Source organism: Pseudomonas sp. GW821-FHT09H03 (assembly GCF_059415945.1).
In genome coordinates, this window is record NZ_JBWKOF010000002.1 from 434,681 (window position 1) to 485,153 (window position 50,473).

The window sequence follows — 50,473 nt, forward strand, 5'->3', positions numbered from 1 at the left end:
GCGCGTATTCGGCGGTATGCAGCGACAACTCCCAATAGCGCTCGGCATAGTCAGCCAGGCAGGGATCGCTGAGCCGGGCGCTGCGCTTGAGTGCCAGCCCGAGGATCAGGTTCATGCTTTGCCCGGTACCCAGGCGATGCAGTGCCTGGGCCAGGGTTTGCACGGCGCCACCCTGGTGCTGGGCGGCGCTGTTGGCGGCCGCTATCAGCACAGCGGTAACTTGTGGATCCGTACGGACTTCGTCTTCCAACACCGTCAGATCGAGCCCCCCGGGATTGAGACTGCGCTTGACCGCCAACTGCACGTCAGTCATCAACGGCGCCCCCTCCGCCAGTTCGCGCCGACGCTCCAGGTACACCGACAGCGTCATGCCCGGCGCCAGCGACGGAACCTCGCACGACACCTCGACGCCAGCATTGAGCAGCAAGCCCTGCAGCCGCCGGGTCAGGCTTTCCATGTTCAGGGGTTTGGTTAGGTAGGCCGTTGGTGCCAACGGCAAGGCTTCGCGCACACTGGCGCTATCGGCGCGCCCGCTCATCAGGATGAAGGGCAAAGGCGGCTGGCGTTTGCGCTGGCGGATGTTGCGCAGGACGTTCAGGCCATCGACGCCGGGCAGCTCCCAGTCGGCGATCACCAGGTCATAGGGATTGGCCGCCAACAGTTCCAACGCCTGCTGACCATCGACGCACAGGTCCAGCCGCACATCGCAACGCACGCTCAAAAGCACTTCCTTGAGCAGATCGCGGGACCAGGGGTCGGCCTCGGCGATCAGTACTCTTGGCACCGCAGGTAAAATGACACTTGTCATACTAGCGCTCCCTGGCAATGCCTGAACCTTAGCCAATGGCGGCCATTCGTTACAGCGCCAATCCACCCGTTGTGATTCAAGGGACGAAAAAAAACCCGCCGAAGCGGGTTTTTGTCGACCGGGTCACACTCGAAGATCAAAGCTCGGAGAAGCACTCTTCGATGATCGCCAGGCCTTTGTCCAGTTGCTCGTCCGGCGAAGTCAGCGGTACCAGGACGCGCAGAACGTTGCCGTAGGTGCCGCAGGACAGCAGGATCAGACCCTTGTCGCGAGCCTTGGCCACAACGGACGCCACCGCTGCAGCGTTTGGCTTGTGGGTGTCGCCGTCTTCGAACAGCTCGACCGCGATCATTGCGCCCAGGGCACGGACTTCGCCGATTACCGGGTATTTGGCCTGGATGGCTTTGAGGCCAGTGACCAGACGCTCGCCGACGGCCTTGCAGCGGTCCAGCAGGTGCTCTTCTTCGAACACTTCCATCACTGCCAATGCAGCGGCGCAAGCGATCGGGCTACCGGCGTAGGTGCCGCCCAGGCCGCCTGGAGCAATGGCGTCCATGTATTCGGCCTTGCCGCACACACCGGCCAGCGGGAAGCCACCAGCGATGGATTTGGCGAAGGTGGTCAGGTCGGCAGCAACGCCCATCTGTTCCATGGCGAAGAAAGTACCGGTACGGCCAGCGCCGGTCTGTACTTCGTCAGCGATCAGCAGGATGCCGTGCTGGTCGCACAGGGCACGCAGACGCTTCATGAACTCTTTTGGCGCGACGTAAAAACCACCTTCGCCCTGAACCGGCTCGATGATGATGGCAGCGATGTCACGCGGCTCGGCGTCGTTCTTGAAGATGCGCTCGATGCTGGCGATCGAATCGTCGATGCTCACACCGTGCAGTTCGTTCGGGTACAGCGCGCGGAATACGCCGCCTGGCATCAGGCCCATGCCGGCCGAGTAAGGCACGACTTTACCGGTCAGGCCCAGGGTCATCATGGTGCGACCGTGGTAAGCGCCGGTGAAGGCGATCACGCCAGCACGGCCAGTGGCGGCACGGGCGATCTTGATGGAGTTTTCCACGGCTTCGGAGCCGGTGGTGACCAGCAGGGTTTTCTTGGCGAAATCACCCGGAACTTTGGCGTTCACTTTTTCACACACTTCCACGTACGGTTCGTACGCCAGTACCTGGAAGCAAGTGTGGGTCAGTTTGTTCAACTGCTCGGTCACGGCGGCGATGATTTTCGGGTGCACGTGGCCGGTGTTCAGTACAGCGATGCCGCCGGCGAAGTCGATGAACTCACGACCTTCAACGTCAGTCACGGTAGCGTTCTTCGCCGACTCGGCGAAGATCGGGTGAATCTGGCCAACACCACGTGGAACTGCATTGGTACGGCGGGCCATCAAAGAAGCGTTAGTCTTGCTCATTACATTCCTCATTCGCCGCTCATCGGTCGGCGTGGTTCAAGGATTAAGCGGCGGGAAGGTGACTAAGGCAGCATGCGATGATCGACTGCCACAGTTTTCCCCGCCACAGAGAAAGTTCCGTTTGAAGCACGCAAAGGGTCAGCGCTCTCGTGCCCTTTGCGTTTCAAGCAATGCCCTGCCGGGCTGATGTCTTGCGAGCTTAGATGCCCAGGCAGAGGTATTTGATTTCCAGGTAATCTTCGATGCCGTACTTGGAGCCTTCACGGCCCAGGCCCGAGGCCTTGATGCCGCCGAATGGCGCGACTTCGTTGGAGATCAGCCCGGTGTTGACGCCAACCATGCCATATTCCAGGGCCTCGGCCACGCGGAACACACGACCCAGGTCGCGAGCATAGAAGTACGAGGCCAGACCGAATTCGGTGTCGTTGGACATCGCGATCACGTCGGCTTCGTCTTTGAAGCGGAACAGCGGCGCCAATGGACCGAAGGTTTCTTCCTTGGCTACGGCAGCGTGGTTTGGCACGTTGGTCAGGATGGTCGGCTCGAAGAAGTTGCCTTCCATCGGCTTGCCGCCGGACAACACGGTGGCGCCTTTGGAAACGGCGTCAGCGATGTGCTCTTGCACCTTGGCCACGGCTTTTTCGTCGATCAGCGGACCGGTGGTGGTGCCGTCTTCCAGACCGTTGCCGATCTTGAGCTTGGCCACAGCCACTTTCAGCTTCTCGGCGAACGCGTCATAGACCGAATCCTGAATGTACAGGCGGTTGGCGCAGACGCAGGTCTGGCCGTTGTTGCGGTATTTGGAAATGATCGCGCCTTCGACGGCCTTATCCAGATCCGCGTCGTCGAACACGATGAACGGCGCGTTGCCACCCAGCTCCAGGGACACTTTCTTGATGTCCTTGGCGCATTCCGACATCAGCTGACGACCGATTTCAGTCGAACCGGTGAAGGACAGCTTGCGCACGATCGGGTTGCTGGTCAGCTCGCTGCCGATGTCCCCGGCGCTGCCGGAAACAACGCTGAAAACGCCAGCCGGGATACCGGCACGCTGGGCCAGTTCAGCCAGGGCGAAAGCGGAGAACGGAGTCTGCGAAGCAGGCTTGAGCACCATGGTGCAACCGGCGGCGAGGGCCGGGCCGGCTTTTCGGGTGATCATTGCAGCCGGGAAGTTCCACGGGGTGATGGCAGCAGTCACGCCGATCGGCTGCTTGATCACGATCAGGCGCTTGTCTGGCTGGTGGCCCGGAATCACGTCACCGTAGATGCGCTTGGCTTCTTCGGCGAACCATTCGATAAAGGAAGCGGCGTAAACGATTTCGCCCTTGGCTTCGGCCAGTGGCTTGCCTTGTTCCATGGTCATCAGGCGCGCCAGGTCGTCCTGATTCTCGATGATCAGTTCGAACCAGCGACGCAGCTTGTTCGCGCGTTCCTTGGCGGTCAGTGCACGCCAGGCCGGCAGCGCCTTGTCAGCGGCTTCGATTGCACGACGGGTTTCGACAGCGCCCATTTTTGGCACAGTACCCAGAATTTCGCCCGTTGCCGGGTTGTTGACCTTGATCGTCTGACCATTGTCCGCATCGACCCAAGCGCCATCAATGAAGGCTTGCTGGCGGAACAACTGGGTGTCTTTAAGCTGCATGTCGGCTTTCCTTAACAGCACCGCAATAAATGCGGAGCAAATTATGATTGTAGAAAGGCGCCTCGATAGGCTGCCGTCAGGGAAATCATTCACCGGGCTGAAGCACATAAATAGCGCACGCAATGAACTCGCGCGGTTCAGCACCCAGACAAGAGCGTTTGAAATCTCAAACGAATCCTAGGATCAAAGGGGGTAAAGGACAATAGCCTGTTCGAAAAAAAGAACGAAAACGACGCTTTTGCCCCATTTTTTCTGATCAGCGTAGCAAACGCCTGTGACAGCTTCGAAAAACACAGGCGATTCAGCAGCATGGACGCCCGCAGTGCATATGAGTATCATGGCGCCCGCTGCACCAGTAGCTCAGCTGGATAGAGTACTGCCCTCCGAAGGCAGGGGTCGTGGGTTCGAATCCCGCCTGGTGCACCATACGTAGAAACGAGAAAGCCTCAGATCTTAGGGTCTGGGGCTTTTTCGTTTCTGGTTACTTACGCAAACGCGGGGCATCGACCCATCACCGGCTTCGCGTTATTGCCTACCTCTGAAAGAGGGCGAGGCTCACCAGTGGTTACGACTTCAATTCGCTGGGCGTGTGCGTCTTGAGCCAGTCGGCCAGTGCTGCGTTCATTCGTGTTTGCCAGCCTGGCCCCGAGGCCTTGAACTGCGCCAGCACGTCCGCTTCAAGCCGAATCGTTATCCGCTCGCGCACAACCTCTGCCTTGGGCCTGCCGCGCCGAACAAGTCGAGCGCCCTTGAATTCGTCGGCGCGTTCAAAGAAAGAGTCCGCGAGTTCCGGTGCATCATCTGGATCAACCCGGACGGCTTCGGTACTGGATTTGTTCGCGCTCAATGGCTTTCCTCATAGAGATGATGCGGCGAGCCTCGCCGCGAGGTGTCCAGACCATTACGACCATTCGGCCGATCAACAAACCAACGGTGATAAAGCGGACCTCTCCGTATTCCTGTCGCGTGTCTTCGGCGGTGAAATGGTGGCCGGCACAGACGGCAGCAGCATCGGCAAAATCAACACCGCGCTCGAGCAGGGTTTTGTCACGCTTAGCAGGATCGAAGATTATTTGCATGCTTTATTGTATGTACAATAAATATGACATACAAGATATAGCGTCATGACACTAATCTGACTTCCTGCGCTGCGACAATATCTGAGGTTTGACAACTGCAACCCTAGTAAAATCGCCAACCGGTCCTACACACGGGTAGCGGGTTAACAAAAAAAAAACCGCCGAAGCGGTTTTTTTATTCTGTAGTCCAGTCGAATTCGTCGTACTCATCATCGTCCTCGTCGTCCTCGAAAAACTCCTCTTCAAGGTCGTCGTCTTCAACAACGTCTTCTTCCGGCTGATTCAGCAGAAAATCCTTGCGACTCTCGGTAATCGCTCGCCGCAGTTCCTCACCCTTTTTCGGGCAGTTGAGCATTTGGGCGATGCGGTCGATTTTTTTTGCCACGGCATCCTCCAACGCATCGACTATGGCTCGATAGTGCGCGCTTTCGGGCCTGGATGCCAAATCGCCGCGCTTAACGCAGAAAAAATCTTCAGCGGTGATAACGCCGCACTACGCTGCTGTTTCGCAGCACATGACCTTTTATTTTTTCCAGCAGCTGCGCGCGGGTCAGGCCGGCGGGCAAGGCGTCCGGGGTAAGGTCCAAGGCATAAATCTGGATGATGTAGTGGTGAGCGCTGTCACCCACTGGCGGGCACGGGCCGACGTAACCGGTGGTGTTCTTGCTGTTGGTGCCGCCGATGCCCTCCAGCGCGGATTTTGCCCCTGCACCGGCCGGGATCTGTTGCGTGGTGGGCTTGATGCCGTAATGAACCCAGTGATCGACACCCTGGCCTTTCTGGCCGTCGGGGTCATGCATGACGATGGCATAGCTGCGGGTGCCTGCCGGGCCGGCGTTCCAGTTGAGCGCCGGGGAAACGTTGTGTCCGCCACAGCCGGCGGCATCGCTGGCGGCCGCCGCCGTGAACAAACGGTCATCCGATACACCAGGGATGTTCAGGGTGAATCGTTCCTGAGCCTGTGCCGGAAATTGCACGCAAAGAGCGACAGCCAACGCCGCAAGCCAAGGGTTCAATGAGGTCGATCGGGTCATACCGGAGCACCTTGTGCGTGTTGGGCCGTCGTCGGCGTGCAAACTATAGCCGGACCGTTCACGCCGTGGCACTGGGATTTCACTGAACCTCATGGTTGGGTCCAGACTCATAATTGAAACGTCTGCCCGCAGAGCGTTTCGTTGCCTGCGATGAAGAACGGGCCATGGTCTTGCTGGCGCAACGGAAGAAACAGCCATTGCCGACAGACGAGGCGTGGCGGGTGGTTCGCCGATAAGTATTGCGCGCACCAGCTCCCCGTAGGAGCTGCCGCAGGCTGCGATCTTTTGATCTTTTAAAAGTAAAGATCGCAGCCTGCGGCACTCCTACACAGGCCAGCCCAACGTTTATTGCAGCTCGCCGACACCACCGACTTTGCTCATGACGAAAGCGGCGAACTCTTCAACGGTCATTTTCTGGCCATTGAACTCCACTTGGTTGTTGGCGTAGTGCAACTTGGTGACGATGTTAGTCCCGTCCAGTTTCGCCAACTGCGAACCGACCGCCATGCTGCTGAACATGTCCGCGGTGGCAGTGGCCTGATCGGCAATCAACTTGACGTCGGTCTGGCCGTCGAGTTGCGACTGCAGCGAGAGCACATCAACCAGCATGGGTTTGGACACTTGCAGATTGAAGTCCAGCAACGCGATCAGTTGTCGGACCAACTGATCGGTCGGCAGGTCGATCGCTTGTGGCTTGGTCAGGTCGAGCACCAGGTTGGCGCGGCTTTCACCGTTGGTGGTCTTGAACGACAGATTTTCCAGGGCAACCTGAGGACCTGCCGCCAGAACTTTTTCCAGACTGGACTTGAGCAGTGCCTCTTCGGCTTCGGTCAGTTGCAACTCCGGTGCCGGCAGCCCGGCTGCGATCGCTTCGGAGGCAGCCCTTTCATAGGGTTGCAGCTTGCTCTGATACACCTGCATCAACGACAGGGTTGCCGGAATGTCGAGGTTCTTCAGGCTCATGGCCATGGCCGCGGAACCGACGGCCTTGCCGTTCAGGGATACTTCGCCGACCTTGTAATCGGCACGCCCCGAGGCATTGGTGCCGGATTCTTCGGTCAGGTTCTTCATTTCGAACTTCTTGAAGTCGAGCACCGACTGCTTGGTGCCAAAGGTCGATTTGCCACTGGCCAGTTCCAGCACGTTCTCGCCGACATAGAAACCGTAAGTGCTTTTTGTCAGGTTGCTGGCCAGGGTCAGGCCGTTCAGCTCGACTTGCACCGGTGCCTGATCTTCGGAAACGGTGATCAGTTTTAGGCTGTCCATGTAGCCATCGGCCTTGACCTTTTTCGCTTGCGCGCTGGCAGCGACGTCGATGCTCAGGCCGGAGAACTTCATGCTGGATTTTTCATCCAGGGCCATTTCCAGTGGCTGCAATTGCAGTGTGCCGTTGGTGGCGTTGTCGTAGCCGATGTTGACCACGCCGGTCAGGGGCGATTTGTCCTTGGCGGCGGCAAACCACTTCTCGGTGAGCGGGGTCTTTTCCAGTTCATAGTGACTGGTCGCCATGACCGGCAACCATTTCAGTGACATCAGTCGCGAGAACGGCAGCGGGCCGTGTTCGATGTGGTCGACGAACTGCAACTCGAGTGGTGTTTCACCGAACATTTCGCCTTCGCCCTTGAGGCGGTAGTGCGCAGTACTGCTGAAGACATGACGTTCCAGCGACACCAGTTCCAGCGACGCCGTACCGTTGGAACCGACCATCGCGGCTTGCAGCTCTTTGTTGGCATCCGCGATCGAGGTGTTGAGCACGCCTTCGAGTTTGCTGCCGGTAAACCATGCACCGCCGGCGCTGATGGCTCCGATGACAACAACTATCCCCAGAAGCACGCCTGCTGATTTATTCATGTATGACCCGTTCAATGTCCGTTGCTGAAGGTGTCGTCTTCCCTGCCCCCATGACGGGTTGCGGTCACGACTGCGCTGAAAGTGGGGTGCAGATTAGCATCAGGCGCGTTGAGCGGCCCAATGATTAACGGTGAAAGAGTGTCTTTGGGTTGGTCATCAAAAGCAGAGAATTGCGGTGGATGTTCTGGCGCCTTCGCGAGCAAGCCCGCTCCCACATTGGAATGCGATCTCCTGTGGGAGCGGGCTTGCTCGCGAAGGCGTCAGAACAGCCAAAACAAAATCAGGAATAGTGGACTTCGATTTCATCCAGTTGATGATCAAAGCTCTTGAGCCGCGCAGTCCAGGTGTACACCAACACCTCGAAGTCGCGATTGATCACCGCCCCGCCCGTCACTTCGGCGCGGGGGTCGCAGAAGTCCAGTTGATAACGTTCACGGGCCATGGCCGTGGCGACATCGGCCAGTTCCCGGGCATTGCTGAGCCAGTGCCGACCGTCGTCAGCCACTTGCCTGTCGAGCGCCAGGCATTGTTTTTTCAGGGTCTCGAGGCTTTTCTCCAGCGGCGTGCCGGTCAGTTCCCCCATGACCTCCTGAAACGTACGCCCAGGTTGCCAGTAACTGCCCCAGAAATAGCGGTCGAACACCGTTTCGACACGGCGCAGCGCAACCTTGGTGTCCCAGATCAGCACCAGCGTCTTGCCTTGTTCAAGCTGTCTTTTTTTGGTGCGTTGATTCTGGACCGACGCCCAGGCCACCACCGCAATGGACATGACCGCGATCAGCGCGATGGCACTATCGAGAAAGGCCAGCGCCTTATCAATCTGGTCAGCCAGCATGATGCCGTAGAAATAGGTCGCCGAAAGCAGCACTAACACCACCACGGCACACCAGAAGCCGAGAGCATAAGGGTTTTTCATTATTGGTTTCCCCATGACCTGCGCGAGCTTTGTGCAATAAAAGGGCGCTTTGCACGGGGCGCCCTTCCAACACTTCAAAGCATAGCAACGGCCTCAGGGTTTGCCGGGGTTCGACGCTTGCGTTCGTCCGCTTTCCCAGCCGCCGCCCAAGGCGAGGAACAGATCGATCTGGCTCATCGCAACTTGCGTGTTCGCAGCAGCCAGTTGCGCCGTGACATCGGTGTAGGTGCGGGTCGCTTGCAGGTCCGCCAGGAACGACTCGCGGCCGGCCTGAAAGAAGCGGTGAGTCTGATCGGCGGCCAGTTGCGCCGATTGCGCGGCATCGGCCAGGGCATCGCGACGTTGCAACAACGCCGAGTACTGGGCCAGGCCGGTCTGGGTTTCACGAATAGCGTTGAGCACCACGCCGTCGAAGTGCGCCAGGTAACCCTGGGTCGCGGCTTCCGCCTCGCGGATTCGCGCCCGCGCGCCATTGGTCGGCACGTTCCAGGTCAGGGATGGGCCGAAGCCCCAGCGGTTGGTGGACGGTTCGCCGAGGTTCTCCAGGAGACCGACGGTGCCCACGGTCGCGCCGATGCTGATATTGGGGTACAGCTCGCCAGTGGCAACGCCGATGTCGGCTGTTGCGGCAGCCAGTTGGCGCTCGGCCTGGCGTACGTCCGGACGGCGTTTGAGCAACGCGGCGCCATCGCCCACCGGCACCAGTTGCGCGATTTTCGGCAGCTCGGCACAGGTCGCGGTTCCAGCGGGTAATTGATCCACCGGCTTGGCCAGCAGCATCGACAAACGGTAAAGCCCGGCCTGACGCGCCGCTTCGTAACGCGGCAGGTCGGCGCGAAGTGATTTGAACTGGGTTTGTGAACGAGTCACCTGGGTTTCGTCGCCGCGCCCGGCGTCGCGCAAGCGCTGGATCAGCGAGGTGCTCTGGGCTTGCAGCTCGAGGGAGTGCTCGGCGATCTCGCGCTCTTCGTTGGCTGCGCAAACCTGGGTGTAAGCGCGCACTACATCCGCCACCAGCGTGATGCGTGCAGTATCGGCCGCGGCTTGCGTCGCATCGGCATTGGCCTTGGCCGCTTCGATGCCGCGTTGCAGCGTGCCGAACAGGTCGAACTGGTACGACGCACTGATGCCGATGTCGCCGATGTTGGCCACCGGCACTTTTTCCGGCAGCAGGAAGGCTTCACCGGATTCCTGCAAACGCTGGGCACCCATTTTCACGCCGCCGCTCCAGCCACCCATGGCTTGCGCCTCGTCGACCTGGGCGCGAGCCCGCAACAGTCTGGCCGCCGCCACCCGCAAATCGGTGTTGGAAGCCATGGCCTGCTGCACCAATTGATCGAGCCGCGGGTCTCGGTACAAGCGCCACCAATCGGCCGGCACGGGTGCGGAAACCACGGCTTTAGCATCCTTTGCCAGATCACTTTGCAGGTCTTTGCGCTGAATGGCCGCTTCCGTGGGCAAGTGATAATCCGGCCCGACCACCTGACACGCCGAGAGCAACAGGCCTAACCCGACGACGGCCAAACCCGAGGCCTTGCTCATTGCGCAGGCTCCCGATTGTTGTCATCGATGATTGATACTGTCGCGGTGCGACCGGCGATCATGCGGAAATCCTCCGGCACGTCATCGAAGGCGATCCGCACCGGAATCCGCTGGGCCAGACGCACCCAGCTGAACGCCGGATTGACGTTGGGCAGCAGGTTATTGCCGCTGGTGCGATCCCGGTCTTCGATGCCGGCGACAATGCTCTCCACGTGCCCGCGCAGGCGCGCACTGTCGCCAACCACGCGGATATCGACGCTCTGGCCGATATGAATACCACCCAGTTTGGTTTCTTCGAAGTAGCCATCTATGTGGAACGAATTGCTGTCGACCACCGACAACACCGGCCGCCCGGCGCTGACGAACTCCTGGACTCGCGGAGCACGGTCGTTGACGTAGCCGTCCACCGGGCTGCGGACCACCGAACGGTCGAGGTTCAGTTGCGCGCTGTCCACTGCCACCTGGGCTTCCATCAACGCCACTTGGGCGCGGGCGACCCGGGACTGACTTTCCTCCAGTTGCTCACCCGGCACCAGATTGCCCAGCCCCTTGTTGCGCTTGGCCTCACGCTGGGCCTGGGCGAGGGTTTCTTCGCGATCGGCGACCGCTGCCTTGGCCTGACGCAGCGCCAGCTTGAAACGGTCCGGATCGATGCTGAACAGCACTTGGCCACGTTTGACCAATTGGTTATCGCGCACTTCTACTTGCTGGATCAGCCCGGACACATCCGGGGCGATTTGCACGACGTCGGCACGAATGTGCCCGTCGCGGGTCCAGGGCGCGAACATGTAATACATCACCATGCGCCACACCACGAAAACGGCGAAGCTCACGATCAACAGGGTCAGCACCACGCGACCAAAAGTCAGGAACGGTTTTTTCATGTCATCAGGTATCGACTGAGTGAGTCCACGGCGCCAAGCAGCAAGGCGTAGAGAGCCACGTTGAACAATGCCCGGTGCCAGACCAGACGGTAAAAGTGCAGGCGCGTCAGCACCCCGTGCACCAACAGGTACAACACGTACGTAATGCCCATCAGTACCAGCAGCGTCGGCAGGAACACCCCGTTGATATCCAGATCACCGATCATAAAGGCGCTCCATCGATGCCATGGGGAAGCGGTTCTTCAGGTTCGGCAGAGCCGACGAATTCGACACCTGGCAGCAATGCCAGGCGCAGGCCGCTCAAGGCGTGCAGCAGATGCCGACGGGTTTCGTCATCGCCCGCTCCACCAAGGGCGCGACGGGTGCGGTCGAGGGTCATCAGCAACGGGCCAGGTGCCGGCAAGCGCTCGCCGGCCTTGAGGCACGCCTTGAAGTAGTCGCCCACTTCGCTCACCACCTGACGCAACATTACTTGCGGCACACCAGGAACACGCGGTGAATAGGCGAGCAAATCCAGCAGATTCAACGCCACCCGTACTTCCCGCAGCGCAATGCCGGTGTCCTGACCCGTCATGGCCAGGCGTGGCAAATGCTGCATCAGTCGATCGAGCATCTGCACGCCCAACTGCCGATGCTCGGCCAGCGTCGCCGGTTTGCTGAGACTGACGATATCGCGCCAGCTGAATCGGGTCAGGCGCTTGGCTGCCAGCTCGGCCCCGAAAGGCCGGGCGATCAACGTCCAGATGAACGCGAACAGCAAGCCCATTGGACCGGCCAGGTTGGAGTTGACGAAGCTGAGGAAGTCCGCGTCGTAGGCGCCCTGGATACTGATGAAAGACGACGTGTTGACCAGGGTCAGCAGCATGCCCAGATAGAACTGCGGCTTGACGGTCAGAGTGCCGATACAAATGAACGGCACGGCAAACGCCAGCACCAGCATCGGAAAGTCATGCAGGTTGGGCAGGACCAGAAACAGGTAGAGGCTGGCGAACACCACCGAGATCGCCGTCCAGAAAAAGAACCGGTAAATCTGCGGCGCCGGGTCATCCATCGAGGCGAAAAAACTGCACGCCACCGCCGCCAGAATCACGGCGCCGCCGCCGTCGGTCCAGCCCAGCAGGATCCACAAGACCGAGGCGACAATAATTGCAGTGACGGTGGAAACAGCGGAATAGAGCATCAAGCCGCGATCCAGGAACGGGGTCAGCCGCCCCAGGCGCCAATGTCGATACACCGCGCGCCAGTTGTCCTGGCTGTCGCACTGGATGGCGTATTGCAGGCTGCGACAGTCCTGCCATAAATCAACCCATTCGCCGAGGCGGTAAATGGCATTGGAGAGCAGCAGTTGCTTACGGTCATCCAGCGCTTCGGGACCCGGCTGTTGGGCCTCCAGTTGATCTTTGAGGGCTTGCCAGCGACTCGGGTCGGCATCCTTGTGCTCCAGCCATTCGCTGGCAGCGGCCGCCAGAGGCGCGAATTTTTCCACCAGTTCAGGCGTGCGCCGCTCCAGAGCATAGAGCGCGTCGTCGAGGTCATCGATTACCGGCAGCAGGTGGATCATTCTCCCGCGCAATTCCTTGGTGTTGCGTACCGTTTGCGGACCCGCGCCTTCATGGGGCAACTGGCCGATCATTAATTCGAGGGTGTTGAAGGTGGCAACCATGGACGTACGCAGCGCGCTGACTTCTTCGGGCTGCACATTGCGGCTGATGAAACGCAGGCTGTAGGTCGATGCCTCGGCAAACCATTTGCTTACCGAATCGTTGAATACCGGGGCCAGGCGTCGTGGCCAGAATATCGCGCCAACCACCGCCGCCACGGCAATGCCGAGAAAGATCTCTTCGGTCCGTGCCTCTGCGACGTCCCATACCCCCAACGGGTTATCCACCACCGGCAGGGCGATCAGCGGCAACGTGTAGCCGGCGAGCATCAGCGCGTAGTTGTTGGCGGTGCGCAGGTGCAGAGACAAGAACAGCAGCGTCCCGGTCCACAGCGCAATCACGACCACCAGCACATAAGGACTCTGAACGAACATCGGCACGAACAGCACTGCGGCCGCAGCACCGATGAACGTACCGATCGCACGGTACAACGCCTTGGAACTGGTCGGGCCGAGAAACGGACTGGAAACGATATAAACCGTGGCCATCGCCCAATACGGACGCGGCATTTGCATGAGCAGGGCGATGTACAGCGCGATCATTGATGCGGCGAAAGTGCGAACCCCGTAGAACCAGTCCCGCGCCGGGGGCATACCAGCAAAAAATCCTTTCAAGAGTGGGCCACCGATGGCGGCGTGGCCGCTTCAAAAGCTCTCAGTACCCGCAGCGTAGCTTCCAGATCGCTCTGGTCAATGCCATCGAGGACCTCTTGGCGCAAACGCACCAGTTCGACCTCGACCGCCCGCACCAGCGCCCGGCCGGTCGCGGTCAGGCTCAGGCATTTGGCGCGGCGGTCCTGGGTATCTCCGGTGCGGCAGACGTAACCGTCATGGCACAACTGATCGAGCAGGCGTACCAAAGACGGGCTCTCCATCCCTGCCGCCTGCGCCACTGTCACCTGCCGCACACCCTCACCCAGACGCCCGATCATCAACAACGGGACGGCACAGGCTTCGGAGATTCCATAGTTGACCAGCGTGGTCTGGCAGATTTTTCGCCAATGCCTGGCGGCCACCACCATGGAGCTGCTGATGTTCATCTGGAGGACGTTGAGGTTATTTGGCACGAGAGGAAATATACATAGTTAGTTTGCTAACTATCAATATGGCATTTGCAGGGATTCCTCGTCAAGTTTTGAAACAATTCAGCGTCTCTTGGCCCTTTCGTAGACTTCGCTACGTTCGCGCTTGCCCACCGCGACTACAGAAACGACAACACGCTCATCTATCACCTCGTAGACAAGCCGGTAGCCCGATGACTTCAATTTGATTTTGTAGCAGTCAGGCATGCCATGCAGCGAGTCAGAGGGAATCCGGGGCACTTCGAGCCGCTCTGTCAGTTTCTTTTTGAACTGCTCACGCAGCGTGTGCCCCAGCTTGTCCCACTCCTTGCGTGCAGACGGCAGAAATTCGAGCTTATAGGTCATCCAGCGTTACCGGAATTGGCGTTTCATGACGACGAGAACGCACGATTTCCGCCAGCTCCATATCATCGAGGCGCTCCATCATGGCCTCGAAAACATCGGCCGGGACCATGTAACCCATGACTCGATTGTGATTGAGCACAGCAACAGGCCCACCATGAGCGCCATTTAAGACGGCAGACGGGTTTTTCTTCAGTTCAGAGACACTGACTGCCATATCGGCCAGGACACTTTGCATAATTAAGACCTCAAATAAGGTCGTAATTCTGGTCTACTTTTAATCTCCCAGCAATCTTGAAAGCTGCTGCCCATCAGATTTTTACACCCCCCGCCCCTTCCTCAACATCACATTCAACTGATCCACCACCTCCGCCCAGTCGGCATCATCGAGAATCTCTTCGCGCAGAAGCTGCGCCTGACTCGGGTTCCAGAAAAATGCATCCGCCAGGTGCAGTTCCGGTTTGAGCGGTGAGTGGGTGGCAATGAATTTATCGATGCTTTCAGCGTCATCCGCCAGGCCGAGTTGTTTGAACAGCGAAGGAAGGTTATGCGTCGGGCTTTCCATATCGAACTCCTGGGAACCAATTCGGGGACCGCTGCGCGGTCATCGCGACCAGGCTCGCTTCCACAAGGATCTGTATCGATCACAAAACCTGTGAGAGCGAGTGCTCGCGATGACGGCAGCGAAAACACTGCAGAACTAATGACTCAACTCCCGCACCTCGGCATGCGGCACCATTTTCAGGTACTCGGGCATGTCCATACGCAGCAGGTTGGTGTGGTTACCGGCCTCCATGTAGATGTCTTTCTGCCGAGTCAAAAGTGGGTCGATCACCACGTCCAGGCCATAGGCTTCACCCAAGGCGGGCACGGCGCCGCGCTCGCAATCATCAAACAGGTGCGCCAGATTGCTTTCACGGGAAACTTGCCATTGGCCACTGCTGCGCACCTTGCTCAGGTCCAGGTGACGGCTGGCGGGCAGTACCGCCATCAGATAGTGACCATGGTGGTCGTCAAGGATCACCGATTTCGCCACCCGTTCCGCAGGAATGCCGGCGACCCGCGCCGTTTCCAGGCTGCTGGCCGAATGTGGGTGGCTGACGATGTCATATTCGCATTGAGCCTTGTCCAGGCTGCGCTGCACGGTTCTTGCCATACGCATGATGCACCTCGGTGTCCGCGCAACAACCATTTGCGGACGATGGTTAACATTTTCGCAGTACTGAAAGTCTAGGCTCGCTGGCGTGTTCCGGCTGGAATTCCGCCCATCGGACACCGCCGACAATTGAGCGAAATTCATACAACCCAAGGCTCAACTAAACTGTATGCAGAGCCACCCCATGACTCTCCCGGAGGGTCAAGTGAACACTCGTTGTTGTGCTGTTGCGCTGCTCTTGGCACTGAGCGGATCGGCCTGTGCCGCAGACTCGGTTGTACTGCTGGCTCCCAACCCCGTCGGGATCTGGCTGATCACCTTCGGCATCGCGTTTCTGATAGCCGAGGCCGCCCTGCCCAACTACGGCGTGATCGGCTTGGGCGGGATCGTGATGTTCGTGATCGGTGCGGTCATCCTCACCAACACCGAAGTCCCCGTGCCCTTGATGATCGGTCTGGGACTGGTCAGCGCCCTGCTGCTGCTCCTGCTGGTGATCCACGCCCTGAAAACCCGGCCGCGCCACACGGTCAGCGGTGATGCCGGCCTCGTCGGCAGCGTGGCACCGATAACCTCATTGCAGGCTGGTAACGCCCATGGCGGCTGGGTGCATCTGCAAGGAGAACAATGGCAAGTGCTCAGCGCGACGCCGCTGCAACCCGGACAACGGGTGCGGGTGGTAGCGCGCAAGGGATTGCTGCTGCAAGTGGCCGCGGCTGACGCGGCACCGGGTGGAGAATAGTCATGGGTGTGCAACTGGGTTTCGTCGCGCTGCTGTTGTTGCTGATCGCGCTGGCGGGTTCGACGTTTCGTATCCTGCGCGAGTACGAGCGTGGAGTGGTGTTCCAGCTCGGGCGCTTCTGGCAGGTCAAGGGGCCCGGTCTGATTCTGCTGATTCCGGTGGTCCAGCAAATGGTTCGCGTCGATTTGCGCACGGTGGTCCTCGACGTACCGCCGCAAGACGTGATCACCCGCGACAATGTCTCGGTGAAGGTCAATGCGGTGCTGTATTTCCGCGTGCTCGATCCGCAGAAGGCAATCATTCAGGTCGAAGACTTCCTGATGGCCACCAGCCAATTGGCCCAGACCACGTTGCGCGCGGTGCTGGGTAAGCATGAGCTCGATGAATTGTTGGCCGAGCGGGAACGGTTGAACATCGATATCCAGCAAGTGCTCGACGCCCAGACCGACGCCTGGGGGATCAAGGTGGCCAACGTTGAGATCAAGCACGTTGACCTCAACGAATCGATGGTCCGCGCCATCGCTAAGCAGGCCGAGGCCGAACGGGAACGGCGGGCCAAGGTGATTCACGCCGAGGGCGAATTGCAGGCTTCGGAAAAACTCATGCAGGCCGCCGAAATGCTGGGGCGTCAGCCGGGGGCCATGCAGTTGCGGTACATGCAGACGTTGAGTTCGATAGCCGGGGACAAAAGTTCGACGATTGTCTTTCCGTTGCCGATCGAATTGCTCAAGGGCATGGCGGATTTGTCGTCAAAACCTTGAGTACGATCAAAAGATCGCAGCCTTCGGCAGCCAAGGACCAGGACGGCAATCGAGCACTAGATAAACCCGCACCGAACTGTCTCGATTGTCCACGCGATGGGGCTGCGACAGGCGCGCCGAGACGATGTCCAGCGGCAAGTCGCGCACCCAACGGCAAATCCACCGTCACCGGTAAACGGGAGAACGCCGGTCGGCTCATCGTTTCAGCAGCATCGCGCATTCGCCGAGCCAGGTCAGCAAACGGTCGAGACACGCCGCCACCGACTCCACGCCGGTGTCGAGCACCAGCGAGGCGGACGGCGGAGATTCGTAAGGCGCGCAGACACCGGTAAAGCCCGCCAGATCGCCGCGACGGGCGCGGGCGTAATGACCTTTCGGGTCGCGCTGCTCGCACACCGCCAAGGAGGCGCTGCACCAGACTTCGCGGTAATCCTCACCGAGGCGTTGGGCAAAAATCTCCCGTAACTCCACCCGCGGCGCAATCATCGCCAGAATCACAATCTGCCCGTTCTCCACCAGCAACGCGGCCAGTTCACTGGCTCGGCGGATGTTTTCCTGGCGATCGCTGTCGGTAAACCCCAGATCGCGATTGAGCCCGACCCGCAGCCCATCACCATCGAGCACCACGCTCTGCACGCCGCGTTCGAACAACGCGGCGTGCAGCGCTTGGGCGAGCGTCGACTTGCCCGATGCCGGCAAACCGGTCAGCAAAATCGCCGTGCCGCGATGGCCGTTGCGGGCCTCGCGTTGATCACGGCTGATGCTGGCGGTCGGCGCCAGTAAATTACTGGGCCGGGGCATGGGCCGCCACCGGCACTGCAATGTTGCCCGACGCCCACGCAGCTTCGCGATTGGCCAACGCCGTGGCGATGGACTGGACTTCGGTGGATTGCACTTCATCCGGCATAGGGTCGAGCCCGGCGCTGGCGAAGATCTGACCGTAAGCGTTGCGCAGATCGGCGTAGGACAGGTCCCGACGCAAATCCGCCTGCAAGGTGTTCAGCTCACCCTGGATCAAATCCAGTTCACCGATTCCGGCCGCCTGATGACGGTTATGCAACTGCCCGAGAATCTGCCCGTCGATGCTCGCCAGTTCCTGGTTGGTCTGGAATTGATGCAGCGCTTCCTGGTAGTTGGCGTTGGCCACGTAAAGCTGCGCCAACACGGCAATGGACATCGCCTGACGACGGGCCTTGGCCACTTCTTCGCCGGCCTTGGCCACGTCGATTGCCGCCGGGGCGGAAATCACGTTGAACAGATTCCAGGTCAGCTTGACCCCGTAGTCGGCCCACTTGTCGTTGACCAAAAACGAGTTGCTGTCGTAATGCCCGCCGGCCGAAAACTCCAGCCCCGGCAACAGCCGCAGCATGGCTTTACGGGTTTCGGCAGTGCTGATGCGGGTCTGGTAATCCTGCTCGCGCAGTTCAGGACGGCTGGCCAGGGCTTCGTGTTCCAGGCTGGCCATGCCGACTTTCAGTTGCGGGATCGCGTAGTCGCCCGGGGTCGCCAATTTCAGGTCGGTACCCATCGGTAGGTTGATCAGGGTCGACAGTTCAGTCTTGGCCAGGGACAACGCGCGGCGCTGCTCCTGCAACTGACGGGTTGCCTCGATCAGCGAGCGCTGATAACCCAGCGCCACGACCGGATCGCCGATGCGTTGTTCGCTCATGCTCTGGCTATTGCTGCGCGCGGTATCGACTCGCGCCATCAGGCTGTCGATTTGTGTGAGCAGGCGTTCGGCAGCCACGGCGCGCCAATAGGCCGAGCGCACGTCCTGGACGATGGTGTTGATCACCTTGCGCCGGCGTTCCTGAACGATCAAGCGCTGGTCGCCCTGCTGCTTGGCGCTGATGTAACTGACGCCGAAGTCGAGGACGTTCCAGACCATGGTCAGGTCGGCCACGCGACGGTCACGGTCCTGGGAAGTCGAGGGTTCCAAAGACTGGGTGCCGGTCAGCACACTCTGGCTGCTGGAGGCGCCCTGGTTATTACGCCCGACATAGCCTGCATCCAACGCCATGCGCGGCAGCATGTCGAAACTGGCGAGGTCGAGTTGGCGCTTGGCCAAGGCCTCTTCCATGATCTTGAGCCGGCCTTCGAGATTGTATTTCACCGCACGGGCCATCGCCTGGTGCAAGGTCAGCGGGCCATTGAGTGGCTCCTGACCGGTGAACATGTTTTGCATGTCGCTTTTGGCACGCTGCTCACTGACGCTACGTTCAATCGGTTCACTTTTGACCGCACATCCGCTGATCGCCAGTGCCAGCAGGCTGGCACCGAATAATTTATGACTTCTTTTCATCCCCGGATTGCCCCTAGGTACCGCACTGAATTATGTGTGTGTGTGTTTCAAGCCTGCATTTCGCTGATGCCGGCTTGTTGCAAAGCGACGGCCAGGCTGTTGACCTGCCGCTGCTCGGTGTCTTTGAGATCTTGTAATTGCTGACTCAGGGTCGGCGCACCAAACACGCTGCGCAGCCCTTGGGAAGCATCCCCGCCCCTGAGTGAATGATTGCTGAAGGAATTCAGCGAATCGCGCTCAGCGCCGGTGTCCTGATTGAACAGGCTCGCCAGCGTACTGCTGCCGAACACGCCGCCATCACCGCCACCAAACCCGAGGAAGCCGTGGCCAGAGCCGTCGCCAGTGCCGCTGTCGCTGCTGCTGAACACCTGGGCAATAAAGCTCGGCGTCAGTGCCCCACGATTCATGAAGATGTCGCCCAATGGCCGGATACCGTCCCCCAGCACCCGATCTTCGAACAGCGGCGCAAAGGTCAGCGGCGAGGCCAGCGTGCCGGTTGGCGCGGCGAAGACGATCGGTTGCAGCGGCAGGTGCGGCTGATCGATGACGATCACCGTCTGCGGGGTGCGGAACTCTGGGTCCGGCGACACCACCACAACGGTCGTCGACGGCGTCGGCACGGTGTTGATCGCGTAGCCGTTCGACTCGCTGGTGCCGCTGCCAGCGTTGCCCGAGCCATCCGTGACGCCCGCGACGTTCAGGCTGATCGCATTACTGGCGTTGCTGAGATTGCTGTTCGGCGTCAGCGTTGCGGTCCAGGTTTTGCCGCCGTCGTTGCTCGACAGGTTGGACAAGCTGCCATTGGCCACGCTGACGTCGGACAGGTCGAAACCGCTCACCGCTTTGTTGAAGGTGAAGGTCACCAGTGACGTCTGGCCCACGCCCAGGTTCGGGTTGGCCACGACGACCGTGGCCGTCGGCCGCTCGCCGTCAATCACGTAGTTGTTGGAAACCGCCACGCCATAGCCCATGTTGCCGGCCAGGTCGGTGACGTTGCTGGTGTCGAGCAGGATCAGATTGGTGGCATCGTTGAGGTTGGCCGTCGGGGTCAGAGTCGCCGTCCAGGTTTTGCCGCCGTCACTGCTGAGCAGGTTGGACAGGGTGCCATTGGCGACGCGGAGGTCCGACAGGTCGAAACCGGATACCGCTTCGGTGAAGGTGATGGTGGCCGTGGTCGTCTCACCGATGCCCAAGCGGTTGTCCTCCACGACGATGGTCGCAGTCGGCCGTGCGGTGTCGATGGCGAAGGTGTTGGAATCAGTCACGCCCACGCCACTGTTGCCCGAGGCGTTGGTCACGCCAGTGTTGTTGAGGCTGATCAGGTTGGCGGTGTCGGTCACGTTGACCGTTGGGGTGAAGGTCGCGGTCCAGGTGATACCGCCGTCGCTGCTGCTGACGTTGCTCAACGTGCCGTTGGCGATGGTCAGGTCGGCGTTGCTGAAACTGTTCACGGCTTCACTGAAGGTGATGGTCACCGCAGACGTTTCACCGGCCTTGAGGGCGTTGTCAGCGACCACGATGGTCGCGGTCGGCACCCGGGTTTCCACCACGTAGTTGGCTGAATCGGTGGTGCCTGCACCCGCGTTGCCCGCCACATCCGCGATTCCGGTGTTGTTCAGGGTGATGACGTTGGTCGTGTCGGTCACACCGATAGTCGGGGTGAAAGTCGCGGTCCAGGTGATGCCGCCGTCGCTGCTGCTCACCGCGCTCAACGTGCCGTTGGCGATGGTCAGGTCATTGTTGTCGAAACCGCTCACCGCCTCGCTGAAGGTGATGGTCACCAGGGAGGTTTCACCCGGTTTCAGGGTGGTATCGCTCAACACGATGGTGGCGGTCGGACGTTGGCTGTCGATCACGTAGTTGTTGGAGTCGCTGGTGCCCGAACCGGCGTTACCCGCCAGATCCGCCACGCCAGTGTTGTCCAGGCGCACGATGTTGCTGGTGTCGGTGATGCCCGCCAGCGGCATCAATGTAGCAGTCCAGGTGATGCCGCCGTCGCTGCTGCTGACGTTGCTCAACGTGCCGTTGGCGATGGTCAGGTCCGCGTTGGTGAAACCGCTCACGGCTTCACTGAAGGTGATGGTCACCAGCGAAGTCTGGCCGACACTCAGGGCCGCATCGGCGACCACGATGGTCGCGGTTGGACGCTGAGTGTCGATGGCGTAGTTGTTCGAATCGGTGGTGCCGCTGCCGGCGTTACCCGAGGCGTTTTGCACACCGCTGTTGTCCAGGGTGATCAGGTTGCTCGCGTCGGTGATGGCAGTGGCTGGCGTGAAGGTCGCCGTCCAGGTAATGCCGCCGTCGCCGCTGGTCACTGCGGTGAGTGTGCCGTTGGCGATGGTCAGGTCGGCGTTGGAGAAACCGCTCACCGCTTCGCTGAAGGTGATCGTCACCAGCGAGGTTTCACCGACGTTCAACGCGTTGTCGGCGACCACGATGGTGGCGGTCGGCAGCACGGTGTCGATGGTGAAGTTGGCCGAGTTGGTGACGCCGGTCCCGGCGTTACCGGCAATGTCGGCCACCCCGGCATTGTTCAGGGTGATGAGGTTGCTGGTGTCCCGTACGCCAACGGTTGGCGTGAAGGTGCCCGTCCAGGTGATGCCGCCGTCGCTGCTGCTGACCGCGCTCAAGGTGCCGTTCGGGATGCTCAAGTCGCTGTTGTCAAAACCGCTGACCGCCTCGCTGAAGGTGATGGTCACCAGGGAGGTTTCGCCCGCACTGAGGGTCGGGTCCGCAACGACGATGGTGGCGGTCGGACGCAAGCTGTCGATCACGTAGTTGTTGGAATCGGTAATACCCGCGCCCGTGTTGCCGGCCACGTCAGCGACTCCGGTGTTGTTCAGCGTAATGACGTTGGTCGCGTCTTTGATGCTGCCGGTCGGTGTGAATGTCGCGGTGTAGGTGATGTTGTCGCTGGTGGCCAGACCACTAAGGCTGCCGTTCTCGGCCGTGAAGTCGGCGAGGGTCAGGCCGGTCACGGCTTCACTGAAGGTGATGGTCACCAGCGAAGTCTGGCCGACACTCAGGGCCGCATCGGCGACCACGATGGTTGCGGTTGGACGCTGAGTGTCGATGGCGTAGTTGTTCGAATCGGTGGTGCCGCTGCTGGCGTTACCCGAGGCGTTTTGCACACCGCTGTTGTCCAGGGTGATCAGGTTGCTTGCGTCGGTGATGGCAGTGGCTGGTGTGAAGGTCGCCGTCCACGTAATGCCGCCGTCGCTGCTGGTCACTGCGGTGAGTGTGCCGTTGGCGATGGTCAGGTCAGCGTTGGAAAAACCGCTCACCGCTTCGCTGAAGGTGATCGTCACCAGCGAGGTTTCACCGACGTTCAACGCGTTGTCGGCGACCACGATGGTGGCGGTCGGCAGCACGGTGTCGATGGTGAAGTTGGCCGAGTTGGTGACGCCGGTCCCGGCGTTACCGGCAATGTCGGCCACCCCGGCATTGTTCAGGGTGATGAGGTTGCTGGTGTCCCGTACGCCAACGGTTGGCGTGAAGGTGCCCGTCCAGGTGATGCCGCCGTCGCTGCTGCTGACCGCGCTCAAGGTGCCGTTCGGGATGCTTAAATCGCTGTTGTCAAAACCGCTGACCGCCTCGCTGAAGGTGATGGTCACCAGGGAGGTTTCGCCCGCACTGAGGGTCGGGTCCGCAACGATAATGGTGGCTGACGGACGCTGGTTGTCGATCACGTAGTTGTTGGAGTCACTGGTGCCCGAGCCGGCGTTACCCGCCAGATCCGCCACGCCAGTGTTGTCCAGGCGCACGATGTTGCTGGTGTCGGTGATGCCCGCCAGCGGCGTCAATGTAGCAGTCCAGGTGATGCCGCCGTCGCTGCTGCTGACGTTGCTCAACGTGCCGTTGGCGATGGTCAGGTCCGCGTTGGTGAAACCGCTCACGGCTTCGCTGAAGGTGATGGTCACCTGGGTGGTCTGGCCGACACTCAGGGCCGCATCGGCGACCACGATGGTCGCGGTTGGACGCTGAGTGTCGATGGCGTAGTTGTTCGAATCGGTGGTGCCGCTGCCGGCGTTGCCCGAGGCGTTTTGCACACCGCTGTTGTCCAGGGTGATCAGGTTGCTTGCGTCGGTGATGGCAGTGGTTGGCGTGAAGGTCGCCGTCCAGGTAATGCCGCCGTCGCTGCTGGTCACTGCGGTGAGTGTGCCGTTGGCGATGGTCAGGTCAGCGTTGGAAAAACCGCTCACCGCTTCGCTGAAGGTGATCGTCACCAGCGAGGTTTCACCGATGTTCAACGCGCTGTCGGCAACCACGATAGTGGCGGTCGGCAGCACGGTGTCGATGGTGAAGTTGGCCGAGTTGGTGACGCCAGTCCCGGCGTTACCGGCAATGTCGGTGACGCCGCTATTGTTCAGGGTAATGAGGTTGCTGGTGTCCCGTACGCCAACGGTTGGCGTAAAGGTGCCGGTCCAGGTGATGCCGCCGTCGCTGCTGCTGACCGCACTTAACGTGCCGTTAGGAGTGCTCAGGTCACTGTTGTCGAAACCGCTCACCGCCTCGCTGAAGGTGATGGTCACCAACGAAGTTTCGCCCGCACTGAGGGTCGGGTCCGCAATGACAATGGTGGCAGTCGGACGCAGGCTGTCGATCACGTAGTTGTTGGAACCGGTTGTGCCCGCGCCAGCGTTACCGGCCACGTCAGCGACCCCGGTGTTGTTCAGCGTAATGACGTTGGTCGCATCGTTGATGCTGCCGGTCGGTGTGAACGTCGCGGTGTAGGTGATGTTGTCGCTGGTGGTCAGGCTACTCAGGCTGCCGTTCTCGACCGTGAAGTCGGCGACGGTCAGGCCGGTCACGGCTTCACTGAAGGTGATGGTCACCAGCGAAGTCTGGCCGAGCGCCAGGGTCGGGTCGGCCACGACGACGGTCGCGGTTGGGCGTACGGTGTCGATGGCGTAGTTGTTCGAAACGGTGGTGCCGCTGCCGGCGTTACCCGAGGCGTTTTGCACACCGCTGTTGTCCAGGGTGATCAGGTTGCTCGCGTCGGTGATGGCAGTGGTTGGCGTGAAGGTCGCCGTCCAGGTGATGCCGCCATCACTGCTGCTGACCGCGCCCAACGTGCCGTTGGCAATGGTCAGATCGGCGTTGCTGAAACCGGTCACCGCTTCGCTGAAGGTAATGGTCACCAGCGACGTTTCGCCGATGCTCAGGGCATTGTCGGCGACCACGATGGTTGCGGTCGGCGCCACGGTGTCGATGGTGTAATTGCCGGAGTTGCTAGTGCCTGTGCCCACGTTACCGGCCAGGTCAGCCACGCCGGTATTGGCCAGGGTGATGACGTTGGTCGTGTCTTTGACACCCGCAGTCGGCGTGAACGTTGCGGTCCAGGTGATGCCGCCATCGCTGCTGTTCACCGCCGTCAACGTACCGTTGGCAATGCTCAGGTCAGCGTTGGTGAAACCAGTCACCGCTTCGCTGAAGGTAATGGTCACCAGCGAAGTTTCGCCAGCACTCAAGTTGGTGTCGGCAACCACGATGGTCGCGGTCGGGCGCTGGGTGTCGATCGCGTAATTGTTGGAATCCGTGGTGCCGCTGCCGGCGTTACCCGCCGTGTCGCTGATCCCGGTGTTGGCCAGGGTGATCAGGTTGGTTGTATCAGTGATGCTGGCGGAGGGCGTAAAGGTCGCGGTCCAGGTGATGCCGCCATCGGCGCTGCTCACCGCCGTCAATGTGCCGTTGGCGATGGTCAGGTCGGCGTTGGTGAATCCGGTCACGGCCTCGCTGAAGGTGATGGTCACCAGCGAGGTCTCGCCGATTTTCAGCGCGGTGTCCGCCAACACGATGCTGGCCGTCGGGCGCACGGTGTCGATGGCGTAGTTGTTCGAAACGGTGGTGCCGCTGCCGGCGTTACCCGAGGCGTTTTGCACACCGCTGTTGTCCAGGGTGATCAGGTTGCTCGCGTCGGTGATGGCAGTGGTTGGCGTGAAGGTCGCCGTCCAGGTGATGCCGCCATCACTGCTGCTGACCGCGCCCAACGTGCCGTTGGCAATGGTCAGATCGGCGTTGCTGAAACCGGTCACCGCTTCGCTGAAGGTAATGGTCACCAGCGACGTTTCGCCGATGCTCAGGGCATTGTCGGCGACCACGATGGTTGCGGTCGGCGCCACGGTGTCGATGGTGTAATTGCCGGAGTTGCTAGTGCCTGTGCCCGCGTTACCGGCCAGGTCAGCCACGCCGGTATTGGCCAGGGTGATGACGTTGGTCGTGTCTTTGACACCCGCAGTCGGCGTGAACGTTGCGGTCCAGGTGATGCCGCCATCGCTGCTGTTCACCGCCGTCAACGTACCGTTGGCAATGCTCAGGTCAGCGTTGGTGAAACCAGACACCGCTTCGCTGAAGGTAATGGTCACCAGCGAAGTTTCGCCAGCACTCAAGTTGGTGTCGGCAACCACGATGGTCGCGGTCGGGCGCAGGGTGTCGATCGCGAAGTTGTTGGAATCGGTGGTGCCCGTGCCGGCGTTACCCGCCATGTCGCTGATCCCGGTGTTGGCCAGGGTGATCAGGTTGGTTGTATCAGTGATGCTGGCGGAGGGCGTAAAGGTCGCGGTCCAGGTGATGCCGCCGTCGGCGCTGCTCACGGCGGTCAGTGTGCCGTTGGCGATGGTCAGGTCGGCGTTGGTGAAACCGGTCACGGCCTCGCTGAAGGTGATGGTCACCAGCGAGGTCTCGCCGATTTTCAGCGCGGTGTCCGTCACCACGATGGTCGCCGTCGGGCGCTGGGTGTCGATGGCGTAGTTGTTCGAGTTGATCACACCGAGCCCGGCGTTGCCGGACAGGTCCTGCACGCCGGTCTTGTCCAGAGTGATCAGGTTGGTGCTGTCGGTCAGGCCGGCGGTTGGCGTGAAGGTTGCCGTCCAGGTGACGCCGCCGTCGCTGCTGCTCACGGCCGTGAGCGTGCCGTTGGCGACGGTCAGGTCAGCGTTGGTGAAACCGGTCACGGCTTCACTGAAGGTGATGGTCACCAGCGAAGTTTCGCTGGCGTTGAGCGCGTTGTCCGTGACCACGATGCTCGCCGTCGGCGCCACGGTGTCATGGATCACGTAGTTGTTGGAGGTGCCGGAGCCAGTGCCGACGTTGCCCGCCAAATCCTGCACACCGGTGGTGTCGAGGGTGATGGCGTTGGTTGGCGCGTTGATATTGCCCGCCGCCGTCAGGGTCGCGGTCCAGGTGATGCCGCCGTCGCTGCTGCTGACCGCACTCAGCGTACCGTTGGCCACGGTCAGGTCGGCGTTGGTGAAATTGTTCACGGCCTCGCTGAAGGCGATGGTCACCAGCGACGTGCCGCCGGAGTTCAGGTTAGTAGTGCCGACCACGATGCTGGACACGGTCGGCGGCGTGACGTCTGGCGCGTAGTTGGTATTGACCACGCCGCCGTCGTTGAAGATGTTGCCCACGGCGGCCGGGACCGAGCCCGTCGCGCCGCCGCCCGAAGCTTGGCCACCCGCGCCGCTGCCGCCGGCGTTGAAGGTCAGGGCGCCGAAGTTGGCCGCTGTCATCAGCAGCGTGCCTTTGTTCCAGATCGCGCCAACGCCTTTGCCGCCCGCGCCACCCGGGTCGGAAGAACCGCCGTTGCCACCACCGCCGCCACCGCCACCACCGGCCGCGACGTTGTTGGAGATCACCGACGTACCGACGACCGTCAGAGTGCCGGTGGAAGCGTTGTAGATGCCGCCAGCTGCCGAAGAGCCGGCCCGGCCGACCTTGTCCCAACCGGAGCCACCGCCGCCACCGCCAATGGACACGGTGCCGTTGGTCGCCCTGCCACCGTTGCCGCCGTTACTGTAATTGGAAGCGCCGAGGCCGCCGGCACCGCCGGTGGTTGTACCGCCGCGACCGCCCATGTAATTGGAGTTGTAGGTACCACCATTACCGCCACTGCCCGCCCCGCCGGCCGTACCGGCATACACGCCAGTGCCGAAACCGGCGGTGCCGCCATGACCACCGGTTTGACCACCCAGCGAACCGCCACCACCACCGCCGCCACCAACCGCGCCGCCGACATAAGGAGCAGTCACGCCACCGCCGCCACCGCCGCCCGAGGCCGCGTTATCGGTCACCTTGACGTTTCTGAGGGTCAGGTTGCCGGAGTTAAGAATACCGCCGCCCATCGCCCCGGCGCCGTCCGTGCCCGCCGCCGCGCCTACACCGGCCACCATGCCCTGTTTGATGACCAGGCCATCGAAGGTCGCGGTGACGCCGGAGTTCACCTGCAGCACGCGGGTTTTGTACTGACCGTTAAGGGTGACGTCGGCAACGCCGTCGTTATTCAGGTCACCATCAATCGTGACGTTCTTGGTGATCGTCAGCTGTGAGTTCAGCCCAACGATCATGCTGGTATTGAAGGTGACGGTGTCGCCGGCCACGGCATCGGACAGTGCGGTACGCAAAGAACCCACGCCGCTGTCGCTGTTATTGAGCACGGTCACTGTCGCCAGGCTGTACTGGTAGCCGGCCATGGACGCGTCAGACAACACGCTGCGGCTTTCGATACTGCCAGTGGTGATTTCCAGGTTCCAGTCGCCGCCCACACCGGTACGGTTGGTGGACGCGGCAATATCGCGGCCGGTGAGTTGCGCCAGGGAGTCGACAAAACTCACGCCGCGCTCACCTTCGCCGGTATTGCAGGCGTAAATCAGAATGTCGCCACCGACATTCATATCCTTGCCGATCTGCGCCAGCACGTCGCTGCGCGCGGCGACGTTGTCGGCCGACAGGTAGCTGTTGCCCAGCCACAGGTCGCCGGAATAGCCGTGGGCGATGATCTGCACCGAGCTCACGCCCTGATGGGTGTCGAGGTAAGCAGCAATCTGCTGCAAGCCGTCCTTGCTGGCATCCAGTGTCACCACTTCGGTGCCCGGTGCCACGCCGTTGAGCAAGCTGTCGGTGTCTTTGATACGTGAATCGACGAACACTACGCTCTGGCCGGGTACGGCGGTGGGTGTTGCCGCGGGTGCAGGGGTTGCGGCAGAGGCGTTGTCCGCCTGGCCGTGCGTGTCTTTGCTGGCGGTAGGGTGATCGGCCGCCGGCGGCTTGGCAGCGTCAGCCGTGGGGTGACTGTCGGGCTGGGCCGCATCGGCCACGGTGGCCGCGACCGCGCCGTCGAACAACATGCGCGGTTCCAGGGACATGATCATCGGCGATGCCGGTACGCGAGCGCCTTGGGCCTTTTGCGATTTGCCGTTGTTCCACCACATGTTGCTCACCCGAACTCGAATTTTTATAACTGCCAGGAAAAAGCCGCGATCAATTGATCGTGGCGTCGGATTTCATACGAATTACATTGGCGGCGCTGGAGGACCCATCGTGCCAAAAGGACAGCTCTGCATATTTGTCGAACAGGTCCGGCGGCAGGATCGTTCGCCGTGACTCCAGCGCCACCTTGGGTTTGACCCGGTGCAACCCCGAGACACCCAGCGCCTGGTCAAACTCCGGCGCGTCGTAGACGAGGTTGTCGAAGTCATGCTCAAACCACGGCTCGCCGATGAATTCGTAGACCAGCCGAAGTACCCGTTCGGGCGCCTGGCTGAGCAGGTCGTAATCGACAATCAGCAAGGAGTCGGCGTTTTCGCCGTAATAGGCTTCCTTGAGCGCGGTCCAGGCAAAACCCACCAGGCGATTGCGCTGGGCCAGGGTTTCACAACGGCTGTAGACGGTGTTGCGCTCGACTTCGTCGCTGAACAGTTTGGTGTTCTCGAACGGGTCGGCGCGGTACAGGCGCTCGAGGCTATCCATCACCCAGGCGACGTTGCGCACACAGGCAATGGTTTTCGCCTTGGGAAACAGGTCTTGCAGCGCAGGCAAACGCGCGCACCACTGGCGATTGGTATCGAAGATGACGGGGGTGTTCGCCTGGTCGGCATAGTAGGAATCGAACAGACCGCGCAACAGACGGCGACGCAAAGGCGTGTCGATCACCGCACCGAATTCGCTGCCGGCGCTGCATTGTTCGAGGACGCTGGTAAAGAGGGTGCCAACGGGGCTGCTCATGCCGGCATGAAAGCGAGGGTTTTGCAGCAAAATAGCCGCCAGCAAGGTAGACCCTGAGCGTGGCAACCCGGAGATAAAGTGGAACTGCTGCATCCTTCACCCTTGTAAAAAGTCCCTTTGTAGGACGAGCGTAATCCATTGCATCATGCATCGAATAGTGGTGTTTTGATATCAAATTTGAAGCTGAAAAAACGCTATCCATTCAAATATGTCGAGCCAGACGTGTTGAAGCGTTTCAGCTAATCCCGCATTCACTTGTTCAAGAGTGGCGGTCAACGCGCCAATCGGTGTGCCGAGCTTTCCACCACGAAGTGCATGCGTTGGGATAGGACTCGCCGGTGCCCTGCTCCTGGACCTTGAATTGCTGGGCGACCACCTCTTCCACCAGCGCCTGTTTGCCGTCAATCCATTGCAGATCGGGTCATGCGGCGTGGTAAAGGTTGTGCAAAAACGGTCGGTCGGTGGCACCGGATGGACGCACCACCAGATCACCCACGTCATTGGAATAGTTGTTCAGCATTGCGATTTCTCCCTGTGCTAAAAACCACTCTCCCTCACACCCAACGCCGCCATCCGGCGCCAGGCCGTTCCCAGCAATGATTCACTGCGACCTTGCGCCACCACCACACCGCGCAACGGCTGTGTCGGGGTGGCGATGGTGTCCAGCGTCGTGAGGCGCACCGCGTACTGTGCCTGAACCGGCTCGGGCCGCTGACTCTGGTCGCGGCGCACGGCAATCGGTCCGTGGTGGTCGGACGTCAGCGCTTCCTGCTCAATGAACCCGGCACCATTGGCGTCGATTTCGCTGATCTGCACGGCGACGGCCGGGTGCATCGGGTCTTCGGCTATAAAACGCCCGTGAGCCCCGGTCGCGACCCGCCACAACTCGGCCTCCGCCAGGTAACCGCGCAATCGCGCGCCCTCCTCAACGACCCTGGCTAACGGTTCCTTGGGTGACAACCAGCGTCCGGCCGTCAACTGTGGCAACAGGTCCCGCACCTTGCCGGTCTGCGGGGCCCGGATCAGCAAGCGCTCGCGCTGCGCGGCCAAGCCGCGATATTCGGCCACGGCCTCGGCCAGGCGCTGCTCGACAATCCCGGCGTCGGCGGCGGTTTCACTGCGACTGGCCTGCCGGCGCATCTGCAACTGCTGGATCTGGATTTCCCGCCGGACGATGGCCTGGCGTGAATCGAGATCGGGCGTTTCCAGTTCAATCAAGACGTCGCCCTGGGCCACCAACTGACCATCGTGAACATTCACCTGTTTGACCCGCGCCGCCACAGGCGCATGCAATGTGCTGACGCGACCCGCCTCCAGCATTACCGGCAATTCCACGGCACTGCGCCACGGCACGGCCAACAGCAAAACAATCGCGACCAGCCCCAAGGTGCTCAGCAACACCCGAGGTGCGTGGGCCTGCTCGCGGCGGGTCCACCATTCGCGCCATTCGCGCACGATCGGCAGGAAGATGAACCACACCAGTTCCACCAACATCAGGAAGATGCCCAACAGCTTGAAGAACAGGTGATACACCGCCAACGCAATCCCGAAAAACAGTACCGCGCGCCACAGCCACGAACCGTAACCCCAGATCAACAGGCGCCGCTGCATCGGCGGCGACCAGGATTCAGGCGCCGGTGCGCCATAGCCGAACAAGGCCTCGCGCAAACGCCAGCGGCACAGGGCGAAGGCGCGGCCCTGGAGGTTGTCCACCTCCCAGAAATCGCTGAGCAAAAAGTAACCATCGAAGCGCATGAACGGGTTGAGGTTGATCACCAGCGTGGTGATCCACGTGGCGCTGGCGAGCATGAATGCGGCGGTGCGCCCGGGTCCATCGGGCAACAGCGACCAGGCGAGCAACGCGATACACGCCAGCACCAGCTCCGCCAGCACGCCGCCAGCGCCGATCAGCAATCGCGCACGCCGGTCATTGACCCGCCAGGCGTCGCTGACGTCGGTGTAGAACATCGGCAGCATGACCATGAACGCCACGCCCATGCTTTGCACCCGGCAACCGGCACGCTTGGCCATAAACGCGTGGCCGAACTCGTGGCACAGCTTGGCAAAGAACAGCGCCACACCAAACGCCAGCGCGCCGCCGAGGCTGAACAGATGCGGAAAGGTCGCGATAAAACGCTGCCAGTCCCGGGACACCAGGAACACGCCGAGCATCAGGGTGGCGGGTAGTCCGATGCGCAGCGCATACGGCCCGAAACGCTCCAGCCACGGCCAGGCGCGATTGAGAAACGCGTCCGGGCGCCACAGCGGAATGCGGAAAAACAGGTATTGGTGCAACAGAATTTGCCACAGCGACTGGCGCTGGGCGGCGGCTTTGAGGCTGTAACTGGCGCGCTGTTGCGGGTCGAGGGCGCTGATCAGGTCATGACCGCGCAAAAAAGTCAGCAATTGATCCAGTTCGGCGCCGTCCAGCGGCAACCCCGGCTCGCGATTGGCGGCACGCAACACTTGCTCGGGATCGCCCAGGGACCAGTGGCGCAACAGACGCATCGCCGCCGCACCCAGTTTGAAATAGCGCCCGCGCACCGGGTCAGCCAGGGTCCAGCGCGGCGAGCCGTCTAGGGCCGGGGATGCCGCCGACAAGTGCAGGTCTGCCCGCAGACTCGGCAGGCTCATCTACAGGCCCACGCTTTGACGCAATCCGGCCAGCGGTCGGCGCAACAGGTACAACGCCAGCGGCGCGCGGTCGCCAAAGATTTTGGCGGTGCCGCGCAAGCCGATACGCGGCGGTGCCGCATCGAATTTTGCATCCAGTCGATACGCCAGTTGCCCGCCGGCGGTGGGTTGCGCTTCATAGGCCGAACGTTCAAGTTTGGCCTGATGCCGATGCAACGGATCGCTGTCGAGAAACAGTGAAACTTGCGCGCCTGGCTCCAGGGCAATCGCATCGCCCACCGCCAGTTCGATACGCAGTTCGGCCTGGTTCGGGTCGGCAATTTCCATCAGCCGCTCGCCGGTCTGCACCGGTTTGCCGGTCCAGCGTTCGGCATCGGCAAACACCGCGATGCCGTCCCGTTCGGCGCGCACTTCGCTGCGTTTGAGCAGCTCGCGGGCGTAGTCCCGTTCGGCGCGTTTTTGTTCGACCCGTGCCGCCAGCAAATCGATTTTCGAGCTGGATTCAGCATCGGCGAAAGACCGCTGGGAATTGGCCTTCAATTCCGCCTCGGCCACACCCAAGGCGCGCTGGGACACATCGGCCTGAGCCGTGAGGGTGGTGTTTTCGAATTTCAGCAGCAGATCGCCGGTTTTGACCGTCTGATTGGGTTTGACCAGGAATTCGGTAATCACCCCGTCCAGTGGCGCGGCGACCACACGGCCACCCAGCGGCACCACTTCGGCCGGTGCCAGCACCGATTGGCGCACCGGAATCAACAGGGCGAGCAGCGCCACCGCCACCAGCGCTACCTGACGCTTGCGGGTCCAACGCAGCCGCCACGGTTTGCGCGGTTGCAGCGCCAGCCAGGCATGGCTGTAAGTGTCGCCGAGTTGCGAGAGCAAAACTTGTTCGGAAGGGTTCCAGGGATTGTCCCGGGCCAGCCACAGACCGCCAAAGACTTCGCCCTGATGATCCACCAGCGGCAACCAGAACACTTGGGCGGCGCAAAGGCTTTGCCAATCAGCCCGAATCGATTCGCTGAGCCCATCCTGTGGAATCACCCGCGCCTGTTTCAACACTTCAAGCTTGAACAGCTGCGCCACGGCCTGCTCGACAAACGCCACGAACGGCGCGTTCGGGTCCACCGCACTCACACCGGTCACAGCCTGCACCTTGCCGGCGATCAACAGCGCCGCATGGCGAAAGCCGAACAGTGCCTGGCCGTCATTGACCAGGCTGTAAGCCAATTGCGCCGGGGTACGAGCCGCGCGGGTCAAGCGTTCGAGGTCGAGAAACCGGGCGAAGACCTGCTCGGCGCCGCCGCTGGTCGGCGCGTTCACTTGAGCTCCGCGAAACGCGCAGTTCCGCTCATGCCGGCCAGCAGGCCCGTGGCGTTAGGCAGCGTCGCCACCAACAACAGGGTCTGGCTGCCTTCATCGATCCGCGCACCGAGGCGCTTGACTGTCGCATCCAGCGGCTGACCGGTTTCATCGGGCACAAAACTGAAGGTCTGGCCGGGCTTGAGCTTGCCCATCCAGCGCGACGGAATCAGCAGATGAATTTCCAGGGTGCGGTTATCCACCACATCCAGCAACGGCGCGCCGGCCGCCACGCTTTCATAACGCTGGACCTTGCGCTCGACGACCTGACCATCGAAAGGCGCCAGCACGCTGCAGCGCTTGACTTGCACCTGATAAACCTGGGACTGCGCCTGGGTCTCGCTGACCTTAGCCTCGGCCCGCGCCACTTCAAAACGCCCGACGGAATTCAGCGCGGCCAATTGCTTGTTGTGCGCCAGCTCTTCACTGGCCCCACGACTGGCGGCCTGCGCAGCATTGAGCTGGGCCTGAAAACCCGAACAATCGAACTTGGCCAGGGTATCGCCCTTCTTGAACGACTCACCCTCGCTGAACGGCAACTCGACAACCCGCCCCGGTAACTCGCTGGCGAGCACTGCCTGATCCCGAGCCCGCAACACGCCACGGGCCTCGCTGCTGGCCTGAGCAGTGCCACCGACCGCGCTGTTTTCCAGCAACGGATCATCTGGCGCAGGCGTTTGTGCCTGTACTGCGCACGTTACAAAGGCTAATCCGACAACCCAACTTCCAAAACGCGGCATAACCGTGACTCCCCGACGGATGCGCGGAGTCTACGACAGCGGGCGGTTGCGTCAAGCAAATAGCCATCATTGCGTGGAAATGTATTGTTTCAAATAGGACATGTGTTTCAGGACGCTGGTTTTCTTTTCATTTCATCGGCCCAGGGCCCTAAATCCCGCCCTAATTGACTCTCCAGCGGTGAAACCGGTCCCACAGGGCAAAATCCTGATCAGTAGACGGTTGCCGGATCCCGGGGCCTTCGCCGATTCGATTTATGAACAACACAGGAAGGAAATGTCGCACACCATTAGCGTTGCGCAATCTCCGCCACCGGATAAACCGACTCCCATCCCCCACCCAACGCCTTGTACAACCCCACCATCGCCAATGACACACCGGTCGAACTTTCGACCCATTGCTCCTGGGTCGTCAGCAAGGCGCCTTGCACGGTGAGTACATTGACGAAATCCACCACCCCTTCCACGTATTGCTGTTGCGCGGTACGCAGGGCGATCTGGTTCTGACGCACGGCTTCGGCCAGGCTGTCGCGGCGCAGTTGACTGGCGTTGTAGGCTGTCAGCTGATCGTCGATTTCATGCCAGGCGCGCAGTACGGTTTGCTGATAGGCGATGGCCGCCTCCTGCTGTTGCGCTTCGCGTAGCTCAAGCACGCCGCGCAAGCGGCCACCGTCGAACAGCGGCAAACTGAACTGCGGGCCGATACCGAACGTGCGCGAGTTCCATGAACCGAAATCGCTCAATTGCATGGCCTGCGAACCTAAATTGCCCGACAGGGTGATACGCGGATAAAAATCGCCCTTCGCCACGCCGACGTTGGCCGTCGCCGCATGCAGGCGGGCCTCGGCCTGACGGATGTCCGGACGGCGCTCGGCCAGTTGCGACGGCACTCCGATGGCGACCTGACGCGGCGTCTGCGGCACTGGCGCGTCTGTGGATAACTCCGCCGCCAGCGCTTGTGGCGGTTCACCCATCAACAGACTCAAGGCGTTGATCAGTTGCGACTGACGCTGCTCCAGGGCCGGCAGCCGCGATTCGATGGCCGCGACTTGCGCGGCAGCCTCGGCGACGTCCAGGTCCGTCGCCACCCCGTCGGCCAGGCGTAACTGTGAGAGCTTCAAGCTGTGGCGAGCGACGTCGAGGTTCTGCTCGGTGACTGCCCGAGTGTTTTGCACACCGCGCAGCTGAATGTAGTCCTGGGCCGTTTCGGCCTGCACCGACAACAGCACCCCACGACGATCGTTTTCCGCGACCTCAAGTGTGGCGTCTGCCGCTTCGGTTTCGCGGCGCACCCGGCCCCAGAAATCCAGTTCCCAGGACGCTGAAAAGCCTGCGTCCCAAAGATTGAACGCCGAATTGCCGTTGTGCCCCGAGGGGTCGCTCAGACCTTCGCCACTATTGCGTTTACGGGTATAACTGCCGGTAGCGGCGGTGTTCGGATAGCGCTCGGCAGTGATCACCTGGCGTACGGCGCGGCTTTGCTGCAGGCGACTGCTGGCAATCTTCAGGTCGAGGTTGTCGGCAAGGGCGCGCTGGCTCAGTTCAGAGAGTTTCGGGTCGTTGAAAACCTCCCACCAGCGTTCGTTGATTGTCTCGTTAATGATTTGGCTGTCCGCGGCTTTTGATGGCCTGGACCACTCTGCGATCTGCCGGGCTTCGGGTTTGTGGAAATCCGGGCCTACTGTGCAGGCACTGAGGCTTACGGCGAACACGGCGCTCAGGATGAGTTGCGGCGCACGGCCTCTTCGCGAGCAAGCCCGCTCCCACACGGGATTTCCTTTTATGCAGGGAGCTTGACCACCCTGCAGATCAAGTGTGGGCTTGCTCGCGAAAGCGTCAGACCAGTCACCAAGCCTCCTCATCGTTGCGCAACCTCATGCTCGGTGCCGGCACTGGCGGTATCAATCCTCGCCTCCACCGACATCCCCACCCGCACACGCTCAGCCAGTGGCTGCCCCGGCTCCAGCACAATTTTCACCGGAATCCGCTGTACCACCTTGGTGAAGTTGCCGGTGGCGTTGTCCGGTTTGACCGAGGCGAACGTGACCCCGGTGGCCGGCGCAATGCTTTCGACCCGACCGTTCAGTGCCGCGCCGCCAAGGCTGTCGACGCGCACCTGGACCTGTTGCCCCGGTTGCACATCGGTCAGTTGGGTTTCCTGAAAATTGGCGACCACGTAGGCCTGATGCAACGGAACCACAGCCAGCAACTTGCTGCCCGGTGTCACATAAGCACCGACCCGCACCGCGCGCTCACCTATCACACCATCCTGCGGCGCAACGATGCGCGTGTACGACAGTTCGTAGCTGGCAATTTCCAGTGCCGCCTGCGCGCGCTTCAAGCCACCGTCGGCGGCGTCACGCTGTGCGGCGAGGATTTCCACTTGCTTGCGCTCGGCCGCCAGCACTGCCGTGGCCGTATCCACCCGAGCGCTGGCCTGATCGATGCGGGTCCTGGCCTGCTGAGCATTCTGTACGGTCCCGGCCCCCACTCCCGCAAGATGGTTGTAGCGGTTCAGTTCCTGCTGGGCGAAGGCCATTTCGGCCTTGGCCGAGACCACCGACGCCTGTGCCTGGGCGATCACCGAAGCCTGGCGTTCCAGGGTTGCCCGGGCGTTTTGCAGTTGTGCGCGGGCCATCAGCGTTTGCGCATCAGCGGCCTCGGCGGCGGCACGCAGGTCACGGTCGTCGATCAGTGCCAACAACTGCCCGGCCTTGACCTGCTGGTTGTCCTCCACCAGCACTTCCTTGATGAACCCGGCCACCCGCGGCACCACCAGGGTGAAATCGGCGGAAACGAATGCATCATTGGTGTTTTGGCTGGTGCGCTTGCCGAACAGGCCGGGCATCGTCAGGTACAGCAACACGCCAACAGCCAGTGCGACGGCCACGGCCACCGCTATTTTTTGCTTTGCTTGAGTCGTCATGAAAACCTTCTGTTTCAGTGAAGCGATCAGGTCGGCGACCGTGGCGGATAAATCCGCGTCGGCAGCCAGAAAATCAGCAGGATCAACGCCACTGCGACGCCGGCCATGCACAGGTAAAGGTCTGAAGAGGTCAGCACCAGCGCTTGTTCGTGCAGACGATGGGCGAGCCCCGCACTGTCGCGCTCGGCCAATGGCGAGTTACCGAGGTTGTCGACCAGCATGGTCGAATGGAAATGCAGGCGCGCCGTGGTCAGTGCGTCGATCACGCCGGTGGCGATCACCGCCGCCAGGCCTTTCACGGTGTTGAACCAGGAGGATGCGAACGGCCCCTCCATCGGGTGAATGCTGCCGGTGGAGAGCATCAACAGCGGCAACACCGCCATCGGCTGGCCGAAAATCTGCAGCCATTGCAGTACATAGAAATCGTCGCGAATCCACATCGATGTCAGCTGCGAACCGCCGATGCACGAAAGCGCCAGCATGCTCAGGCCGATCCCCAGCACCCACCGGCAATCGACCCAACGCAGGTTGCACAGCGCCGCCACCAACGGCAGCGCGATCAACTGCGGCAGCGCAGCCAGCAGCATGATTGGCGCGGTCTGCAGCGGGCGATAACCCTGCACCTGCGCCAGGTAGCCGGACGGAATAATGACCACCGCCTGCAACACCACCAGCACCCCGGCCAGGGTCATCAAGGCGAATGACAGATTGCGGATGCCGAGCATCTGTAACTTGAAGAACGGAATGGGCTGCGACCATTCGTTGATCAGAAAAGCCAGCAACAGCAGCAGCCCGCCACCGAGCAAAGCGCAGATCAAGTCCGACTCGAACCAGTCCAGGCGATTGCCCTGCAGGATGCCGATCACCAGCATGCAAATCGCCGGAAAACCCAGGAGCAATCCGCGCCAGTTGAATTGCTTGAAGCGTTCCAGGCGCAGCGGATCCTGCGGCAAGCCGTAAGCCACCGCGACCATGGCAACCAGGCAGGGCGCGACGATTTGCCAGAAGGTCCATTGCCAACCGACATACTCGGTCCAGAATCCGGCCAGCGGTGTACCCAGCCCCGGGCCGAAGGTAGCCGTCAGTGCATAACCAGCCAGGCCGTACAGCTTCACGTTGGCCGGCAGAAAGCGCAGGGCTACGGTCATCAACATGGGTGGCAACGCGCCCCCCGCCAGGCCTTGCAGGGTGCGCAGGAGCAGCAGGCTTTCGTAGTTCGGGGCGAACGGACTCACCACGCCCAGCAAGGTAAATACGCCGATGGCGCACAGGGTGAAACGGCGCAATGAAAAGGTCACCGCGCACCACGGCGCGAAGGCCATGGCGGCCACCGAGGTGGCGGTGTAGCTGGCGACCAACCAGGTGCCTTCGTCGTAGCCGATGGACAACCCGCCGCGAATATCGGCCAGCGCGACCTTGGTCACCATCTCGTTCAGGCCCGATACCAACACCGCCAGCAGTACACCGACCAGACCGATGATGATCCGTGGGCCGAAGACCGCTGGTGCGGCGGCTACCGGGTTGGGCGCGGCTACAGGCATCGTGACCGTGAGGGAAGTCATGTACTGCGAGCTCCGGGAGAATACCGAAGCATTTTAAGAAGCGTGGCTGCTGACGAAAATCAACTTATTGGCAGGTTATAAGTGCGTCAGGCGCAACAATAGCCTCCTGACATAGCTCCCACAGGGGACCATTGATTAATTTTATTCAGACGAAACAATTAGCGGGGTTGATCCTGAGGCGATAAAAATCAAACCGGCTGACAACGCCTCACCGCTGCATCCCCCACCGCTTCACCGTCACCCGCTCCAACGTATCAAACACCAGATTCTCCACCAGCAAGCCAATCAAAATCACCACCGCCAACCCGGCAAACACCTTGTCGGTATAAAGCTCATTGCGATTCTGAAAGATGTACCAGCCCAAACCGCCTTTGCCGCTGGTAGCACCAAACACCAGTTCGGCAGCAATGAGGGTGCGCCAGGCAAACGCCCAGCCGATTTTCAGGCCGGCGAGGATCGACGGCAACGCTGCCGGGATCAGGATGAACAACACGAAACGCATGCCCTTGAGGCCGTAGTTGCGCCCGGCCATGCGCAGGGTTTCCGAGACGCCGAGAAAGCCTGCGTAAGTGTTCAGTGCCAAGGCCCAGAGCACAGAATGCACCAGCACGAAAATCAGGCTGTTCTGCCCCAGGCCAAACCACAATAACGCCAGCGGTAACAGCGCAATGGCCGGCAGCGGGTTGAACATCGACGTCAATGTGCTCAGCAGATCCCGGCCGAACTGCGTCGACACCGCCAGTGTGGTCAGGGCAAACGCCAGGACGATGCCGATCAGGTAACCCTTGAGCAACACCACCAGGGAAATCCACACCTTGCCCAGCAATTCACCACTGAGCAGGCCGTCATACAAGGCATGACCAGTTTGCAGGAAGCTCGGCAGCAGCAGGTCGTTGTTCTGATAACGGGCGACGGCCTCCCAGAGCACCGCGAGCAAAATCAGGATCAGGCTTTTGCGCAGCCAGCCCTGTTGCCACAAACGTTGGCCGAGGGGCAGTTCTCGCTCCAGCGGCACGCTGGTCAGTGGCTGTAGAACGGTTTCGAATTCTTTACGCAGGGATGATGATTGGCTCATCGGGCAATCCTCCAGGCAGCTCAATAAGCAATGCGGATATCAGTAAAATCCAGTTCGCGCTCGATTTGCGGCGACTGACCTTCATCGAACAACAGCCGATGAATACGCCGCGCCGATTCCTGGAACGCCACGCCACCGAGGCTGTGCAGATCGTATTGGTGGCTGTGGACTTCCGCCCTCACCCGCCCCGGATGCGGCGACAGCAACAGGATGCGATTGCCCACCACCAGCGCCTCTTCAATGGAGTGGGTCACGAACAACAGGGTGAAGCGCACCTCTTCCCACAGCAGCAGCAATTCTTCCTGCATCTTGCGCCGGGTCAGCGCGTCGAGGGCAGCGAAGGGTTCGTCCATCAACAGGATTTTCGGCTGCATCGCCAACGCCCGGGCGATGGCAACCCGCGCTTTCATGCCGCCCGACAACGTATGCGGATAGGCATCGGCAAAAGCCGCCAAGCCCACCTTTTCCAGGTAATGCAGCGCACGCTCTTCAGCGTCGCGACGCTTGAGAGTCTTAGACGCCAGCAGTGGAAACATCACGTTCTGTTTGACGGTTTTCCATGGCGGCAGTTGATCGAACTCCTGGAACACGACGATGCGATCCGGCCCCGGTGCATGGACGGTTTGCCCTTGCAGGCGAATCTCTCCTTCAACGGGCTGGATAAAACCACCGACCGCCTTGAGCAAGGTCGACTTGCCACACCCGGACGGGCCGAGCAGGACATAACGATCCGCCGGGTCGACTTCGAAACTGACTTGATGGGTCGCTCGAACCACACGCTGCGGCGTGCGGTATTCGAGGCTGACGTTATCGACCGACAGCAGCGCCTGCGCTGCCGTGGTCGGTTTGCTGACCGTGTGGCCTTGCAAAGGGGCATTCATTTCGGTCAGCTCCCTTGCAGCGGCTTGGCGTCCTGGAAGAAATAGTCCTTCCAGGAGTCCGGTTTGTTTTTGATAGCGCCCACGCGGTAGAGGAACTCGGCCAGCGGGTAGGTGTTTTTCGGCGTGACACTGAACTCGAACTGCGGGTTGTCGATAATCTTCAGCAGTTCTGCGCGGTCGATTTTCGCCTTGGTCACGCGGATATAGGTGTCGGCCGCCGCGCCTTTGTCGTTCTGGGCAAACTGCGCAGCTTCGGTCAGGGCGTCGATGAAGGCCTTATAGGTTTTCGGGTTTTCGTCGCGGAATTTTTCAGTGGCGAACAACACTGTCGGCGAGTTCGGGCCGAGCAGGTCGTAAGTGTTCAATACCACGTGCACATTGGGATTGGTCAGTGCCTGATCCTGGAACGGCGGGTTGGAGAAGTGCCCGGTCAGTTCGGTACCACCGGCCACCAGCGCCGCTGTCGCATCGGGGTGCGGGACGGCGATGGTGTACTTGTCGAGGCGATTGAATTCCTTGTCGCCCCACTGCTTGGCGGCAGCATATTGCAGGAAGCGCGACTGCACCGACACGCCGACCGCCGGTACTGCGATGCGGTCCTTCTCGGTGAAGTCGGCAATGGTTTTGACCTTCGGATTGTTGCTCACCAGGTAGTAAGGGAAGTTACCCAGGGAGGCGACGGCTTTGACGTTCTGCTTGCCATGGGTGCGGTCCCAGATGGTCAGCAGCGGGCCGACACCGGCCCCGGCAATGTCGATGGAACCGGAGAGCAATGCATCGTTGACCGCCGCGCCGCCGGAAAGCTGGGTCCAGTCGACCTTGATGTCGATGCCTTCCTGCTTGCCGTATTTCTCGATCAGATTCTGATCGCGAACCACGTTGAGCAATAAGTAAACGATGCCGAATTGTTCGGCGATACGGATTTCACCTTCGGCATGGGCCACGGTCGGCGCCACCAGGCTGCCGGCGATCAGGCTGAAACCCAGGCCGATGGCGGCGGCCAGTGGTGCAAATGGAATACGTTTGGACATGATCGATCTCCGACAAATCAGAAAGGCGCGTCGCCCTGGATGGTGGTGCGATACAGCTTGCGGCGCAGATGGCTGGGGCAGCCGGCGGCAAGATGGATCAGCGAACGGTTGTCCCAGAACACCAGGTCATGGGGCTGCCATTGATGGCGGTAGATGTTTTGCGGCAATACGCTGTGGGCGTAGAGCTCGGCCAGCAGCTGTTTGCTCTCGTCTTCGGGAAGGCCAAGGATGCGTGTGGTGAATCCTTCACTGACAAACAACGCCTTGCGGCCGTTCTCCGGGTGAGTCCGCACGATCGGGTGAACCACTTCGGCGACCTGGGCGAGTTGTTCCGGGGTCAGCGTCGGGCGCCAGTTGCCTTCGAATTTGGTCTCGCTGTAACGCGCAGTGTAGGAATGCGCGGCCGAGCGACCATCGACGGCTTTGCGCAGTGCTTCGGGCAGGTTGTCCCAGGCTTTGTGCATGTCAGCGAACAACGTGTCGCCACCTTCGGATGGCAACTCCTGGGCATGTAGCATCGAGCCCAGGCTTGGCAGTTCCTTGTAGGAGAGATCGGAGTGCCAGAACTTGCCGGCATCGCCAAGGCCGATGGATTGGCCGTTTTCAATAATGTTGGAAACAATGAGGATTTCCGGGTGCCCCGCCAGCAAAAACTGCTTGAGCACATGGATCTGCAACACGCCGAAGCGACGGCTGAAATCGATGTGCTGCTCGGGGGTGATGCGCTGGTCGCGGAACACCACCACGTGATGGTCCAGATGCGCGCGGTGGATGCGGGCGAAGTCCTGGTCATTGATTGGACGGGACAAGTTGAGCCCGACGATTTCGGCGCCCACTGCGCCGCTGAAGGGACGAATCTCGAAGAACTGTGGCGCGATAGCTGGCGATGCTGAAGCTGCTGACATAAATCTCTCCCACGCACGGCACGCTCAAAGGCGCGCGTCGATCAGAAACTCACGGTGGTCCCGTGTTGGTTCGGTCGTGCGGCGCGCCGATTGGTCGGCAGGTACGCAGGAGAGTGACTTTATAGGTATAAGAGGACTAATTTAAATACCGTTAGTGAATAACGATATGGCTTATTTCGGGTTCTTCAGGCAATCCCGGGAAGTACTCAGAACGTCATACCAGTAGGAGCCGGCTTGCTGGCGATGGTCTCAAATACGCCGCATTCATTCAGCTCATACGCTTTATCGTTATCGACCATCGCCAGCAAGCCGGCTCCTACAGAGAAACGCGAACTCCAACAGTTCCGCATTCTTGTTTCTGTGTTCCCCGGGATTGCAGCACCCGGAGCTGGCCTACCACTCAGGCTGGCTGGGCAGCGAGCCATGTCTCGTCGCAACACGCCTTGAGCGTTTCGCGCATCCAGCGGTGAGCCGGGTCCTTGTCGAAGCGCGGATGCCAGGCCTGGGTCAGCATCAGGGTCGGTAACGGGATCGGCAGGTCGAACGAGCGCAGTTTCAGTCCCAGGCGTCGCACGCTCAGTAGCGCTTCCTTGGGCACTGGCAAAATCAGATCCGAATCGGGCAGGGCGAACATCGCCGCATGGAAGCTCGGGGCAATGACCGCAACCCGTCGCTCCAGCCCCAGGGCATTGAGCGCTGTGTCGATCGGCCCGCGGGCTATGCCTCGCCGGGACATGCTGATATGGGAGAACCCCGCATAGCGCTCGGCGGTGATTTCTTCGTCGAACAATGGATGGTCCGCGCGTACCAGGCCGACAAAGTGGGTCGAGAAAAGATTCTGGACTTTCACTTCCGGGGTCTGCGGTCGGGTATTGCTGATGCTCAGATCGATCCGCCCTTCGCGTAGCGCTTCATCGTCGCCATCACCCTCCGGGACGAAGCGCAATTCGCAGTGCGGCGCCTGGCGGTCCATCGTATCGAACAGCTTGCCGCCGTACACGCCTACGAAAAAGTCATTGGCCCGGATACTGAAACGTCGGCGCAACGAGCCCAGTTCCACGGCATCGGCCGATCGAAACAGCAGCGCGGCCTGCTCCACCACGTCGCGCACCTGTTCACGCAACTGCAGGGCCTTGGGCGTCGGCACCAGCCCTCGCCCTGCGCGTACCAGAATGGGATCACCGATGGCCTCACGGATGCGCGTCAGCGTCCGGCTCATCGCGGCCGGGCTCAGGTTCATGCGGCGTGCGGCGCCGACAACGCTGCCCTCGTCGAGTAAGGCGTCGAGGGCAACCAACAGGTTCATGTCCGGGAGTTGCATGGTGTGCACTCGTGTCTGATATGGATTGACTCAGACACAATGCCAGCAGCCTCGCTGAACAATCAACGTTCGTGCAGCGCTTCGGCCCGGGCCCGAATGATTGGCTTGAGCAGGTAACTGAGCACGGTCTTCTTGCCGGTAATGATGTCTACCGAGGCGACCATCCCCGGGATGATCAGCAGCGGCTTTTCGTCAGAGCCAAGGTGACTACGATCGGTACGTAGCTTGATGATGTAGTAGGTGGTTTTCTTGTCTTCGTCGGTGATGGTATCGGCACCGATCTGTTCCAGTTTGGCCTTTAGCCCGCCATAAATGGTGTAGTCATAGGCGGTAAATTTCACCGTCGCTTCCTGCCCCGGGTGTAGAAAGGCGATGTCTTGTGGACGGACCTTCGCCTCGACCAGCAAGGTGTCGTCCAGCGGCACGATTTCCACCAGATCACTGCCTGGCTGGATGACCCCACCGATGGTATTGACCAGCAGCTTGTTGACGATCCCTCGCACCGGTGAAGTGACCAGGGTACGGCTGACCCGGTCTTCCAGGGCCTTGCCAGTGGCCTGGGCCTTGTTCAGGTCGGTGCGCGCTTCGTTGAGTTGTGTCAGGGCTTCGCTACGGAACTTGCCGCGGGTTTCGTCGATTTTGCGCTGTACTTCCTTGATCGCCGATTCGGCACGGGGGATCGCCAAGGTGGTGGCATCGAGCTGACCACGGGTCTCCACTTCGGCACGCTTGAGGCGCAATACTTCCACCGGAGAGACCGCGCCCTGAGCCACCAGCGGCTCGGACATGTTGATTTCCTGGCGTTGCAGACTCAGTTGCTGGCGGTACTGTGCCTGCTTGGAGGTGAACTCGCGCAGCTCTTGCTGACGCTGGATCAGTTGCTCCTGCAAGCCGCCAATCTCGTCGTGCAATTGCTGGCGGCGGCTGATGTACAACGATTCTTCGCTCTGGGCCTGCCCCGGAACCGCCTTGAGTACGTCTGCGGGGAAATTCAGCGGTCGGTCATCGACCTCGGCGCTCAGCCGCTCTACGCGCAACAGCATCGATAGCCGGTCAGCCTCGGTTTCGCCGACGTTGGAAGCAAATCGCGTATCGTCCAGGCGAATCAGCGGGGCGCCAGCCTCGACGATCTGGCCTTCCTTGACGAACAGTTCGGCGACGATACCCCCTTCAAGGTTCTGGATTTTCTGGATCTTCGACGACGGAATCGCCTTGCCATCACCCTTGGTCACTTCGTCGATGACCGCGAAGTTGGCCCAAAGCATGAGGAACACGAAGAAACCGATGATCGCCCAGATGGTCAGCCGCACCACGCGCGGCGCATCTTCGATCAGCGCCTTGTTCACTTCCGGCAATGGCTGGCCTTGCAGCGATGCGGAGCCCTTGAAGTAACGGCGGATAGAGTCCCTGAAACCCGACTTAAGCAACACTGATCTGCCCCTTCTTCAACGCTTCCATCACAACGGCTTTCGGGCCATCGGCGAGAATCTGCCCACGGTCGATCACCAACAGGCGATCAACCAGCGACAGCAGCGACGCCCGGTGCGTCACCAGCACCACGGTCTTGTTTTCAATCACCGCCGCCAGGCGTTGTTTGAGGCGTTCTTCGCCGGTGTTGTCCATCGCGCTGGTCGGTTCATCGAGCAGCAGGATCGGCGGGTTGAGCAGCAGCGCACGGGCCAGGGCAACGTTCTGGCGCTGACCACCGGACAGGTTCTGCCCACGCTCGCCGACCTGCAGCTCATAGCCTTGCGGGTGCAGACGGGCAAATTCGTGGACACCGGCCAGCTCCGCGGCTTGCAGCACTAACTCGTCTTCCACATAGCGCGCACCGGATACCAGGTTGTCGCGCAGGGTGCCGGCGAGTAACTGGATGTCCTGCGGCACGTAGCCGATGTTGTAGCGCAGTTCGCTGACATCGATCTGACGGATATCCACACCATCGACCAGCAACGCACCGTCGTCCGGCTGGTACAGCCCCACCAGCAGCTTCGCCAGCGAACTCTTGCCCGAGCCGCTACGGCCGATGATGCCGATTTTCTCGCCGGGACGAATCACCAGGTTGATGTTCTTCAGCGCCAGATTCTGCTGTTGCGGATAAGTGAAGTTGAGCTGCCGACATTCGATGGCACCCTGCAGTACCTTGCGGCTGAGCGGGCGCTCCTCGAAATTGCGCTCCTGAGGCAACTCCATCATTTGATCGACCGAGGTCATGGTCACGCGTGCCTGCTGGTAGCGGGTCAGCAAGCCGGACAGCGACGCCAGCGGGCTGAGCGCGCGGCCGCTGAGCATGTAGCAGGCGATCAGACCGCCCATGCTCAGGTCACCGGCGATGATCTTGTACACGCCAAAGACGATCATGATCACCCCGGCCAGTTGCTGGATCAGTAGGGTAATGTTCATCGCCAGACCGGAGAGCATTTTCACCCGCAGTTCAAGGCGGCTGAGGGTGCCAATGGTCTGCTCCCACTGATACTGGCGTTCGCTTTCAGCGTTGTTGACCTTGACCGCGTCGAGACCGGCGAGGGTTTCAATCAGGCTCGATTGACGCTCGGCACCCAGCGCCATGGTGCGTTCCATGGTTGCCACCAGGGGTTTCTGCAAGGCGTAGCCAATCGCCAGGGCAATCGGGAATGCCAGCACCGGAATCCACACCAGATGCCCGCCGAGTATCGCGATCACGATAAATATCAGGATGGTGAACGGCAGATCGATCAGGCTGGTCAGCGTCAGCGAGGCGAGAAAGTCGCGCAGGCTCTGGAACTCATGGATGTTCTGGGCAAAGCTGCCGACCCGCGCCGGACGGTATTTCATGGCCATGCCGACAATGCGCTCGAACAGCGTGGCGGAGATGATCAGGTCGGTTTTCTTGCCGGCCAGATCGAGGCAAAGACTGCGCAGGCTCTTGAGGATCAGGTCGAAGATGTAGGCGCCGGTGATGCCGAGCGCAAGCACCCACAGGGTGGCTTCAGCCTGGTTCGGTACGACACGGTCATAGACATTCATCACGAACAGCGGCGCGGCCATGGCGATGATGTTGATCAGGAAACTGGCAGCGATGGCGTCGGCATACAGCCCGCGCGAACGCTTGAGGGTATCGCGGAACCACGAGCGTGCGCGCGGAATCAGCGTGCCGTGGTTGACGTCGAATTTGTGCTGCGGCTGGGCGAAAAAGACTTTGCCAATGTAGTCGTCGGCCAGCAACTCGCGGCTAACCAGAGATTCGCCGCCATCGCTTTCGCTGAGCAGCACCCGGACCTGGTCTTCACCTTGCCACCCGAGCAGTACAGCACTGCGGCCATCCTTTAATAGCAACAGGGCCGGCATGGCGATGGCGGGAATTTCTTCCAGTTTGCGCTGCAGCACCCGGCCCTGCAGCCCGGCGCGAGCTGCCGCCCGGGGTAGCAACTCGACGCTCAAGCGTTGTTTGGGCAGTGGCAGGCCGGTTGTCAGCATCGCCGCACTGGCGGGCTTCTGGTGCAGCATGCAAAGAGCGAGCAGACCGTCCAGCAACGGATCGTCGTGCAATGCGCGTGGATCATGACTGAGATTTACTCGACTGATTTCTGATTCCACGCTCGACACTCTTTAGCAGTTGAAAGGGATAACTCAATTCATCCCGGGTAGCTGCACCTTGGGCTTCACATCGTTCTGCACAACGGATGCCAACGGCGCCACCACTCCCTGGCTCTTGAGCAACTCGCCCATGGTCGCCTTGATTCGATACTGAGTAAATAACTGAATGTTTTTGATCTCAGCTAAACGCCGCGATGCGGTGAACAGTTCATTTTCACTGTCGAGCAAGTCGAGCAAGGTACGTTCGCCGAGACTGAATTGACGCTGGTAGGCAGTTCGCACTGAAGTACTGCGATCGACGTACTGCTGGGCAATTGGTACCTGAGCGTTGGCGTTGTTCAAGGCATTCCAGGCCAAGCCGAGTTCTTCATTCAGTTGGCGCAGGGCGTTGTTGCGGATGTCCAGCGCCTGGTTCGACAGGTAGGCCCGAGATTCCAGATCAGCCTTGTTGCTGCCGCCGGCATACAGGTTGAAGCGCATACGCAGCATAGCCTGCCATTCGTTGTTGTGGCCGGCCTGGCCGTCAATATTGTTGTCGGCGGTGGAACCCAACTCAGCATCGACACGTGGATAGAATGTCGACTTGGCGGTCTCATATTGCTTTTCCGCAGCAGCGATGTCGGACTCGGCCGAGCGCAGGATCGGGCTGTTTTCCAGCATCTGCGCGCGGGCTTCGTTCAGATCGGCCGGCAATAGCGCCATGAATGGCGCCGGGCGCTCCAGCTGATCGGGCATCTGACCGACAGCACTGAGGTAATTGGTCTCGGCATCAGCAAGGTTGGTCTGCTCAGTGAGCAGATTATTACGGGCCTGGGCCATCCGGGCCTCGGCCTGGTCAAGGTCGGCACCACTGCCGACGCCCCGCTGGGTGCGTAGCTGTATCTGATCGTAAATGCGCTGGTGGCTTTTGAGGTTGTCTTCGGCCAGGCGTACGAACTCACGGCGAGTCAGCACGTCGAGATAAACCTGGGCCACGGTCAGCCCGGTGCGTTCGGAGGTGCCAAGCAACGAGTAGGCACGGGAGTTGACGGTGGCTTGTTGGCGCCCCACTTCGTTCGACGTCGCAAAACCGTCGAAGACCATTTGCGACAGACGTAAATTTGACTCGCCGCGGCTCAGGGTTTCGTAGTGGTTATTGCTGCCATCGCCTCGGGTGGTCACGCTATCAGTGCCTTCACGGCCATAACCGCCCAGCAGGTCGACCTTGGGCAGGTATCCCCCTTTCGCAGCCTTTAACTGATAATCCGCGGCCAATCGGCTGTTTACGCCTGCCTGGACCTCCGGATGGACATCCAGCGCCTGTTGCATGGCTTGCGGTAAGGATTGCGCTTGAACAAAAGAGGCGGTGAGAGCGAAAGGTATAGCCATGAACAAAAGCGGACGCATGGTAGGAATTTCCCAGAACTACTTGTCTTGAATCAGCGCGAATGAAAACGCCGTGTCGGAAGATGGCAGGTGGGATGACCGCATGTCGGAAAGTTCAAAAGCGGAACTGAATCACGCGCCTAGGGCAGGCCACCCATCAAATATCAATGTGACATTATTGGGACGATTGTTTAGGATGGATCCAAGAAGGTCAATAGTTTGGCATAAAGTTAATAGCCAAAGAATATAGACAAAATATTGGCGCAAACTAGCGTCAAATATTTGTACTACTTTTAAAAATTGCGTCCCCGATCTGATAAGTCCCCCCTCAGGTCAATGTAAGTCAACTGAATGTGACACCCGGAGAGTCTTCAATGAGCAGTGTTGTTGCCGTCGTCAAAAGCATTGTCGGTCAAGTTTTCGTGGTGTCACCAGAGGGCGTGCGCCGCGTACTCGTTGAAGGCGACCGACTGTCCGTCGGCGACCAGATTGACACGGGCCTGTCCGGCGCCGTGTCCCTGGAACTGGCTGACGGCCGTACCCTGGATCTGGGACGTGAAACCCAATGGAGCGCCAGCGCTGCGGACTCCAGCAGCGATCTGGCAGAAGCCACCGCGCAAGCCGCGCCATCCGTTGATGAACTGCAACAAGCTATCGCCGCCGGCGTCGACCCGACTACGGCACTTGAGGCTACCGCTGCCGGTCCGGCTGCGGCGGGCTCTAATGGTGGTGCCGCCGGTGGCGGTCACAGCTTTGTTATGCTCGATGCCACTGCTGGCCGGGTAGACGCAACCATTGGTTTCCCAACCGACGGTCCTGATTCCGCTGCCGCAATCACCACGCTCGATATCGGCAATCAGAACACCACTACCAGCAACGCTGCGAGTGTCCTGACCGCTGATACTGGCTCACTGGCCGAAGACAGCGTCGCAACGGGTAACGTACTGAACAACGATAGCGATGCTGACTCGCAACTCAGCGTCGCCAGCTTCACCGTCGCCGGATTGACCGGCAGTTTCACCGCAGGCCAGACAGCGACTATCGTCGGGGTCGGTACCGTGACCATCGGCACCAATGGCAACTACACCTTTACTCCGGACGCCAATTACCACGGCGTCGTACCGCAAATCACGTACACCACCAACACCGGCTCGACCAGCACGCTGGATTTGACCGTGACTGCAGTCGACGACAGTTTCATCGACGCCAGCGAAACCGTAACGGTCAACGAAGACTCGGCGGCTACCGGCAACGTGTTGTCGGGTACTTCGAGCGTCGATGGCCCGGTCAGCGTGGTCAATTTCACCATCGGTGAAACCACTTACTCCGCCGGCAGCACCGCGACTATCGCCAACGTCGGTACCCTGGTGATCGGGGCTAACGGCGACTACACCTTTACCCCGGCAGCCAACTACAACGGCAGCGTGCCGACAGTGAGCTACACCGTCACTGACGGCTCCGGTACGGACGTCACCTCGACCCTGAACATCGATGTCACCCCGGTCGACGACAGCTTCACCGACGCCAGCGAAAGCGTTACGGTCAACGAAGACACCGCGGCGACTGGCAACGTGTTGTCGGGCACTTCGAGCATGGATGGCCCGGTCAGCGTGGTTAACTTCACCATCGGTGAAACTACTTACGCCGCTGGCAGCACCGCGACTATCGCCAACGTCGGCACCCTGGTCATTGGTACCGATGGCGCGTACACCTTTACTCCGGCCGCCAACTACAACGGCACGGTGCCAAGCGTGAGCTACACGGTCACCGACGGCTCTGGCAACAACGTCACCTCGACTCTGAACATCGACGTCAGTCCGGTCGACGACAGCTTCACCGACGCCAGCGAAAGCGTTACGGTCAGCGAAGACACCGTCGCCACCGGCA

The 50,473-nt window shown here is 60.7% G+C and carries 39 protein-coding genes, 1 tRNA gene and 2 pseudogenes (1 of these 42 only partly in view); 4 read left to right on the forward strand and 38 right to left on the reverse strand.

The genetic code is table 11. From position 1 onward, the window contains the following. From AC07OG_RS04640 to gabD, 3 genes are all read right to left on the reverse strand, one after another. Positions 1–808, reverse strand: partial view of an HDOD domain-containing protein gene (locus tag AC07OG_RS04640; RefSeq protein WP_495066328.1) — the 5' portion only. It extends 407 nt beyond the left edge of the window; only the first 808 of its 1,215 coding nucleotides appear in the window; its start codon is at positions 806–808; the stop codon falls past the left edge of the window. Between the two features lie 136 nt (positions 809–944). Beyond that, complete coding sequence (gabT, locus tag AC07OG_RS04645; protein ID WP_060543934.1) at positions 945–2,222, reverse strand: 4-aminobutyrate--2-oxoglutarate transaminase; 1,278 nt, start codon at positions 2,220–2,222, stop codon at positions 945–947. A 199-nt stretch (positions 2,223–2,421) separates the two neighbouring features. After that, positions 2,422–3,864 (reverse strand): NADP-dependent succinate-semialdehyde dehydrogenase, encoded by a 1,443-nt coding sequence (gene gabD, locus AC07OG_RS04650; RefSeq protein ID WP_060543933.1) that lies wholly within the window; start codon positions 3,862–3,864, stop codon positions 2,422–2,424. A gap of 349 nt (positions 3,865–4,213) precedes the next feature. Here gabD and AC07OG_RS04655 point away from each other — a divergent pair. After that, a tRNA-Arg gene (locus tag AC07OG_RS04655) sits at positions 4,214–4,290 on the forward strand. A gap of 139 nt (positions 4,291–4,429) precedes the next feature. On the opposite strand, the gene AC07OG_RS04660 is transcribed toward AC07OG_RS04655, so the two are convergent. The 15 genes from AC07OG_RS04660 to AC07OG_RS04730 all read right to left on the reverse strand — a co-directional run bounded on the left by AC07OG_RS04660 (position 4,430) and on the right by AC07OG_RS04730 (position 15,416). Continuing rightward, a complete protein-coding gene (locus AC07OG_RS04660; RefSeq protein WP_495066329.1) occupies positions 4,430–4,711 on the reverse strand; it encodes a BrnA antitoxin family protein in 282 nt (93 codons plus the stop codon). Then, on the reverse strand, positions 4,671–4,943 hold the full coding sequence (locus tag AC07OG_RS04665) for a BrnT family toxin (protein ID WP_495066330.1): 273 nt from the start codon (positions 4,941–4,943) through the stop codon (positions 4,671–4,673). The genes AC07OG_RS04660 and AC07OG_RS04665 overlap by 41 nt, the downstream gene beginning before the upstream one ends. A gap of 175 nt (positions 4,944–5,118) precedes the next feature. Further along, positions 5,119–5,388, reverse strand: a complete 270-nt coding sequence (locus AC07OG_RS04670; RefSeq protein ID WP_256352592.1) for a hypothetical protein — start codon at positions 5,386–5,388, stop codon at positions 5,119–5,121. 28 nt (positions 5,389–5,416) lie between these two features. Beyond that, positions 5,417–5,977, reverse strand: a complete 561-nt coding sequence (locus AC07OG_RS04675; RefSeq protein WP_218424128.1) for a YbhB/YbcL family Raf kinase inhibitor-like protein — start codon at positions 5,975–5,977, stop codon at positions 5,417–5,419. A 345-nt stretch (positions 5,978–6,322) separates the two neighbouring features. Beyond that, a complete protein-coding gene (locus AC07OG_RS04680; protein ID WP_495066331.1) occupies positions 6,323–7,828 on the reverse strand; it encodes a YdgA family protein in 1,506 nt (501 codons plus the stop codon). A gap of 280 nt (positions 7,829–8,108) precedes the next feature. Beyond that, positions 8,109–8,744 (reverse strand): NADH:ubiquinone oxidoreductase subunit N, encoded by a 636-nt coding sequence (locus tag AC07OG_RS04685; RefSeq protein ID WP_495066332.1) that lies wholly within the window; start codon positions 8,742–8,744, stop codon positions 8,109–8,111. A gap of 93 nt (positions 8,745–8,837) precedes the next feature. Then, complete coding sequence (locus AC07OG_RS04690) at positions 8,838–10,286, reverse strand: efflux transporter outer membrane subunit (RefSeq protein WP_495066333.1); 1,449 nt, start codon at positions 10,284–10,286, stop codon at positions 8,838–8,840. Next, entirely contained in the window at positions 10,283–11,170 is an 888-nt protein-coding gene (locus tag AC07OG_RS04695; protein ID WP_060543891.1) for an efflux RND transporter periplasmic adaptor subunit, read from the reverse strand. The genes AC07OG_RS04690 and AC07OG_RS04695 overlap by 4 nt, the downstream gene beginning before the upstream one ends. Next, positions 11,167–11,376 (reverse strand): DUF1656 domain-containing protein, encoded by a 210-nt coding sequence (locus AC07OG_RS04700; protein WP_060543890.1) that lies wholly within the window; start codon positions 11,374–11,376, stop codon positions 11,167–11,169. The genes AC07OG_RS04695 and AC07OG_RS04700 overlap by 4 nt, the downstream gene beginning before the upstream one ends. Continuing rightward, entirely contained in the window at positions 11,373–13,445 is a 2,073-nt protein-coding gene (locus tag AC07OG_RS04705; protein WP_495066334.1) for an FUSC family protein, read from the reverse strand. Before AC07OG_RS04705 ends, AC07OG_RS04700 begins: the two co-directional genes overlap by 4 nt. Then, positions 13,442–13,870 (reverse strand): MarR family winged helix-turn-helix transcriptional regulator, encoded by a 429-nt coding sequence (locus AC07OG_RS04710; protein WP_495066335.1) that lies wholly within the window; start codon positions 13,868–13,870, stop codon positions 13,442–13,444. The genes AC07OG_RS04705 and AC07OG_RS04710 overlap by 4 nt, the downstream gene beginning before the upstream one ends. A gap of 105 nt (positions 13,871–13,975) precedes the next feature. Continuing rightward, positions 13,976–14,257, reverse strand: coding sequence for a type II toxin-antitoxin system RelE family toxin (locus AC07OG_RS04715; protein ID WP_060543887.1), 282 nt, complete (start codon positions 14,255–14,257; stop codon positions 13,976–13,978). Continuing rightward, positions 14,247–14,492 carry a type II toxin-antitoxin system Phd/YefM family antitoxin gene (locus AC07OG_RS04720; RefSeq protein ID WP_060543886.1) on the reverse strand — a complete coding sequence of 82 codons (246 nt, stop codon included), beginning with the start codon at positions 14,490–14,492 and terminating at the stop codon, positions 14,247–14,249. The genes AC07OG_RS04715 and AC07OG_RS04720 overlap by 11 nt, the downstream gene beginning before the upstream one ends. Before the next feature lie 81 nt (positions 14,493–14,573). Then, entirely contained in the window at positions 14,574–14,819 is a 246-nt protein-coding gene (locus AC07OG_RS04725; RefSeq protein WP_060543885.1) for a DUF2789 domain-containing protein, read from the reverse strand. A gap of 135 nt (positions 14,820–14,954) precedes the next feature. Then, complete coding sequence (locus AC07OG_RS04730; protein ID WP_495066336.1) at positions 14,955–15,416, reverse strand: aminoacyl-tRNA deacylase; 462 nt, start codon at positions 15,414–15,416, stop codon at positions 14,955–14,957. A gap of 199 nt (positions 15,417–15,615) precedes the next feature. On the opposite strand from AC07OG_RS04730, the gene AC07OG_RS04735 reads away from it, so the two are divergent. Together AC07OG_RS04735 and AC07OG_RS04740 are read left to right on the forward strand one after the other, a co-directional pair. After that, positions 15,616–16,149 carry an NfeD family protein gene (locus AC07OG_RS04735; RefSeq protein ID WP_495066337.1) on the forward strand — a complete coding sequence of 178 codons (534 nt, stop codon included), beginning with the start codon at positions 15,616–15,618 and terminating at the stop codon, positions 16,147–16,149. Positions 16,150–16,151: 2 nt separating this feature from the next. Then, entirely contained in the window at positions 16,152–16,910 is a 759-nt protein-coding gene (locus AC07OG_RS04740; RefSeq protein WP_495066338.1) for a slipin family protein, read from the forward strand. Between the two features lie 12 nt (positions 16,911–16,922). Here the strand turns inward: AC07OG_RS04740 and AC07OG_RS04745 are convergent. From AC07OG_RS04745 to AC07OG_RS04840, 20 genes and pseudogenes are all read right to left on the reverse strand, one after another. Beyond that, positions 16,923–17,021, reverse strand: a pseudogene (locus AC07OG_RS04745) (aspartyl/asparaginyl beta-hydroxylase domain-containing protein); the annotation flags it as partial. A gap of 84 nt (positions 17,022–17,105) precedes the next feature. Next, complete coding sequence (cysC, locus tag AC07OG_RS04750) at positions 17,106–17,711, reverse strand: adenylyl-sulfate kinase (protein ID WP_495066339.1); 606 nt, start codon at positions 17,709–17,711, stop codon at positions 17,106–17,108. Then, on the reverse strand, positions 17,695–19,212 hold the full coding sequence (locus AC07OG_RS04755; RefSeq protein ID WP_495066340.1) for a TolC family protein: 1,518 nt from the start codon (positions 19,210–19,212) through the stop codon (positions 17,695–17,697). The genes cysC and AC07OG_RS04755 overlap by 17 nt, the downstream gene beginning before the upstream one ends. 47 nt (positions 19,213–19,259) lie before the next feature. Next, positions 19,260–28,421 carry an Ig-like domain-containing protein gene (locus AC07OG_RS04760; RefSeq protein ID WP_495066341.1) on the reverse strand — a complete coding sequence of 3,054 codons (9,162 nt, stop codon included), beginning with the start codon at positions 28,419–28,421 and terminating at the stop codon, positions 19,260–19,262. A gap of 49 nt (positions 28,422–28,470) precedes the next feature. Next, positions 28,471–29,307 (reverse strand): sulfotransferase family protein, encoded by an 837-nt coding sequence (locus AC07OG_RS04765; RefSeq protein WP_495066342.1) that lies wholly within the window; start codon positions 29,305–29,307, stop codon positions 28,471–28,473. 177 nt (positions 29,308–29,484) lie between these two features. Continuing rightward, positions 29,485–29,734, reverse strand: a pseudogene (locus tag AC07OG_RS04770) (GNAT family N-acetyltransferase); the annotation flags it as partial. A gap of 17 nt (positions 29,735–29,751) precedes the next feature. Continuing rightward, a complete protein-coding gene (locus tag AC07OG_RS04775; protein WP_495066343.1) occupies positions 29,752–31,848 on the reverse strand; it encodes a site-2 protease family protein in 2,097 nt (698 codons plus the stop codon). Further along, positions 31,849–33,168, reverse strand: a complete 1,320-nt coding sequence (locus AC07OG_RS04780; RefSeq protein WP_495066344.1) for an efflux RND transporter periplasmic adaptor subunit — start codon at positions 33,166–33,168, stop codon at positions 31,849–31,851. Further along, complete coding sequence (locus tag AC07OG_RS04785; protein WP_495066345.1) at positions 33,165–33,947, reverse strand: efflux RND transporter periplasmic adaptor subunit; 783 nt, start codon at positions 33,945–33,947, stop codon at positions 33,165–33,167. The genes AC07OG_RS04780 and AC07OG_RS04785 overlap by 4 nt, the downstream gene beginning before the upstream one ends. A 287-nt stretch (positions 33,948–34,234) precedes the next feature. Then, entirely contained in the window at positions 34,235–35,806 is a 1,572-nt protein-coding gene (locus AC07OG_RS04790; protein WP_495066346.1) for an efflux transporter outer membrane subunit, read from the reverse strand. Then, positions 35,803–36,870: an HlyD family secretion protein gene (locus AC07OG_RS04795; protein ID WP_060541923.1), complete on the reverse strand. Its 1,068-nt coding sequence runs from the start codon at positions 36,868–36,870 to the stop codon at positions 35,803–35,805. The genes AC07OG_RS04790 and AC07OG_RS04795 overlap by 4 nt, the downstream gene beginning before the upstream one ends. A gap of 26 nt (positions 36,871–36,896) precedes the next feature. Beyond that, on the reverse strand, positions 36,897–38,432 hold the full coding sequence (locus tag AC07OG_RS04800; RefSeq protein ID WP_495066347.1) for an MFS transporter: 1,536 nt from the start codon (positions 38,430–38,432) through the stop codon (positions 36,897–36,899). Positions 38,433–38,640: 208 nt separating this feature from the next. Further along, positions 38,641–39,507, reverse strand: a complete 867-nt coding sequence (locus tag AC07OG_RS04805; RefSeq protein ID WP_060541921.1) for an ABC transporter permease — start codon at positions 39,505–39,507, stop codon at positions 38,641–38,643. 20 nt (positions 39,508–39,527) lie between these two features. Beyond that, positions 39,528–40,388 carry an ABC transporter ATP-binding protein gene (locus AC07OG_RS04810; protein WP_060541920.1) on the reverse strand — a complete coding sequence of 287 codons (861 nt, stop codon included), beginning with the start codon at positions 40,386–40,388 and terminating at the stop codon, positions 39,528–39,530. A 5-nt stretch (positions 40,389–40,393) separates the two neighbouring features. Then, entirely contained in the window at positions 40,394–41,419 is a 1,026-nt protein-coding gene (locus AC07OG_RS04815; RefSeq protein ID WP_218424117.1) for an ABC transporter substrate-binding protein, read from the reverse strand. A gap of 17 nt (positions 41,420–41,436) precedes the next feature. Beyond that, positions 41,437–42,324: a TauD/TfdA dioxygenase family protein gene (locus AC07OG_RS04820; protein WP_495066348.1), complete on the reverse strand. Its 888-nt coding sequence runs from the start codon at positions 42,322–42,324 to the stop codon at positions 41,437–41,439. A 400-nt stretch (positions 42,325–42,724) separates the two neighbouring features. Next, the gene (locus AC07OG_RS04825) at positions 42,725–43,645 is read right to left on the reverse strand and encodes a LysR family transcriptional regulator (protein WP_060541917.1); all 921 of its coding nucleotides are present in this window, start codon (positions 43,643–43,645) and stop codon (positions 42,725–42,727) included. A gap of 62 nt (positions 43,646–43,707) precedes the next feature. Beyond that, complete coding sequence (locus AC07OG_RS04830) at positions 43,708–45,075, reverse strand: HlyD family type I secretion periplasmic adaptor subunit (protein ID WP_495066349.1); 1,368 nt, start codon at positions 45,073–45,075, stop codon at positions 43,708–43,710. Continuing rightward, positions 45,065–47,221 (reverse strand): type I secretion system permease/ATPase, encoded by a 2,157-nt coding sequence (locus AC07OG_RS04835; RefSeq protein ID WP_495066350.1) that lies wholly within the window; start codon positions 47,219–47,221, stop codon positions 45,065–45,067. Before AC07OG_RS04835 ends, AC07OG_RS04830 begins: the two co-directional genes overlap by 11 nt. Before the next feature lie 33 nt (positions 47,222–47,254). Further along, on the reverse strand, positions 47,255–48,607 hold the full coding sequence (locus tag AC07OG_RS04840; RefSeq protein WP_495066351.1) for a TolC family outer membrane protein: 1,353 nt from the start codon (positions 48,605–48,607) through the stop codon (positions 47,255–47,257). 353 nt (positions 48,608–48,960) lie between these two features. Between AC07OG_RS04840 and AC07OG_RS04845 the strand changes: the two genes are divergently transcribed. Next, the coding region (locus AC07OG_RS04845) for a retention module-containing protein (RefSeq protein ID WP_495066352.1) at positions 48,961–50,473 on the forward strand (1,513 nt) is incomplete at its 3' end.

Excerpts from the sequence above, each read along its gene's own strand:
- gabT (WP_060543934.1), bottom strand. The coding sequence starts at position 2,222 with ATGAGCAAGACTAACGCTTCTTTGATGGCCCGCCGTACCAATGCAGTT.
- gabD (WP_060543933.1), bottom strand. The coding sequence starts at position 3,864 with ATGCAGCTTAAAGACACCCAGTTGTTCCGCCAGCAAGCCTTCATTGAT.
- AC07OG_RS04665 (WP_495066330.1), bottom strand. The coding sequence starts at position 4,943 with ATGCAAATAATCTTCGATCCTGCTAAGCGTGACAAAACCCTGCTCGAG.
- AC07OG_RS04675 (WP_218424128.1), bottom strand. The coding sequence starts at position 5,977 with ATGACCCGATCGACCTCATTGAACCCTTGGCTTGCGGCGTTGGCTGTC.
- AC07OG_RS04680 (WP_495066331.1), bottom strand. The coding sequence starts at position 7,828 with ATGAATAAATCAGCAGGCGTGCTTCTGGGGATAGTTGTTGTCATCGGA.
- AC07OG_RS04685 (WP_495066332.1), bottom strand. The coding sequence starts at position 8,744 with ATGAAAAACCCTTATGCTCTCGGCTTCTGGTGTGCCGTGGTGGTGTTA.
- AC07OG_RS04690 (WP_495066333.1), bottom strand. The coding sequence starts at position 10,286 with ATGAGCAAGGCCTCGGGTTTGGCCGTCGTCGGGTTAGGCCTGTTGCTC.
- AC07OG_RS04695 (WP_060543891.1), bottom strand. The coding sequence starts at position 11,170 with ATGAAAAAACCGTTCCTGACTTTTGGTCGCGTGGTGCTGACCCTGTTG.
- AC07OG_RS04700 (WP_060543890.1), bottom strand. The coding sequence starts at position 11,376 with ATGATCGGTGATCTGGATATCAACGGGGTGTTCCTGCCGACGCTGCTG.
- AC07OG_RS04710 (WP_495066335.1), bottom strand. The coding sequence starts at position 13,870 with ATGAACATCAGCAGCTCCATGGTGGTGGCCGCCAGGCATTGGCGAAAA.
- AC07OG_RS04715 (WP_060543887.1), bottom strand. The coding sequence starts at position 14,257 with ATGACCTATAAGCTCGAATTTCTGCCGTCTGCACGCAAGGAGTGGGAC.
- AC07OG_RS04720 (WP_060543886.1), bottom strand. The coding sequence starts at position 14,492 with ATGCAAAGTGTCCTGGCCGATATGGCAGTCAGTGTCTCTGAACTGAAG.
- AC07OG_RS04725 (WP_060543885.1), bottom strand. The coding sequence starts at position 14,819 with ATGGAAAGCCCGACGCATAACCTTCCTTCGCTGTTCAAACAACTCGGC.
- AC07OG_RS04730 (WP_495066336.1), bottom strand. The coding sequence starts at position 15,416 with ATGCGTATGGCAAGAACCGTGCAGCGCAGCCTGGACAAGGCTCAATGC.
- AC07OG_RS04740 (WP_495066338.1), top strand. The coding sequence starts at position 16,152 with ATGGGTGTGCAACTGGGTTTCGTCGCGCTGCTGTTGTTGCTGATCGCG.
- cysC (WP_495066339.1), bottom strand. The coding sequence starts at position 17,711 with ATGCCCCGGCCCAGTAATTTACTGGCGCCGACCGCCAGCATCAGCCGT.
- AC07OG_RS04755 (WP_495066340.1), bottom strand. The coding sequence starts at position 19,212 with ATGAAAAGAAGTCATAAATTATTCGGTGCCAGCCTGCTGGCACTGGCG.
- AC07OG_RS04760 (WP_495066341.1), bottom strand. The coding sequence starts at position 28,421 with ATGTGGTGGAACAACGGCAAATCGCAAAAGGCCCAAGGCGCTCGCGTA.
- AC07OG_RS04765 (WP_495066342.1), bottom strand. The coding sequence starts at position 29,307 with ATGCAGCAGTTCCACTTTATCTCCGGGTTGCCACGCTCAGGGTCTACC.
- AC07OG_RS04775 (WP_495066343.1), bottom strand. The coding sequence starts at position 31,848 with ATGAGCCTGCCGAGTCTGCGGGCAGACCTGCACTTGTCGGCGGCATCC.
- AC07OG_RS04785 (WP_495066345.1), bottom strand. The coding sequence starts at position 33,947 with ATGCCGCGTTTTGGAAGTTGGGTTGTCGGATTAGCCTTTGTAACGTGC.
- AC07OG_RS04790 (WP_495066346.1), bottom strand. The coding sequence starts at position 35,806 with ATGAGGAGGCTTGGTGACTGGTCTGACGCTTTCGCGAGCAAGCCCACA.
- AC07OG_RS04795 (WP_060541923.1), bottom strand. The coding sequence starts at position 36,870 with ATGACGACTCAAGCAAAGCAAAAAATAGCGGTGGCCGTGGCCGTCGCA.
- AC07OG_RS04800 (WP_495066347.1), bottom strand. The coding sequence starts at position 38,432 with ATGACTTCCCTCACGGTCACGATGCCTGTAGCCGCGCCCAACCCGGTA.
- AC07OG_RS04805 (WP_060541921.1), bottom strand. The coding sequence starts at position 39,507 with ATGAGCCAATCATCATCCCTGCGTAAAGAATTCGAAACCGTTCTACAG.
- AC07OG_RS04810 (WP_060541920.1), bottom strand. The coding sequence starts at position 40,388 with ATGAATGCCCCTTTGCAAGGCCACACGGTCAGCAAACCGACCACGGCA.
- AC07OG_RS04815 (WP_218424117.1), bottom strand. The coding sequence starts at position 41,419 with ATGTCCAAACGTATTCCATTTGCACCACTGGCCGCCGCCATCGGCCTG.
- AC07OG_RS04820 (WP_495066348.1), bottom strand. The coding sequence starts at position 42,324 with ATGTCAGCAGCTTCAGCATCGCCAGCTATCGCGCCACAGTTCTTCGAG.
- AC07OG_RS04825 (WP_060541917.1), bottom strand. The coding sequence starts at position 43,645 with ATGCAACTCCCGGACATGAACCTGTTGGTTGCCCTCGACGCCTTACTC.
- AC07OG_RS04840 (WP_495066351.1), bottom strand. The coding sequence starts at position 48,607 with ATGCGTCCGCTTTTGTTCATGGCTATACCTTTCGCTCTCACCGCCTCT.